The sequence below is a fragment of the Kitasatospora sp. NPDC005751 genome (assembly GCF_040630835.1).
Lineage (GTDB): Bacteria > Actinomycetota > Actinomycetes > Streptomycetales > Streptomycetaceae > Kitasatospora.
The window spans coordinates 55592-112892 of the sequence record NZ_JBEXYC010000015.1 but is presented as its reverse complement, the minus strand read 5'-3'; the positions used below and the strand labels follow the sequence as shown (position 1 = coordinate 112892).

At 72.8% G+C, this 57301-nt stretch carries 49 protein-coding genes and 3 tRNA genes (2 of these 52 cut by a window edge); 28 read left to right on the top strand and 24 right to left on the bottom strand.

Annotated elements, in window-relative coordinates; genetic code table 11:
- Positions 1–263, top strand: the 3' portion of a protein-coding gene (gene trxA / locus ABZ497_RS17180) for a thioredoxin (protein WP_329488790.1). 64 nt of this gene lie to the left of the window's left edge; the window shows 263 of its 327 coding nt (coding positions 65–327); the start codon falls outside the window, past its left edge; the stop codon is at positions 261–263.
- A 126-nt stretch (positions 264–389) separates the two neighbouring features.
- Here the strand turns inward: trxA and ABZ497_RS17175 are convergent, their stop codons facing one another.
- The 9 genes from ABZ497_RS17175 to rpmH all read right to left on the bottom strand — a co-directional run bounded on the left by ABZ497_RS17175 (position 390) and on the right by rpmH (position 7256).
- On the bottom strand, positions 390–1007 hold the full coding sequence (locus ABZ497_RS17175; protein ID WP_359805932.1) for a GNAT family N-acetyltransferase: 618 nt from the start codon (positions 1005–1007) through the stop codon (positions 390–392).
- Positions 1008–1132: 125 nt separating this feature from the next.
- Positions 1133–2224, bottom strand: coding sequence for a ParB/RepB/Spo0J family partition protein (locus ABZ497_RS17170; protein ID WP_359805930.1), 1092 nt, complete (start codon positions 2222–2224; stop codon positions 1133–1135).
- Entirely contained in the window at positions 2221–3213 is a 993-nt protein-coding gene (locus tag ABZ497_RS17165) for a ParA family protein (protein ID WP_329488793.1), read from the bottom strand. The genes ABZ497_RS17170 and ABZ497_RS17165 overlap by 4 nt, the downstream gene beginning before the upstream one ends.
- 309 nt (positions 3214–3522) lie before the next feature.
- A complete protein-coding gene (gene rsmG / locus ABZ497_RS17160; RefSeq protein WP_329488795.1) occupies positions 3523–4356 on the bottom strand; it encodes a 16S rRNA (guanine(527)-N(7))-methyltransferase RsmG in 834 nt (277 codons plus the stop codon).
- A gap of 178 nt (positions 4357–4534) precedes the next feature.
- Positions 4535–5065 (bottom strand): R3H domain-containing nucleic acid-binding protein, encoded by a 531-nt coding sequence (locus ABZ497_RS17155; protein ID WP_329488796.1) that lies wholly within the window; start codon positions 5063–5065, stop codon positions 4535–4537.
- Between the two features lie 84 nt (positions 5066–5149).
- Positions 5150–6307, bottom strand: a complete 1158-nt coding sequence (yidC, locus tag ABZ497_RS17150; RefSeq protein WP_359805927.1) for a membrane protein insertase YidC — start codon at positions 6305–6307, stop codon at positions 5150–5152.
- Positions 6304–6675 (bottom strand): membrane protein insertion efficiency factor YidD, encoded by a 372-nt coding sequence (yidD, locus tag ABZ497_RS17145; RefSeq protein ID WP_352288573.1) that lies wholly within the window; start codon positions 6673–6675, stop codon positions 6304–6306. Before yidD ends, yidC begins: the two co-directional genes overlap by 4 nt.
- Entirely contained in the window at positions 6672–7100 is a 429-nt protein-coding gene (gene rnpA, locus ABZ497_RS17140) for a ribonuclease P protein component (protein WP_329488799.1), read from the bottom strand. Before rnpA ends, yidD begins: the two co-directional genes overlap by 4 nt.
- Before the next feature lie 18 nt (positions 7101–7118).
- Complete coding sequence (rpmH, locus tag ABZ497_RS17135; RefSeq protein ID WP_148643823.1) at positions 7119–7256, bottom strand: 50S ribosomal protein L34; 138 nt, start codon at positions 7254–7256, stop codon at positions 7119–7121.
- A gap of 442 nt (positions 7257–7698) precedes the next feature.
- Between rpmH and dnaA the strand changes: the two genes are divergently transcribed.
- The 13 genes from dnaA (at position 7699) to ABZ497_RS17070 (ending at position 23388) form a co-directional block, all read left to right on the top strand.
- The gene (gene dnaA / locus ABZ497_RS17130; protein ID WP_359805922.1) at positions 7699–9576 is read left to right on the top strand and encodes a chromosomal replication initiator protein DnaA; all 1878 of its coding nucleotides are present in this window, start codon (positions 7699–7701) and stop codon (positions 9574–9576) included.
- A gap of 946 nt (positions 9577–10522) precedes the next feature.
- The gene (gene dnaN / locus ABZ497_RS17125; protein WP_329488801.1) at positions 10523–11653 is read left to right on the top strand and encodes a DNA polymerase III subunit beta; all 1131 of its coding nucleotides are present in this window, start codon (positions 10523–10525) and stop codon (positions 11651–11653) included.
- A 206-nt stretch (positions 11654–11859) separates the two neighbouring features.
- Positions 11860–12735, top strand: a complete 876-nt coding sequence (gnd, locus tag ABZ497_RS17120; protein ID WP_329488802.1) for a phosphogluconate dehydrogenase (NAD(+)-dependent, decarboxylating) — start codon at positions 11860–11862, stop codon at positions 12733–12735.
- Positions 12736–12782: 47 nt separating this feature from the next.
- Positions 12783–13916: a DNA replication/repair protein RecF gene (gene recF, locus ABZ497_RS17115; RefSeq protein WP_359805919.1), complete on the top strand. Its 1134-nt coding sequence runs from the start codon at positions 12783–12785 to the stop codon at positions 13914–13916.
- 163 nt (positions 13917–14079) lie between these two features.
- Entirely contained in the window at positions 14080–14694 is a 615-nt protein-coding gene (locus tag ABZ497_RS17110; RefSeq protein WP_359805917.1) for a DciA family protein, read from the top strand.
- A gap of 255 nt (positions 14695–14949) precedes the next feature.
- Entirely contained in the window at positions 14950–16974 is a 2025-nt protein-coding gene (gene gyrB / locus ABZ497_RS17105) for a DNA topoisomerase (ATP-hydrolyzing) subunit B (RefSeq protein ID WP_359805915.1), read from the top strand.
- 119 nt (positions 16975–17093) lie between these two features.
- Positions 17094–19637, top strand: a complete 2544-nt coding sequence (gene gyrA, locus ABZ497_RS17100; protein ID WP_329492178.1) for a DNA gyrase subunit A — start codon at positions 17094–17096, stop codon at positions 19635–19637.
- A gap of 150 nt (positions 19638–19787) precedes the next feature.
- A complete protein-coding gene (locus ABZ497_RS17095) occupies positions 19788–20534 on the top strand; it encodes a DUF3566 domain-containing protein (protein ID WP_329488806.1) in 747 nt (248 codons plus the stop codon).
- Between the two features lie 270 nt (positions 20535–20804).
- A complete protein-coding gene (locus ABZ497_RS17090) occupies positions 20805–22190 on the top strand; it encodes a cyclopropane-fatty-acyl-phospholipid synthase family protein (protein ID WP_359805911.1) in 1386 nt (461 codons plus the stop codon).
- A 16-nt stretch (positions 22191–22206) separates the two neighbouring features.
- Positions 22207–22283: transfer RNA gene (locus ABZ497_RS17085), tRNA-Ile, on the top strand.
- Between the two features lie 121 nt (positions 22284–22404).
- On the top strand, positions 22405–22719 hold the full coding sequence (locus tag ABZ497_RS17080; RefSeq protein WP_329488808.1) for a DUF6191 domain-containing protein: 315 nt from the start codon (positions 22405–22407) through the stop codon (positions 22717–22719).
- A gap of 276 nt (positions 22720–22995) precedes the next feature.
- A complete protein-coding gene (locus ABZ497_RS17075) occupies positions 22996–23124 on the top strand; it encodes a DLW-39 family protein (protein WP_014137031.1) in 129 nt (42 codons plus the stop codon).
- A gap of 191 nt (positions 23125–23315) precedes the next feature.
- Positions 23316–23388: transfer RNA gene (locus tag ABZ497_RS17070), tRNA-Ala, on the top strand.
- A gap of 76 nt (positions 23389–23464) precedes the next feature.
- On the opposite strand, the gene ABZ497_RS17065 is transcribed toward ABZ497_RS17070, so the two are convergent.
- Complete coding sequence (locus tag ABZ497_RS17065) at positions 23465–24352, bottom strand: DUF5324 family protein (protein ID WP_359805909.1); 888 nt, start codon at positions 24350–24352, stop codon at positions 23465–23467.
- A 259-nt stretch (positions 24353–24611) separates the two neighbouring features.
- Between ABZ497_RS17065 and ABZ497_RS17060 the strand changes: the two genes are divergently transcribed.
- Positions 24612–25517 (top strand): rhomboid family intramembrane serine protease, encoded by a 906-nt coding sequence (locus ABZ497_RS17060; RefSeq protein ID WP_359805907.1) that lies wholly within the window; start codon positions 24612–24614, stop codon positions 25515–25517.
- 312 nt (positions 25518–25829) lie between these two features.
- Here the strand turns inward: ABZ497_RS17060 and crgA are convergent, their stop codons facing one another.
- Positions 25830–26078, bottom strand: coding sequence for a cell division protein CrgA (gene crgA, locus ABZ497_RS17055; RefSeq protein ID WP_329488811.1), 249 nt, complete (start codon positions 26076–26078; stop codon positions 25830–25832).
- Positions 26079–26250: 172 nt separating this feature from the next.
- Between crgA and ABZ497_RS17050 the strand changes: the two genes are divergently transcribed.
- The 5 genes from ABZ497_RS17050 to ABZ497_RS17030 all read left to right on the top strand — a co-directional run bounded on the left by ABZ497_RS17050 (position 26251) and on the right by ABZ497_RS17030 (position 30120).
- A complete protein-coding gene (locus tag ABZ497_RS17050; protein ID WP_329488813.1) occupies positions 26251–27012 on the top strand; it encodes a DUF881 domain-containing protein in 762 nt (253 codons plus the stop codon).
- A gap of 165 nt (positions 27013–27177) precedes the next feature.
- On the top strand, positions 27178–27354 hold the full coding sequence (locus ABZ497_RS17045) for a hypothetical protein (RefSeq protein WP_329488814.1): 177 nt from the start codon (positions 27178–27180) through the stop codon (positions 27352–27354).
- 56 nt (positions 27355–27410) lie between these two features.
- A complete protein-coding gene (locus tag ABZ497_RS17040) occupies positions 27411–28073 on the top strand; it encodes an aminodeoxychorismate/anthranilate synthase component II (RefSeq protein ID WP_359805904.1) in 663 nt (220 codons plus the stop codon).
- A gap of 5 nt (positions 28074–28078) precedes the next feature.
- Positions 28079–29245 carry a class E sortase gene (locus ABZ497_RS17035; protein WP_359805901.1) on the top strand — a complete coding sequence of 389 codons (1167 nt, stop codon included), beginning with the start codon at positions 28079–28081 and terminating at the stop codon, positions 29243–29245.
- Positions 29246–29322: 77 nt separating this feature from the next.
- Positions 29323–30120: a class E sortase gene (locus ABZ497_RS17030; RefSeq protein ID WP_359805898.1), complete on the top strand. Its 798-nt coding sequence runs from the start codon at positions 29323–29325 to the stop codon at positions 30118–30120.
- Positions 30121–30229: 109 nt separating this feature from the next.
- Here the strand turns inward: ABZ497_RS17030 and pknB are convergent, their stop codons facing one another.
- From pknB to ABZ497_RS17000, 6 genes are all read right to left on the bottom strand, one after another.
- Positions 30230–32368, bottom strand: coding sequence for a Stk1 family PASTA domain-containing Ser/Thr kinase (pknB, locus tag ABZ497_RS17025; protein WP_359805896.1), 2139 nt, complete (start codon positions 32366–32368; stop codon positions 30230–30232).
- Between the two features lie 261 nt (positions 32369–32629).
- On the bottom strand, positions 32630–34087 hold the full coding sequence (locus tag ABZ497_RS17020) for a penicillin-binding protein 2 (RefSeq protein WP_359805893.1): 1458 nt from the start codon (positions 34085–34087) through the stop codon (positions 32630–32632).
- On the bottom strand, positions 34084–35460 hold the full coding sequence (locus ABZ497_RS17015) for an FtsW/RodA/SpoVE family cell cycle protein (protein WP_329492179.1): 1377 nt from the start codon (positions 35458–35460) through the stop codon (positions 34084–34086). Before ABZ497_RS17015 ends, ABZ497_RS17020 begins: the two co-directional genes overlap by 4 nt.
- Before the next feature lie 172 nt (positions 35461–35632).
- Positions 35633–37285, bottom strand: coding sequence for a protein phosphatase 2C domain-containing protein (locus tag ABZ497_RS17010; RefSeq protein ID WP_359805891.1), 1653 nt, complete (start codon positions 37283–37285; stop codon positions 35633–35635).
- Between the two features lie 53 nt (positions 37286–37338).
- Positions 37339–37890 carry an FHA domain-containing protein gene (locus ABZ497_RS17005; protein WP_359805888.1) on the bottom strand — a complete coding sequence of 184 codons (552 nt, stop codon included), beginning with the start codon at positions 37888–37890 and terminating at the stop codon, positions 37339–37341.
- Between the two features lie 46 nt (positions 37891–37936).
- A complete protein-coding gene (locus ABZ497_RS17000) occupies positions 37937–38803 on the bottom strand; it encodes a DUF3662 and FHA domain-containing protein (RefSeq protein ID WP_329488822.1) in 867 nt (288 codons plus the stop codon).
- Positions 38804–39220: 417 nt separating this feature from the next.
- Between ABZ497_RS17000 and ABZ497_RS16995 the strand changes: the two genes are divergently transcribed.
- A tRNA-Leu gene (locus ABZ497_RS16995) sits at positions 39221–39304 on the top strand.
- 85 nt (positions 39305–39389) lie between these two features.
- On the opposite strand, the gene ABZ497_RS16990 is transcribed toward ABZ497_RS16995, so the two are convergent.
- Positions 39390–40535 carry a histidine kinase gene (locus ABZ497_RS16990; RefSeq protein WP_352288610.1) on the bottom strand — a complete coding sequence of 382 codons (1146 nt, stop codon included), beginning with the start codon at positions 40533–40535 and terminating at the stop codon, positions 39390–39392.
- Positions 40532–41203 carry a response regulator transcription factor gene (locus ABZ497_RS16985; protein WP_329492180.1) on the bottom strand — a complete coding sequence of 224 codons (672 nt, stop codon included), beginning with the start codon at positions 41201–41203 and terminating at the stop codon, positions 40532–40534. The genes ABZ497_RS16990 and ABZ497_RS16985 overlap by 4 nt, the downstream gene beginning before the upstream one ends.
- Before the next feature lie 376 nt (positions 41204–41579).
- Between ABZ497_RS16985 and ABZ497_RS16980 the strand changes: the two genes are divergently transcribed.
- Both ABZ497_RS16980 and ABZ497_RS16975 read left to right on the top strand, forming a co-directional pair.
- Positions 41580–43349 (top strand): phosphatidylglycerol lysyltransferase domain-containing protein, encoded by a 1770-nt coding sequence (locus tag ABZ497_RS16980; RefSeq protein WP_359805970.1) that lies wholly within the window; start codon positions 41580–41582, stop codon positions 43347–43349.
- Positions 43350–43554: 205 nt separating this feature from the next.
- A complete protein-coding gene (locus tag ABZ497_RS16975; protein WP_359805885.1) occupies positions 43555–44331 on the top strand; it encodes a hypothetical protein in 777 nt (258 codons plus the stop codon).
- Between the two features lie 86 nt (positions 44332–44417).
- On the opposite strand, the gene ABZ497_RS16970 is transcribed toward ABZ497_RS16975, so the two are convergent.
- The gene (locus ABZ497_RS16970; protein WP_359805882.1) at positions 44418–47201 is read right to left on the bottom strand and encodes a SpoIIE family protein phosphatase; all 2784 of its coding nucleotides are present in this window, start codon (positions 47199–47201) and stop codon (positions 44418–44420) included.
- A 305-nt stretch (positions 47202–47506) separates the two neighbouring features.
- Between ABZ497_RS16970 and ABZ497_RS16965 the strand changes: the two genes are divergently transcribed.
- The 5 genes from ABZ497_RS16965 (at position 47507) to ABZ497_RS16945 (ending at position 53871) form a co-directional block, all read left to right on the top strand.
- Complete coding sequence (locus ABZ497_RS16965; protein WP_329488827.1) at positions 47507–48670, top strand: rhodanese-like domain-containing protein; 1164 nt, start codon at positions 47507–47509, stop codon at positions 48668–48670.
- A 162-nt stretch (positions 48671–48832) separates the two neighbouring features.
- On the top strand, positions 48833–49498 hold the full coding sequence (locus tag ABZ497_RS16960; protein WP_329488828.1) for a DUF5819 family protein: 666 nt from the start codon (positions 48833–48835) through the stop codon (positions 49496–49498).
- A complete protein-coding gene (locus tag ABZ497_RS16955) occupies positions 49495–50772 on the top strand; it encodes an HTTM domain-containing protein (protein ID WP_359805879.1) in 1278 nt (425 codons plus the stop codon). Before ABZ497_RS16960 ends, ABZ497_RS16955 begins: the two co-directional genes overlap by 4 nt.
- 10 nt (positions 50773–50782) lie before the next feature.
- A complete protein-coding gene (locus tag ABZ497_RS16950) occupies positions 50783–52927 on the top strand; it encodes an FUSC family protein (RefSeq protein WP_359805876.1) in 2145 nt (714 codons plus the stop codon).
- Positions 52928–53106: 179 nt separating this feature from the next.
- Positions 53107–53871: an RNA methyltransferase gene (locus tag ABZ497_RS16945; RefSeq protein ID WP_359805873.1), complete on the top strand. Its 765-nt coding sequence runs from the start codon at positions 53107–53109 to the stop codon at positions 53869–53871.
- Positions 53872–53888: 17 nt separating this feature from the next.
- On the opposite strand, the gene ABZ497_RS16940 is transcribed toward ABZ497_RS16945, so the two are convergent.
- The 4 genes from ABZ497_RS16940 to ABZ497_RS16925 form a co-directional block, all read right to left on the bottom strand.
- Positions 53889–55238, bottom strand: coding sequence for a peptidoglycan-binding protein (locus tag ABZ497_RS16940; RefSeq protein WP_359805871.1), 1350 nt, complete (start codon positions 55236–55238; stop codon positions 53889–53891).
- A 252-nt stretch (positions 55239–55490) separates the two neighbouring features.
- Positions 55491–56414, bottom strand: coding sequence for a pyridoxamine 5'-phosphate oxidase family protein (locus ABZ497_RS16935; RefSeq protein WP_359805868.1), 924 nt, complete (start codon positions 56412–56414; stop codon positions 55491–55493).
- A 31-nt stretch (positions 56415–56445) separates the two neighbouring features.
- Positions 56446–56913 (bottom strand): VOC family protein, encoded by a 468-nt coding sequence (locus ABZ497_RS16930; RefSeq protein WP_359805866.1) that lies wholly within the window; start codon positions 56911–56913, stop codon positions 56446–56448.
- A gap of 86 nt (positions 56914–56999) precedes the next feature.
- A protein-coding gene (locus tag ABZ497_RS16925) for a PfkB family carbohydrate kinase (RefSeq protein WP_359805864.1) crosses the window boundary here: on the bottom strand, positions 57000–57301 show its 3' portion. 652 nt of this gene lie beyond the right edge of the window; the window shows 302 of its 954 coding nt (coding positions 653–954); the start codon falls outside the window, past its right edge; it ends in the stop codon at positions 57000–57002.

Below are 57301 nucleotides of genomic sequence, written 5' to 3'. Positions count from 1 at the left end.
AGCCCGTCCTGGTCGACTTCTGGGCCACCTGGTGCGGCCCGTGCCGCCAGGTCGCCCCGATCCTGGACGAGATCGCGGCTGAGCACTCCGACAAGCTGACCATCGCCAAGCTCGACGTCGATGCCAACCAGCAGACGGCTGCCCAGTACAACGTCATCTCGATCCCGACGCTGATCGTCTACAAGGGCGGCGAGCCGGTGAAGTCCATCACCGGTGCCCGTCCGAAGGCCGCGCTGCTGCGCGAGCTGGCCGACTTCCTCTAGGCCGTCGGCCCAGGGCCCCCGAGCCCGGTCCGGCCGACACACCGCGATGGCGGCGCCCCCACCCCGGGGGCGCCGCCATCGTCGTTCCCGGCTTCCCGGCTTCCCGGTTCCCCCGGACAGCGCGGCTCAGAACGGTCGCAGCGCGGGCTCCTTCCGGCCTCCGCCCAGCAGCCGCTCCAGCGCGCCCTCGACATCACCGCGCCAGGACAGCGTGGTGCGTGCCTCCAGCCGCAGCCGCGGGTAGCGGTGGTGCGGCCGGACCGTCTTGAAGCCGACCGCCAGCAGATGATCCGCCGGCAGGACACAGCTCGGCGACTGCCGGCCGACCGCACCGAAGGCCTCGATCGCCCGGACCCCGCGCCCCATCAGGTCCTTGGCCACCGTCTGCACCAGCACCCGGCCGATCCCCTGCCGCTGGTAGCCCGGGAGCACGCGGCTGATCATCAGCTGAACGGCGTCCGGCGAGACGGGACTGGTCGGGAAGGACTGCGACCGCGGCACGTACGCCGGCGGGGCGTAGAGCACGAAACCGGCGGGGTCGTCGTCCACGTAGACGACCCGGCCGCAGGAACCCCACTCCAGCAGCACCGCGGAGATCCAGCCCTCCTTCTCCGCCTCCGACTTCCCGGATTCGACGGCCGCCCGGCCGGTGACCGGATCCAGCTCCCAGAACACGCAGGAGCGGCAGGTCGTCGGCAGGTCCTTGAGGTTGTCCAGCGTCAGCGGAACGATCCGGCGTCCCATGCCCCGCACCTCCTCGTCCACTCCACAGTCGAGCATTCCCCCTGAACGCCGATGGGTGCATGTTTCACGTGAAACAGCCGCTCACGTGGAACATGCACCCGTCGAGATCCGTGGTCGGCCCCGGCTCAGCCCTGCGACAGCCGCAGCCCGTCCTCACCCGGCGCGAGGCTGTCCAGGATCCGGTTGAGGTCCTCCACCGAGCCGAACTCCAGGACGACCTTGCCCTTGCCCAGCTTGCCGCCGCGCTGCGAGACCTCCACCTTGACCCGGGTGTCGAAGCGGTCCGAGAGCCGGCTCGCCAGGTCGTTGAAGGCCGGCGAGAGCAGCTTGCCCGCCTGCGGTCCGACCGAGCGCTTGGGCTTCGGCTCCTGGCCGCTCATCAGCATGACGAGCTCCTCGGTGGTCCGCACCGAGAGCCCCTCCGCGATGATCCGCTTGGCCAGCTCCTCCTGGCCCTCGGCGTCCGGCACCCCGAGCACCGCCCGGGCGTGCCCGGCGGTCAGCGTCCCGGCCGCCACCCGCCGCTGCACACCCGGCGAGAGCTTCAGCAGCCGCAGGGTGTTGGAGACGTGCGAGCGCGAGCGGCCGATCCGGTCCGCCAGCTCGTCGTGCGTGCAGGAGAAGTCCCGCAGCAGCTGGTCGTAGGCGGCCGCCTCCTCCAGCGCGTTGAGCTCCGCCCGGTGGAGGTTCTCCAGCAGGGCGTCCAGCAGCAGCTTGTCGTCCTCGGTGGCCCGGACGATCGCCGGGATCTGCTCCAGGCCCGCCTCCCGGGAGGCCCGCCAGCGCCGCTCGCCCATGATGAGCTCGAAGCGCTCGGGCGCGACCTGGCGCACCACCACCGGCTGGAGCAGGCCCACCTCCTTGATGGAGGCGACCAGCTCGGCCAGCTTGTCCTCGTCGAAGACCTCGCGCGGCTGACGCGGGTTCGGCGTGATCGAGTCCAGCGGCAGCTCGGCGAACCGGGCGCCGGGCACCTGTGCCAGCTCCGGTGCGGCGGCCGTCTGCTCCCGCTCGGCCTGCTCCCGCAGGCTCTCGGCGGCCGCCTTGGCCGCCAGCGTTCCCCGCCCGGTCGGCAGCAGCGGCACCGCGCCCGGCGAGACCGTCCCGGGGGACACCACCGTGGCCGCCGAGGCCTGCGTCGCCGCGCCGTCGGCCGCCGGTGCGGCGGGTCCGATCAGCGCTCCGAGCCCTCGTCCCAGACCCCTGCGACCACTCACCGATTGCCCTCCGTCGTGCCGTGCTGTGCCATCGGGGCGTGCTGCCCCGGCTCGCTGCCCTGCTGCTGACCCGCCCGCTGCTGACCGACCAGCGTGCCGCCGGTACCGATGCCCGGCGCCCGCATCGCCAGCTCGCGGGCGGCCTCCAGGTAGGAGAGCGCGCCGGTCGAACCCGGGTCGTAGGTGATCACCGTCTGACCGTAACTGGGCGCCTCGGAGATCCGGACCGAGCGCGGGATCGCGGTCTGCAGCACCTCCTGCTGGAAGTGCGTCCGGACCTCCTCGGCCACCTGGGCGGCCAACCTGGTCCGGGCGTCGTACATGGTGAGCAGGATGGTGGAGACGTGCAGCGTGGGGTTGAGGTGCGCGCGGACCAGCTCGACGTTGCGCAGCAGCTGGCCGAGACCCTCCAGCGCGTAGTACTCGCACTGGATCGGGATCAGCACCTCCTGACCGGCCACCAGCGCGTTGACCGTCAGCAGGCCGAGCGAGGGCGGGCAGTCGATCAGGATGTAGTCCAGCGGCTGCTCGTAGGCGGCGATGGCGCGCTGCAGCCGGCTCTCCCGGGCGACCAGTGAGACCAGTTCGATCTCCGCGCCGGCCAGGTCGATGGTGGCGGGGACGCAGAAGAGCCCCTCGACGTCCACCACCGGCTGCACCACGTCGGCCAGCGGCTTGCCCTCCACCAGCACGTCGTAGATCGACGGCACCTCGGCGTGGTGGTCGATGCCGAGCGCCGTGGAGGCGTTGCCCTGCGGATCGAGGTCCACCACCAGCACGCGCAGTCCGTGCATCGCGAGCGAGGCCGCCATGTTGACGGTACTGGTGGTCTTGCCCACCCCGCCCTTCTGGTTGGCCACCACGATCACCCGGGTCGCGACAGGTCGGGGAAGACCCTCGCCCGCTCGGCCGATCGCCTGTACCGCAGCCTGGGCAGCCCGTGCGATGGGCGTGTCATCGATCTGGTCGATGGTCTCCGAGTCCTGCATGGGGGTCAGTGTTTCACGTGAAACCGGAGCGGCAACAGTCGCCGCCCGGCTGCGACTGAGGATTCCGGAAAGCAGGGAGCGACGTTTCACGTGAAACACCATGCCCGCAATGTCGGAATTCTGACGGTGCGACACTCCGGTGGCCGGGAGTCACCCGGTCGGCCGCCCGCCGGTCGCTCCGGCGTCACCGGGCCCGCCGCCGGCTCCTTCAGCGCGGGCCCGGGTGCCGGAGATGACGACCGCGCGCGGCCGGAATGCCGAACGGGCGGGTGGTCCGAAGACCACCCGCCCGTTCCCGCTCCCGCCCGCTCAGCGGCTGCGGCGCCGTCCGCCCCGGCTCCGCTCACCGGTGCGCGGGGCCCCGGCGTTGCGCCCGGCCCGGGCCGCCCGGGCCCGCCGGGTCGCCGCCTTGACCCCGCCGGGGCTCTCCCCCGCCTTCACCTGGATCACCCGGGTCGAGGTCTCCAGCGTGCCCTCGCCCACCGAGATGACCGTCCACTCGACCGCGCCCAGCTTGGCCAGCCCGGCCCGCGAGTCGGCCAGCTCCTGCTCGGCGCTGTCCCCCTTGAGCGCCAGCATCTGGCCGTGCGGGCGCAGCAGCGGCATGCCCCAGCCGGCGAGCCGGTCCAGCGGTGCCACCGCCCGGGCGGTCACCACGTCCACCGCGAGCTTGCCGACCATCTCCTCGGCCCGCCCGCGCAGCACGGTGACGTTCTCCAGGCCGAGCTCACGGACCACCTCCTCCAGGAAGGTGGTGCGGCGCAGCAGCGGCTCCAGCAGCGTCACCGAGACGTCCGGGCGCGCCAGCGCGACGGGGATGCCGGGCAGCCCGGCACCGGAGCCGACATCGCACAGGGTCGACCCGGGCGGCAGCAGCTCGGCGAGCACCGCGCAGTTCAGCACGTGGCGGTCCCAGAGCCGGGGCACCTCGCGAGGGCCGATCAGTCCGCGCTGGACTCCCGCGGTGGCCAGCAGCTCGGTGTAGCGGACCGCCGCCTCGTAGCGGTCACCGAAGACCTCCCGAGCCACGGCCGGGGCGGCGGCCAGCCCCTCGGCCGCCGCGCCTTCGGCGCCCGGGCCCTCAGCGGCCGAACTACCGGCACCCGCCGCCGGATCCCCGGCTGCCGCGCTCTCCGTGTCCATCTCGACCTCTCCGCTCCCCGGATCCACCGACCCGCTCTCCGCACTGTTTCACGTGAAACATCTTTCGCCGGGCCACGCCCCGCGAAGGGACGACGACCCCGCCCGCACGAGGCGGACGGGGTCGAGTCCTCTGACGGTCACCGGTCGCCGAAGCGGCCGGTCATCGACTTCCCCGGTGTCAGGCCGGCAACACGACCACACACCGCTGGGGCTCTTCGCCCTCCGACTCACTGCGCAGACCGGCCGCGGCGACGGCGTCGTGCACGACCTTGCGCTCGAACGGCGTCATGGCCCGCAGCTTGACCTGCTCCCCCGAGCTCTTGACCTGCTCCGCGGCCTGAGCCCCGAGCTCGGCCAGCTCGGTGCGCTTGCGGGCGCGGAAGCCGGCAATGTCCAGCATGAGGCGGCTGCGCTCGCCGGTCTCCCGGTGAACAGCCAACCGGGTCAGCTCCTGCAGGGCCTCCAGCACCTCGCCGTCCTGGCCGACCAGGCGCTGCAGGGCGCGGTCATTGCCGTCGCCGACGATGGACACCAGGGCGCGGTCGCCCTCGACGTCCATGTCGATGTCCCCATCGAGGTCGGCGATGTCGAGCAGACCCTCCAGGTAGTCCGCCGCGATGTCGCCCTCCTGCTCCAGGCGGGAGACGAGGCTCTCGTCGGCGCTGGAAGCGGCCTCGACCTCGACGGCGGAGGTGGTGCCTTCCGTCACTGATGGACTCCTTCGGGGATGGGCCCGGATGGTGGGCCGGGAACGAGGTTCAGAGGGCCGCTGGGACGGTCCGGGGCCGGTCGGTCAGGACTTCTTCTTCGGCCGCTGGCCGCCCTGCCCACCGCGCTTCGGCTGCTGCCGGCCGCCCTGCCGGGCCGGGCCGGACTTGGCCCCGGAGGGCCTGGTCGCGGTCGGCTTGGCACCGGCGGACTCGGCCGGGACCGCCGCCTCGGACTCCTCGGCCGGGGCCGGGGCGTCCTTGGTGAGGCTGGCCGTCGGGGCGGCAGCGGTGTGCTGGCGCTGCGACTTGGTCTGCTTGCGCGGCTGCTGGCGGCGCACCTGCACCGCGTCCTCGACGACGGCCTCGGCGGACGCGGCCGTCTTCTTCGGGGGCAGCATGCCCCAGAGGGCGCCCTTGATCTCCGAGCCGTCCGGGTTGAGGCGGCCGTTCTTCTTCAGCCGGACCTGGCGCTCGTCCCAGGCCTTGCTGCCGGGCGTCGGGTTGTTCCGGATGACGATCAGCTGCTGGCCCATCGACCAGACGTTGGTGGTCAGCCAGTAGACCAGCACACCGACGGGGAAGTTGATGCCCATCACGGCGAACATGATCGGGAAGACGTACATCAGCATCTTCTGCTGCTGCATGAACGGCGTCTTGATCGTGAGGTCGACGTTCTTGGTCATCAGCTGGCGCTGCGTGATGAACTGCGACAGCGACATCAGGATGATCATCACTGCGGTGACGATCTTGACGCTGACCTCGCTGCTGCCGAGGAAGGTCGCCGACAGCGGGGCGCCGAAGATGTGCGCCTGGCCGGCGCTGGTCAGCAGGTCGCCGTGGATGACGCCGATCGGCTCGCTCTTGGCGACCTTGGCGAGCACGCCGTAGAGGGCGGTGAAGAACGGCGCCTGCACGATGATGGGAAGGCAGCTGGAGAACGGGTTGGTACCCGCCTCCTTGTACAGCTTCATCATCTCTTCGGACTGGCGCTGCTTGTCGTTCTTGTAGCGCTCCTGGATGGCCTTCATCTTCGGCTGGATCGCCTGCATGGCCCGGGTCGCCTTGATCTGCTTCACGAAGAGCGGGATCAGGCAGATCCGGATGACGACCACCATCGAGGCGATGGCAAGACCCCAGGCCCAGCCACCGTTCGGGTCGAAGACGTGGCTGTACAGCGAGTGGAACTGGACGATGATCCAGGACACCGCTGTGTACAGGGGGTTCAGGAAGGAGAAGGTCACCGGTCAGGCTCCTTGGACATTGGGATCGGCCCCACGGGACCAATGGTCGCCGGGCCCTCTGGGTCCGGACCGGCGGGGGGCGTGGCCACCGGCTGATCGGCGGCGGACCCGCGGTTCAGCAGGTCACGCAGCCGGCGGTGCCACACCGGGTGCTTGCGCGGCGGAACATGATCGACCCCGCCGGGCGTCCACGGATTGCAGCGCAGGATGCGCCACACGGTCAGGCCGCCGCCCTTGACCGCCCCGTGCACCTTCACGGCCTCGAAGCCGTAGTGCGAGCAGGAGGGGTAATAGCGGCAGACCGGGCCGAGCAGCGGGCTGATGGTCCACTGGTAGACCCTGATCAGACCCATCAGCAGGTACTTCATCGACCTGCTCCCGTCGGCGCCGTCACGGCGGGCTCCGCCTTCAGCAGCCGCTTGAGCGCCGCGTCCAGGTCGCGTTCCAGGTCCTGGTACGAGGCGGACGCGGCCTGGGGCAGCGCACGCACCACTATCAGGCTACCGGCGGGCAGCCCGGAGAGACGATCACGGACGAGGTGGCGCAGTCGGCGCTTGACCAGGTTACGGACGACCGCCGGACCGACGGCCTTGCTCACGACGAAACCCGCACGCGCCGAAGGAGTCCCCTCGGCGACGTGCGGGCGGGAGTCGCTGGCCCGGTCGGCCTGCCCCGTGAGGTCGCCGTCTCTGCTGAGATGGACGACCAGTAGGGGCCGGCCGGCCCGGCGACCGCGTTTCACCGCGGTCGCGAAGTCCTGGCGCCGCCGCAGCCGATTCTCGGAGGGCAGCACAACAGACTCTGGCGCGGATCAGGCGGAGATGGCGCTGCGGCCCTTGCCACGGCGGGCGGCCAGGATGGCACGGCCGGCGCGGGTACGCATACGCAGCCGGAAGCCGTGGGTCTTCGCGCGGCGACGGTTGTTCGGCTGGAAGGTGCGCTTGCTCACTCGGGGGCTCCTGAGGTGAATCGTAGGATGACGGGAAGTCGCTTGGCCGTCACCGTGCGTCCGCGTGATCTCCCCTGATACGGAAATCCGACCCGTCCTCCCAGTTCGGCTGGGGTTCAGGGCAATCCACGGCGCCCGTGCTGCGCGCCTTATGGAGCGGGTGGACCCGCGGACATGCGGCAGCGGCCATCGACAACTCGACCTGGTTACGGTACGCGGGACGGGGCGCGAGGGTCAAACCAGCCCTTCACGACGGACGCCCCGGGCCGCGCTCACGGCCCCCGTCGCCCACAGCCTGTGGACAACGACTTGATCCGGCTCTGTTCGCTGACTACCGTTGCAGGACTTGTCTGGTTTTGTTCTTCGTCAACGGACACAGATCCACAGTCTCTTGATCCACCACCCCTGCTGGAGCCGCGGGGAACCGAGAAAGCGTGCACCAGTGGCTGATGTCAACAGCGACCTCGTCCCGGTCTGGGCGAGAGTCGTCGAGCGGCTGGTCAGCGACCCGGACGTCGGGGAGATGGACAAGCAGTGGGTGCAGCGCACCCAGCCGATGTGGATGATGCACGACACCGCCCTGCTGGCGACCCCCAACGAGCGGGCCAAGCAGGTGCTGGAGGGGCGACTGCTGCCCCAGCTGACCGAGGCGCTCAGCCGCGAACTCAGCCGCCCGGTCCGGATCGCGGTGATGGTCGACGCCAACGCCGTCCCCACCACCCCCGCGCCCGCGCAGGACGAGCCGCCGGCCGGCGAGCCGTACCAGCGCGACGACGGCGGCGACTACGGGCACCAGGGCTACGAGCGCCGCTACGACTCCGAGTCCGGCTACGAGCACGACCGGTACGACGACGGCGGCGGCTACCAGGAGCACCAGGCCCCGGCGTACGGCTCGGGCCGGCCGCCGGGCGGCGGCTACGGCGCCCCGCCGCAGAACCAGCCCTGGGAGAGCCACCAGAGCCACCAGGGTCACCAGAGCCACCAGGGCTATCCCGAGCACGGTTCCGGCTACCCCGAGCAGGAGCCGCCCGCCCAGCGCCCGGCTCCCCGCCCGACGCACGGCCCCTCGTCGACCACCCAGGGCGACCTCTTCGGCGGCGCCTACGGCCCCGGCCCCGGCGAGCACCCGCGGACCGGCGGTGCCCGGCGCGGTCCCGGCGGGCGCCCGGCCCCCGGCCGACCCGCGGAGAAGCCCGGCCCCGAGCGCGCCACCGACCGCCCGGCCGTCCCCGGCGTGCCGGCCCCGCCCGGCGCTCCCCCGGCCGGCGGCTCCCGCAAGGACGAGCCCGCGGCCCGGCTGAACCCCAAGTACCTCTTCGACACCTTCGTCATCGGCGCGAGCAACCGCTTCGCGCACGCGGCGGCGGTGGCCGTCGCCGAGGCCCCGGCCAAGGCGTACAACCCGCTCTTCATCTACGGCGAGTCCGGGCTGGGCAAGACCCACCTGCTGCACGCCATCGGGCACTACTCGCGCAGCCTCTTCCCGGGCACCCGGGTGCGCTACGTGTCGTCGGAGGAGTTCACCAACGAGTTCATCAACTCGATCCGGGACGGCAAGGCGGACGCGTTCCGCAAGCGGTACCGGGACATGGACATCCTGCTCGTGGACGACGTGCAGTTCCTGGCGAGCAAGGAGTCCACGCAGGAGGAGTTCTTCCACACCTTCAACACCCTGCACAACGCGAACAAGCAGATCGTCCTCTCGTCCGACCGGCCGCCCAAGCAGCTGATCACGCTGGAGGACCGGCTGCGCAACCGCTTCGAGTGGGGGCTGATCACCGACGTCACCCCGCCGGAGCTGGAGACCCGGATCGCGATCCTGCGCAAGAAGGCGATCCAGGAGCAACTCAACGCCCCGGCGGACGTGTTGGAGTTCATCGCGTCCAGGATCACCCGCAACATCCGGGAGTTGGAGGGCGCCCTGATCCGGGTCACCGCCTTCGCCAACCTCAACCGGGCGCCGGTGGACCTGGAGTTGGCCGGCATCGTCCTCAAGGACCTCATCCCCGGCGGGGACGAGGACGCCGGACCGGAGATCACCGCGCAGGTCATCATGCAGCAGACCGCCGCCTACTTCGGGTTGGGCGTGGACGACCTCTGCGGATCCTCCCGCAGCCGGGTGCTGGTGACGGCGCGCCAGATCGCCATGTACCTCTGCCGGGAGCTGACCGACCTCTCGTTGCCGAAGATCGGCGCGCAGTTCGGCGGCCGCGACCACACCACGGTGATGCACGCCGACCGCAAGATCCGGTCGCTGATGGCCGAGCGGCGCTCGATCTACAACCAGGTCACCGAACTGACCAACCGCATCAAGAGCTAGCCGGACCGGCCGGACGGGCCGTCCACACCCCTGCGAGGGCGTCAGGAGCGATCCTGACGCCCTTTCGGCATATCCGGAGGTGTGCGTCGCCGATCGGCTGGGCAGGAATGCCCCGACGGACGCTCCGCCAGTCCGCCGCCCGCGCCGAACATCTGACCGGTGATTCGAACACCCCGGGCGCGCAGGGCCGTTGTCCACAGGCGGAGCCGGTTCTCCACCGTCCACAGGCCACCGGCCCGCGAGTTATCCAGAATTCCTCCACAGGCCGCGCGCCGCTACGCTCTTCCGCGCAGGTCAGGTGCCTGTGGACTTGTGCACAACAGTTATCCACAGGCTGTGGACAATTGGCGGGCCGTCAGTGGGCCATTCGAGTTGTCCACCGGTTGTCCCCAGGGTGGCGGCGGTTATCCCCAGGTTGTCCACAGCCACGTCCACAGTTCGACAACCGTAGGCCTGCGTTCATGCCCTGGTGTGAAAGGCGTCACGAAATGTTGACCGGCCCCCGTGGATAACCGGGCCCGGATCTGGGGACAGCGCTGGGGATAACCTGTGGATACCCAACGTGCCCTGTGGGTAACGCTCCGCTGTCCACAGCGGGCCCTGTTCGTCCACAGCCGCCGTCCACACCTCCTGTGGACAAAAAACCGGGCCTGACCTGCACGAACAGGGTTATCCACGGTTTCCACAGGCCCTACTACTACCACTACACCTATAGACCAGTTGAAGGGCTTGAAAGCAGGTGGGGCCGAAATCTGTGGACAACCGCTCCCCGACATCTGTTCGGCCTGCTTCCGCCCGTCTGCCCCGTCTGTCGGTGGAGTACGTCAGACTGTCCTCTGCGACTGGATGCGGAGTGGCAGAGCTCGGCGGCCCACCGCACCGACGACCAAGATCAGACCAACCAGACTTTGCGAGCGGGAGCGCTCGATCCAGGAGGCGGTTACCGGTGAAGTTCCGGGTGGAGCGTGACGTCCTCGCGGAGGCGGTGGCCTGGGCTGCCCGCAGCCTCCCGGCACGGCCGCCGGTGCCGGTGCTGGCCGGCCTGCTGCTGACGGCGCAGGAGGGCAGCCTGGCGCTGTCCGGCTTCGACTACGAGGTCTCGGCCCGGGTCGAGCTGGAGGCGGACGTCGAGGAGGCCGGCACCGTGCTGGTCTCCGGCCGGCTGCTGAACGACATCTCGCGCAACCTTCCCAACAGGCCTGTGGAGATCTCCACCGACGGCCAGCGGGTCAGCGTGGTCTGCGGCAGCTCCCGGTTCACCCTCCCCACCCTGCCGGTGGACGAGTACCCGGCCCTGCCCCAGATGCCGACCGCGACCGGCACCGTCTCCGGTGACGTGTTCGCCTCGGCGGTCAGCCAGGCCGCGGTGGCCGCCGGCCGCGACGACACCCTCCCGGTGCTCACCGGTGTGCGGGTCGAGATCGAGGGCGACCGGATCACCCTGGCCGCCACCGACCGCTACCGCTTCGCCGTCCGCGAGCTGCTGTGGAAGCCCGAGCAGCCGGACATCTCGGCGGTCGCGCTGGTCCCCGCCAAGACGCTGCAGGACATCGCCAAGTCCCTGGGCAGCGGCGACACCGTCTCGATCGCGCTGTCCTCGGGCGGCGCGGGCGAGGGCCTGATCGGCTTCGAGGGCGCCGGCCGCCGGACCACCACCCGGCTGCTGGAGGGCGAGTTCCCCAAGTTCCGCAGCCTCTTCCCGACGGAGTTCAGCGCCGTCGCCGCGATCCAGACCCAGCCCTTCCTGGAGGCGCTCAAGCGCGTCTCGCTGGTCGCCGAGCGCAACACCCCGGTCCGGCTCAACTTCGAGCAGGGCGTGCTGACGCTGGAGGCCGGTTCGGGCGACGACGCCCAGGCCACCGAGCGGATCGACGCGGACCTGGAGGGCGACGACATCTCGATCGCCTTCAACCCGGGCTACCTGGAGGAGGGCCTCAAGGCCATCGACTCCGCCTACGCCCAGCTGAGCTTCACCACGCCGACCAAGCCGGCGCTGCTCAGCGGCAAGGCCTCGGTGGACACCGAGGCCGACGAGGCCTACCAGTACCTGATCATGCCGGTCCGCCTCTCCGGCTGACCGACCGCCCGGGGCGGCTCCGGCCGCCCCGCCGGTGTCACGAGCGCGCGTCGCCCGGGCTGTCCACAGCCCGGGCGTCCAGCCTGTGGAAGGCCTCCCCCGGTCGGCCCGACCACGGGGAGGCCCTCGCGCTTCAGCGCGTAGGCTCAGGGCAGCGCGGCAACGGCGCCGCAGGCAGGCACGTCACCCCAGGTAAGGACTTGGTCATGGAGCTCGGCCTCATCGGTCTCGGCAAGATGGGCGGCAACATGCGCGAGCGGATCCGCCGCGCCGGCCACACCGTCATCGGTTACGACCGCAACCCCGACATCTCCGATGTCGAGAGCCTCCAGGAGCTCGTGACCAAGCTCCAGGGCCCGCGCGTGGTCTGGGTCATGGTTCCGGCCGGGGCCGCCACCCAGGCGACCGTGGACGAGCTCGCCGAGCTGCTCTCCCCCGGCGACGTGGTCGTGGACGGCGGGAACTCGCGCTGGACGGACGACATCAAGCACGCCGAGTCGCTGGCCGCCAAGGGCATCGGCTTCGTCGACTGCGGCGTCTCCGGCGGCGTCTGGGGCCTGGAGAACGGCTACGCGCTGATGTACGGCGGCGACGCCGAGCACGTCGCCAAGGCGAAGCCGGTCTTCGACGCCCTCAAGCCCGAGGGCGACTTCGGCTCGGTGCACGCGGGCGCGGTCGGCGCCGGCCACTTCGCCAAGATGGTCCACAACGGCATCGAGTACGCGATGATGCAGGCCTTCGCCGAGGGCTGGGAGCTGCTGGAGGCGGCCCCCGAGGTCACCGACGTGCGCGAGGTCTTCCGCAGCTGGCAGGAGGGCACGGTCATCCGCTCCTGGCTGCTGGACCTCGCCGTTCGCGCGCTGGACGACGACGAGCACCTGGCCAAGCTCAAGGGCTGGGCCGCCGACTCCGGCGAGGGCCGCTGGACGGTCGAGGCCGCGATCGACCACGCCGTGCCGCTGCCCGCGATCACCGCCTCGCTCTTCGCCCGGTTCGCCTCCCGCCAGGACGACTCGCCGCAGATGAAGATGATCGCCGCGCTGCGCAACCAGTTCGGCGGCCACGCGGTCGAGTCGAAGTAGTCCGCCCCACCCGGGACGTCCACAGAAGGCGAGCGCAGTCCACAGCCATGCACGTCGCGCATCTGTCGCTCGCCGACTTCCGTTCCTACGCCCGGGCCGAGGTTCCCCTCGACCCGGGCGTGACGGCGTTCGTCGGGCCCAACGGCCAGGGCAAGACCAATTTGGTCGAGGCGATCGGCTACATCGCCACCCTGGGCAGCCACCGGGTGGCCACCGACGCCCCGCTGATCCGGCTCGGCGCCGAGCGGGCGGTGATCCGCACCTCGGTGGTGGCCGGGAGCCGCAGCACCCTGGTCGAACTGGAGATCACCCCGGGCAAGGCCAACCGCGCCCGGATCAACCGCTCCGACAACGTCCGGCCCAGGGACGTCCTGGGCCTGCTGCGCACCGTGCTGTTCGCCCCCGAGGACCTCAGCCTGGTCAAGGGCGACCCGGGCGAGCGCCGGCGCTTCCTGGACGAGCTGCTGACCGCCCGGGCGCCCCGGCTGGCCGGCGTCCGGCAGGACTACGAGCGGGTGCTGAAGCAGCGCAACGCCCTGCTGAAGACCGCCGCGATGGCCCGCCGCTCCGGCGGCGGCAAGGGCGCGGACCTCTCCACCCTGGAGGTCTGGGACGGCCACCTGGCACGTGCCGGAGCCGAGCTGACCGCCTTCCGGATCCAGCTGGTCGCCTCCCTGCAACCGCTGGTGACGGCCGCGTACGGGCAGCTCGCGCCCGCCGGCGGCGAGACCGTGCTGGAGTACCGCAGCTCCTTCGAGGGCGAGCTGCCGACCAGCCGCGAGCAGGCCGAGGAGCAGCTGCTCCAGGCCCTGCGGGCGGCCCGCAAGCAGGAGGTCGAGCGCGGTCTGACGCTGGTCGGGCCGCACCGCGACGAGCTGGGCCTGCGGCTCGGGCCGCTGCCGGCCAAGGGCTACGCCAGCCACGGCGAGTCCTGGTCGTTCGCGCTGGCGCTGCGGCTGGCCTCCTACGAGCTGCTGCGCGCCGACGGCGGCGAACCGGTGCTGATCCTCGACGACGTCTTCGCCGAGCTGGACGCCACCCGCCGCGACCGGCTGGCCGAGCTGGTCGCGGCCGGCGAGCAGGTCCTGGTCACCGCGGCGGTCGCGGAGGACGTGCCGAAGGCCCTGGCCGGGGCCCGGTACTCGGTGGCCGACGGCGCGGTCCGCCGGGTCGACGCCTGACGGACGGCGGCCGCGCGCCCCGTTCCTCCACCGCACCTCCACACCTGCCGCCCCTTCGACCCGCCGTCCGGCGTGCCCCCGTCCCCGTCCGCTCCCGTACGCTGGACGGCTCACCGGCGCGTAGCCGCGACCGTTGTCCACAGGCTGGGGAAAGGAGATCGCCATGAGCGATCCGACCGGGAAGACCCCTCAGCCGGGTGCCCTCCCACTGACCACCCTCCCGCTCACCGCCCTCCCACCGGCCGCCGACCAGCCGGAGGCCGGGCAGCCGGGCGGCCCGGCACCGACCGGCGCCGACCTGGCCCGCTCGGCGCTGCGGGCGGCCCGGGCGCAGGCCCGCCAGCGGGGCGAGCAGGTCCGGGAGAAGCGCGAGGCGAAGCGGTACGGGCTGCGCAGCGGGGCGCGCTCGGACGGCCGTGACCCGGTGCCGCTGGGGGCGGCGCTGAACCGGCTGCTGACCGAGCGCGGGTGGGAGTCCTCGGCGGCGGTCGGCGGGGTGATGGGCCGTTGGGCGCAGATCGTCGGCCCCGACATCTCGGCGCACTGCGAGCCCACCTCCTACGACGACGCGGCCGCGGTGCTCACCGTGCAGTGCGACTCCACCGCGTGGGCCACTCAACTGCGGTGGCTGGCAAGGCAATTGGTGGCACGTCTGAATCACGAGCTGGGTCGCGGCACGGTCAAGACGATCAAGGTGCTGGGGCCGGCCGCGCCGGCCCGCGGCTACGGCCGGCTGCGCGCGCCGGGGAGCAAGGGGCCGGGCGACACCTGGGGGTGACCGCGGGTGCCCGAGGTCGAGCGGACCGGAATCTTCCGGAACCCCTGACGGCCCTTCCAGGCGCTCTGTGCCCCCGGGGCGAGTATCGGGACATGTGCAGAGGGGATCAGGGCGGCGTATCTGCCCTCAGGGGCTGCCAAAAGCCCATCTCTGTCAGTCCTACCGGTAGACTGAGAGCCAAACACTGTTGCTAGTGGCAACCGAGTCGAAACGCCGTGGTCGCACGCTCGCCCGCACGGGGCGGGGATGCGGCCCGTGCTGTGCCAGAGAGGGCGCTTCGTGGCCGATTCCGGCAACCCCAGCCAGACCCCAGACCAGACCGAGCAGGCGGCCGAGAGCACCTACACCGGAAGCAACATCCAGGTGCTGGAGGGCCTCGACGCCGTCCGCAAGCGCCCCGGCATGTACATCGGCTCGACCGGTGAGCGTGGCCTGCATCACCTGGTGCAGGAGGTCGTGGACAACTCCGTCGACGAGGCGATGGCCGGGTACGCCGACACCATCGACGTCACGCTCCTCGCCGACGGCGCGGTCCGCGTCGTCGACAACGGCCGAGGCATCCCGGTGGACATCGTCCCCGGCCAGGAGAAGCCGGCCGTCGAGGTCGTGCTCACCGTCCTGCACGCGGGCGGCAAGTTCGGCGGCGGCGGCTACGCCGTCTCCGGCGGCCTGCACGGCGTCGGCGTCTCGGTGGTGAACGCCCTGTCCACCCGCCTCGCGGTGGAGATCCACCGGGACGGGCACCTCTGGACCCAGGAATACAAGATGGGCGCGCCGACCGCCGCCCTGGTGAAGGGGGAGCCGACCGAGCGGACCGGCACCACCGTCACGTTCTGGGCCGACCCGGACATCTTCGAGACCACGGTCTACTCCTTCGAGACGCTCTCCCGGCGCTTCCAGGAGATGGCGTTCCTCAACAAGGGCCTGACCATCTCGCTGACCGACGAGCGGCCGGAGCACGCGGACGAGGAGGGCAACCCGCTCTCCGTCACGTACCGGTACGACGGCGGCATCGCCGACTTCGTCGCCCACCTCAACTCCCGCAAGGGCGACGTGATCCACCCCTCGGTGATCGACTTCGAGGCGGAGGACAAGGAGAAGACGATCTCCGTGGAGGTCGCGATGCAGTGGAACTCCTCGTACACCGAGGGGGTCTACTCGTTCGCCAACACCATCCACACCCACGGCGGCGGTACCCACGAAGAGGGCTTCCGCGCGGCGCTGACCGGCCTGGTCAACCGCTACGCGCGGGACAAGAAGCTGCTCCGTGAGAAGGACGACAACCTCTCCGGCGAGGACATCCGCGAGGGTCTGACCGCGATCATCTCGGTCAAGCTCGGCGAGCCGCAGTTCGAGGGCCAGACCAAGGACAAGCTGGGCAACACCGAGGCGAAGACCTTCGTCCAGCGGGTGGTCCACGAGCAGCTGAACGACTGGCTGGACCGCAACCCGAACGAGGCCTCGGACATCATCCGCAAGTCCATCCAGGCCGCCACCGCGCGCGTGGCCGCCCGGAAGGCGCGGGACCTGACCCGCCGCAAGGGCCTGCTGGAGTCCGCCTCGCTGCCCGGCAAGCTGAGCGACTGCCAGTCCAAGGACCCGGCCGAGTGCGAGATCTTCATCGTCGAGGGCGACTCCGCCGGCGGCTCCGCCAAGCAGGGCCGTGACCCGCGCATCCAGGCGATCCTCCCGATCCGCGGCAAGATCCTGAACGTCGAGAAGGCCCGGATCGACAAGGTGCTGCAGAACACCGAGGTCCAGGCGCTGATCTCGGCCTTCGGCTGCGGCATCCAGGAGGACTACGACGAGTCCAAGCTGCGCTATCACAAGATCGTCCTGATGGCGGACGCCGACGTCGACGGGCAGCACATCCGCACCCTGCTGCTCACCCTGCTGTTCCGCTTCATGCGGCCGCTGGTCGAGTCCGGCTACGTCTACCTCGCCATGCCCCCGCTGTACAAGATCAAGTGGAGCAAGGACGACTTCGACTACGTGTACTCCGACCGCGAGCGCGACGCCACCATCGCGGCGGGCGTCGCGGCCGGTCGCCGGCTGCCCAAGGACGACGCGATCCAGCGCTTCAAGGGTCTCGGCGAGATGAACGCCGAGGAACTGCGGGTGACCACCATGGACCAGGCCCACCGCCTGCTCCAGCAGATCACCCTGGAGGACGCGGCCCGCGCCGACGACCTCTTCTCCGTCCTGATGGGCGAGGACGTCGAGGCCCGCCGCTCCTTCATCCAGCGCAACGCCAAGGACGTCCGCTTCCTGGACGTGTGACGGGGCCCGCCCCTGCCAGCACAGTCCAGTCACGCGTGAAAGGAAACTGACCACCAGTGGTCGACGACAACCGTCCCGACGGCGAGCAGCCGGACGCCAGCACCGCCACCGACACCTTCGTGTCCCGGGTCGAGCCGATCGAGCTCGAGACCGAGATGCAGCGCTCGTACCTCGACTACGCGATGAGCGTGATCGTCAGCCGTGCGCTGCCCGAGGTCCGCGACGGCCTCAAGCCGGTGCACCGGCGCGTGCTCTACGCCATGTACGACGGCGGGTACCGCCCCGAGAAGGGCTACTACAAGTGCGCCCGCGTCGTCGGCGACGTCATGGGCAACTACCACCCGCACGGTGACACCTCGATCTACGACACCGTGGTCCGCCTGGCCCAGCCGTGGTCGCTGCGGATGCCGCTGGTGGACGGCAACGGCAACTTCGGCTCGCCGGGCAACGACCCGGCCGCGGCCATGCGCTACACCGAGTGCAAGCTGATGCCGCTGGCCATGGAGATGATGCGCGACATCGACGAGGAGACCGTCGACTTCGCCGCCAACTACGACGGCCGCTCGCAGGAGCCCACCGTCCTGCCCGCGCGCATCCCCAACCTGCTGGTCAACGGTGCCACCGGCATCGCGGTCGGCATGGCCACCAACATCCCGCCGCACAACCTGCGCGAGGTCGCCTCCGGCGCGCTCTGGGCGCTGGAGCACCCGGAGGCCTCCAACGAGGAGCTGCTGGAGGCCCTGATCGAGCGGATCAAGGGCCCGGACTTCCCGACCGGCGCGCTGATCGTCGGCCGCCGCGGGATCGAGGAGGCGTACCGCACCGGGCGCGGCTCGATCACCATGCGCGCGGTGGTCGAGGTGGAGGAGATCCAGGGCCGCCAGTGCCTGGTGATCACCGAGCTGCCCTACCAGGTCAACCCGGACAACCTCGCGCTGAAGATCGCCGACCTGGTCAAGGACGGCAAGGTCGCCGGCATCGCCGACGTCCGCGACGAGTCCTCCTCGCGCACCGGCCAGCGCCTGGTCATCGTGCTCAAGCGGGACGCCGTCGCCAAGGTCGTGCTGAACAACCTCTACAAGCACACCGACCTGCAGACCAACTTCGGCGCCAACATGCTGGCGCTGGTCGACGGCGTGCCGCGCACGCTCTCGCTCGACGCCTTCATCCGGCACTGGGTCAACCACCAGGTCGACGTCATCGTCCGGCGCACCACCTTCCGGCTGCGCAAGGCCGAGGAGCGGGCGCACATCCTGCGCGCCCTGCTGCGCGCCCTGGACATGATCGACGAGGTCATCGCGCTGATCCGGGCCTCGGCCAGCGCCGACGCCGCCCGCAGCGGCCTGATGGAGCTGCTCGCCATCGACGAGCTCCAGGCCAACGCGATCCTGGAGATGCAGCTGCGCCGCCTGGCCGCCCTGGAGCGCCAGCGGATCATGGACGAGCACGACGAGCTGCAGCGCAAGATCGACGAGTACAACGCGATCCTGGCCTCCCCGGGCCGTCAGCGCGAGATCATCTCCGAGGAGCTGACCGCGATCGTCGAGAAGTACGGCGACGAGCGGCGCTCCACCCTCATCCCCTCCGACGGCGACCTCTCCATCGAGGACCTCATCGCCGAGGAGGACATCGTCGTCACGATCACCCGTGGCGGCTACGTCAAGCGGACCCGCTCCGACCTCTACCGCTCGCAGAAGCGCGGCGGCAAGGGCGTGCGCGGTGCGCAGCTCAAGCAGGACGACATCGTCGACCACTTCTTCGTGACGACGACCCACAACTGGATCCTGTTCTTCACCAACAAGGGCCGGGTCTACCGGGCCAAGGGCTACGAGCTGCCGGACGCCGGCCGGGACGCCCGCGGCCAGCACGTGGCCAACCTGCTGGCCTTCCAGCCGGAGGAGCACATCACCCAGGTGATGGCGGTGCGCACCTACGAGGACAAGCCGTACCTCGTGCTCGCCACCCGGGCCGGTCTGGTGAAGAAGTCCGCGCTCAAGGACTACGACTCGCCCCGCTCCGGCGGCCTGATCGCGATCAACCTGCGCCAGGACGAGGAGGGCCGGGACGACGAGCTGATCGGCGCCGAGCTGGTCTCCGCCGAGGACGACCTGCTGCTGGTCTCCCGCAAGGCCCAGTCGATCCGCTTCACCGCGACCGACGACGCGCTGCGGCCCACCGGCCGCGCCACCTCCGGCGTCAAGGGCATGTCCTTCCGCGAGGACGACGAACTGCTGTCGATGAACGTGGTCCGGCCGGGGACGTACGTCTTCACCGCCACCGACGGTGGCTACGCCAAGCGCACCGGGGTGGACGAGTACCGTGTCCAGGGGCGCGGCGGTTTCGGCACCAAGGCGGCGAAGATCGTCGAGGGCCGCGGATCGCTGGTCGGCGCCCTGGTGGTGGACGACAGCGACGAGATCATGGCGATCACCCTGTCGGGCGGGGTGATCCGCACGAGGGTTTCCGAGGTTCGTGAAACCGGACGTGACACCATGGGCGTCCAACTGATCAACCTCGGAAAGCGCGACGCGGTGGTGGGCATGGCCCGCAACGCGGAGGCCGAGGGCGAGGAGCTGTTGGAGGACGAGGCGTCCGACGCCGAGTCCACCGAGGTGGCCGAGGGTACGGAGACGGTGGCGGGCGGCGAGGAAGCCCAGGCCTGACCCCTACCGCGCAGGCTGGTGCCGTTGCGTCCGAACACGGGCGCGGCGGCGCCGGCCGCCGACCAGTTCCGGGCAATCCCGCCGGGTGCTGGATGACGAGTGACGACGCAGGGCGGCGCCGCCGCCCTGGTGGGAAGTGCGGGAGGACCAGTGAGTGGAGCCACGGGTGCTGCGGGAGGAGCCACCGGCGGCCGTCCGGGCGCAGCACAGGGCGGCGGGGGCTACGGGGTGCCGCAGCCGCCGGCCGAGCACCCCGCCGCGTCCACCTCGCTGATGCCACCGGTCGGTGCGGCGGGTCAGGGCGGGGCGACGTACGGCGGGCAGCCGACCCCTCCGCCGCCGGGAGCGCCGGCGCCGGGCGGTAGCGGGTTCTCGCAGCCGACCACGTACGCCAAGGGGCAGCCGACACCGCCCCGGGGCACCCGGGTGGGCGGCAACACCCCGCCCGGCGGGACGCCCGTCCCGGGCGGCGCCCCGCGCCGGCCCGGCGCGGCGCCGGCCGTCGGGGGCGCCGGCCTCGGCCGGACCCGCAAGGCCCGGCTGCGGATCACCAAGGCCGACCCGTGGTCGGTGATGAAGGTGAGCTTCCTGCTGTCGCTGGCGGTCGGGATCATCATCATCGTGGCGGCGGCCGTCCTGTGGATGACGCTGGACTCGCTCGGGGTGTTCGACTCGCTCGGCAAGACCCTCAAGGAGGTCACCGCCGGCGAGGCGCCCAACAGCGGCATCAACCTGATGGACTACGTCGGGTTCGGCAAGGTGATGACCTTCACCTCGCTGATCGCGGTGGTCGACGTCGTGCTGCTGACCGCGCTCTCCACGCTCTCGGCGTTCATCTACAACGCGGCCGCCGGCTTCACCGGTGGCATCGAGCTGACCCTGGCCGAGGAGGACTGACCCCGGCCGCGCCGGACCGGGTCTGACCCCCGGTCACATCGTCGTCCGCGGACGGAATGTGCGGGCCCCGACGGCTGTTGCAGCCTTCGGGGCCCGTCGGCATTTCGGGTGACAGCCGGTCCCCGCGGCGTGCCGCCCCGTCGGGCGTCCGCCGCGGTGGGATTAGCTGGGCGCGCTCGTGCCGAGTCACCGAGTGCCGCAGGCCCGCCCCCCGGTCCGACCGGCCGGGGCGGGTACGGCTGTGCAGGTACGGCTGGACGGAGGCGCGCGATGGCTCAGCTCGCAAGGCAACTGGTCGAGGCCCTGGAAGGGCTGCTGGGGGTCCCGGTACCGCTGCGGGTGCAGGTGTGGGACGGCAGTGCCGCCGGGCCGCCGGGGGCGCCCACGGTGGTGCTGCGCAACCGGCGGGCGCTGCGCCGGCTGCTCTGGCAGCCGGGTGAGCTGGGCCTGGCCCGGGCCTACGTGTCGGGGGACCTGGAGCTCGCCCCGGGCGCCGACCTCTACGAGGTGCTGACGGTCGTCGCGCACCTCGCCGAGCGCCCCGAGATCCGGCAGCTGGCGCTGGGCCCCGGCGACGTGGTCGGCCCCCGGGGCCGCCGGGTGCTGGGGGCGCTGCTCCGGGCGGGTGCGCTCGGCCCGCAGCCCGCCCCGCCGCCGGAGGAGGCCGGGTCCGTCCGGGGCCGGGTGCACAGCCGCAGCCGGGACCGCGCGGCGATCAGCCACCACTACGACGTCGGCAACGACTTCTACGGGCTCGTCCTGGGCTCCTCGATGGTGTACTCCTGCGCCTACTGGGAGCCGGCCGCCAAGAGCCTGGAGGCCGCCCAGGAGGCCAAGCTCGACCTGATCTGCCGCAAGCTCGGCCTGCGGCCGGGGATGCGCCTGCTGGACGTCGGCTGCGGCTGGGGCTCACTGGTGCTGCACGCCGCGCGGCACTACGGCGTCACCGCGGTCGGCGTCTCCATCTCCGAGGAGCAGGTCGCGCTCGCCCGCCGGCGGGTCGAGGAGGCCGGCCTGGCCGACCGGATCGAGATCCGGCTGCAGGACTACCGGGAGATCCCGGACGGCCCGTTCGACGCCATCTCCAGCGTCGGCATGGCCGAGCACGTCGGCTCCGAGCAGTACCGGGTCTACGCCGACAACCTGTACGGCCTGCTGGTGCCCGGTGGCCGGCTGCTCAACCACCAGATCGCCCGCCGCCCGGACCACCCGGGCGAGCCGCACCGCCCCAGCCCGTTCATCGACCGCTATGTCTTCCCGGACGGCGAGCTCTCCCCGGTCGGTTCCACCGTGGCCCGGCTGGAGGAGGCCGGCTTCGAGGTCCGCGACGTGGAGTCGCTGCGCGAGCACTACGGGCTGACGCTGCGCGAGTGGGTGGCCAACCTGGAGGCGCACTGGACGGAGGCGGTCCGCCTGGTCGGCCGCGGCCGGGCCCGGGTCTGGCGGCTGTACATGGCGGCCTCGGCGCTCGCCTTCGAGGAGAACCGGATCGGGATCAACCAGATCCTCGCCGTGCGCACCGGTCCCGAGGGGGCGGCCCACCTCCCGGCCACCCGTGAGGAGTGGCTGCTCCGCCGCCCCACCGCTTCCCACCAGCGGACTGCCGCCGGGGCCGGTGCCGATCAGGATTTGGGAGATCGGCCGTCGGTCCGCTAATCTTTCAGTGCGGCAAGGGCCTATAGCTCAGACGGTTAGAGCGCTTCCCTGATAAGGAAGAGGCCACAGGTTCAAGTCCTGTTAGGCCCACCACCGCGAAGGGCCCGGAGCGATCTCGCTCCGGGCCCTTCGGCGTTTTCGTGCCCGGACCGGGGAACCACGGGCCCGTCCCGGGGGTTGTCCGGGGGAGGGCGGGTGGAGGGATGGTGGCGGTATGGCGCTGTTCTGGGCGATGAGCATTCCCGGACTGGTCTGCGCGCTGGTCGTGCTCGCCTTCGTCGATCAACTGGCGCTGCGGGCGCGCCGGGCCCGCTGGATCCCCTGGCGGGGGACGGGCCGTGAGGGGCAGATCTCGTCGACCGGCTTCGAGCAGCTGCACGCCCAGTTCGCGGCGGGCAAGCAGCACGAGCTGGACGAGCGGCGCAGCACGCTGATGCTGCGCGACGAGGAGGGGGAGGGGGCTCCGCCGCGGACCAGGGTGGACCTCGCCTCCGGTACCGCCGTGGTGGTCACGCCGCCCCGCCGGTGACCGGTCCGGGTCGGTCCGGAGGGCGTCCTGGGGCCGCTCACCGGCAGGCCGACCGTACGACAGGAGGTGTGGCGTCAATCCTCCGGCCGGACGGGTCGGTTGGCGGCAGCGGTGGCTGGTCACGATTGGGACACCGGTGTGTATCATCGGCCGCAAGGGCAGTCTGGCACCCGGCAGCCCGTTCGTGCTCGTAAGAACCCATGGACTCGTCGGCCCGGCCAATCCGGTCGGCGCACGGCTGTTGAGTCCGATACGCAAGAAGGACGAGGTCCCGCGGTGAAGAAGCTTCTCCTGGTCGCCCTGGTCGCCCTCGGCGGCTTCTTTGTCTACCGTCAGGTCCAGGCGGACCGCGCCGAGCAGGACCTGTGGACCGAGGCCACCGACCCGGTCCCGGCCGGTCGCTGAGGGCCCGGACGATCTGACGATCGACGATCTTCGGAGACGCCGCAGCGCGTCTCCCCGGTCGGTCGGTCCGGTCGGACGACCGGGCCGACCGGCTCTTCCGGCACCGGCCGGGCACCAGTGCGGGGACGGGGCGTGGGATTCGCGCCGGGACCCGGTACGCTAGTGCCCGGCGGTACACGCGGTGCCGTCGAGGGGCTTTAGCTCAGTTGGTAGAGCGCTGCCTTTGCAAGGCAGATGTCAGGAGTTCGAGTCTCCTAAGCTCCACAGACGAACAGCCGATCGGCCGCTGACCTGAATCCGGGTCAGCGGCCGATCGGCGTTCTGCGGGGGTGCGGGCCGGTCAGTGCGGCTTGCGCGGGTCGTGCGGCTTGGGCCGGTCCTCGTCGTGGTCGGGCCCGTCGGGGGTGGACGAGCCGGGTTCGGCGGCGCCGGACCCGGTCGGGACGTCCGGCGCGGCCGCGGTCTCGGCCGTGGAGCCGTTCACCGGGCTGGTGGTGGCCGCGTCCACGGTGCCGTCCGCGGTGCCGGCGCCCGTGGCGTGCGAGCCGCCGGGGCGCGGGGCGGCCGCGGCCTCGGCCGGGCCGGGCGCCGGGGTGGGAGCCCCGGTCGTGGGCTCGACGAGCCACTCCGGGTCGCCCTGGTGCCGCCACCACTGCCAGACCAGGATGCCGCTGCCGATGGCGACGGCGCCCGCCACGGCGAGGCCGGTGGCCCAGCCGTTGCGGTGCTCCTTCCTGGCGTTGCGGGCGGCCAGGTCGCTGATCTCGGCCGAGGTGACGTGGCCCTGCAGCGCGGTCAGCGCGGCGGCGCCGCGGGTCTGCGCCTCCAGCGCGACGGGCGTGACGGTGGCGCGGGCCTCCTCGACCGCGTGGGCGACCTTGGGGACCACGGTGGAGCGGGCCTGGTCGGCGGCGCGCATAGCGGAGAGCCGGGCCGCCAGGGCGGTCTCCTGAGCCCGGTGGAGGGCCTTGAGGGTGTTCTTCTGGGCTTCCGGGGGAAGGCTGGCGAAGGCATGCTCGAACTGCGGGGCGATGTGCTTGGCGTACTGGACACGGGCGCTGTGCGCCGCCTGGGAGGCCTTCGGCCCGACGGCGTCCACAGCGGGCCCCAGCCGCTGCTTCGCGCCGTCCGCGAGGTGCGCCGCGGTTTCCTTGGCGGTGGCGGCGTAGGGCGCGAGAGTTTCCCGGGTCTTGCCGGCCGTCTCACGTGCTGAGTCCAAACGGGTCACGAGTCTCTCCTCCTGGTGGCGTCCTATATGCACTTATCCACCTAAATGCTGATCATGCATGTTGATTTGTCTGAGAGCACTCCGGAGTGGGCCGTACGCGGGGTGCGGCGGGTCGCCCGGCCCGGCGTCCGGGGACCGGATCCGGCCGGTGGAGATCGCTCGGCGCCGACCGCCGCAGTACGCTGACGATCCCGGTGCCACCCGTACGGCGGGTGCCGGCGGGACCGCGCCGCCGACGTACGAGAAGGGGTTACCGCTGATGCTCCCGGACGAGTCCAGGCCGCCGACGGACGAGGACCCGCGGCCGGGCGGCGGGGCCGGGGCGTCCCGCTGCTACCGGCACCCGGAGCAGGAGACCGGTATCGGCTGCTCCCGGTGCGGCCGGCCGATCTGCCCGAAATGCATGGTGAACGCCTCGGTGGGCTTCCACTGTCCGGAGTGTGTCAGCGGGGACAACCGGCAGGTGCGGCAGGCGACCACGCGGTTCGGCGGCAAGCCGGCCGCCGACGGCGCGCTGGTCACCAAGGTCCTGCTCGGACTCAACCTGGCGGTCTTCCTGCTGGCCGCCTACGTGCTGGAGCCGTGGCTGGCCGAGGACCTCTCGCTGTTCAGCGTCGGCCCGCAGATCACCGGCTTCCCGTACGGCGTGGCGGCCGGGCCGGACCAGTGGTACCGGCTGCTGACCGCGACCTTCCTGCACGTCGCGCCGTGGCACATCGCCACCAACATGGTGATGCTCTGGGTGATCGGTCCCTCGCTGGAGGCGGCGCTCGGCCGGATCCGCTTCCTGGCCGTCTACCTGCTGTCCGGCCTGGCCGGCAGTGCGTTCGCCTTCCTGCTGGCCGGCGGCTTCATGAACTCGCTGGGGGCGTCCGGCGCCATCTTCGGCCTGCTCGGCGCGACCGTGGTGATGTACAAGCAGACCAGGACGCCGCTGGGACCGGTGATCGCGCTGCTGGTCTTCAACCTGATCGTCACCTTCTCGGTGTCCGGCATCGACTGGCGGGCGCACATCGGCGGGCTGGTCGCCGGCACGCTGACCGCGATCGGGCTGATGTACGCCCCGCGGGAGCGCCGGACGGTCGTCCAGACACTGACGGTGGCGGGGGTGGCCGGGCTGGTGCTGCTGATGGTCCTCGTCGGGACGGCCCGCTACGGCGGGTGACCGTCCCGGACGTTTGTCCACAGCGCGTGGGGGGTTGTGCACAGCCGGTGCGCCAGCCGGGCTGTGGACTGTTGTTCTACGCGTGTCCCGCTGTGCGTATTCGGCATTCGGGGGAGCGCGCGCACGGGTGTGGACAGCGCGCCGGACGCGAGTTATCCACAGGCCGGGGAGACTTTTCCCCAGTGTGGATAACCATGTGGATAAGCGCGATAAGCGGGATAACCGCCGTCCGGTGTCCGGACACACCGCAGCGCCGCCCCGCACAACGCTGCCGGGGCGGCGGAGCAGACGCTCAGGGCCTGGGCCCCGGCGTCACTTCCACTGGGTGGAGACGCCGAATCCCGCTGCGATGAAGCCGAAGCCCACCAGGATGTTCCAGTTGGCCCAGCTCTCGACCGGCCAGGTGCCACTGGTCACGTAATAGGTGACGATCCAGACCAGACCGACCAGGAACAGTGCCAGCATCAGAGGGGCTACCCAGCTTCGGCCCGAGCTGATTTTCACCGTTGCCACCGTCGGCGGGGTGTAATCGGACTTCTTGCGGAGTCGAGACTTCGGCACGAGGAGCTCTCCTGTCGATGCGCTGTGAGACCGCGCAGGGGTTCAGCGGGTGGGGCGGCTGGTGGGTGGCGGCTGTGGAGAACGTTAGGGGAACCGGTCCCGCACATGCCACCGGCGTCCGTTAGCGTAGTGGCTCGGCGGGTCTGAAGGAGATAAGGGTACGGTGCCTAATTTGTCGATTCCTCCTCGGCCTGCCCGCTCTCGCGCCGCCGGCATCCGAATTGTCGGCCGTGCCCTGACCTGCGCCGTCTTCGCGCTCGCCGGCCTGCTCTTCTACATCAGCGCGCAGACCGCCCGCGGGACCGATCTGCGGACCGACAACTCGCTGCTGAGCCTCGGCGACGTGATACGCCAGCGCAGCTCGCAGAACCAGCAGTCCCAGGAGCAGCTCGCCGACCTCCAGGCGCGTTCCCAGGCGCTCACCGGCCAGCAGGGGCGCAGCCCCGCGGACGCCGCCCGGCTGACCGCCCTCCAGCAGGCCGCCGCCCTGGAACCGCTGCAGGGGCCCGGACTGACCGTCACCCTCAACGACGCGCCGCCGAACGCCACCGCGCGCATCCCCGGGGTGCCCGAGCCCGGCGTCAACGACCTCGTCATCCACCAGCAGGACATCCAGGCGGTCGTCAACGCGCTCTGGCGGGGCGGCGCCGAGGGCGTCCAGGTGATGGACCAGCGGCTGATCGCCACCAGCGCGGTCCGCTGCGTGGGCAACACCCTGCTGCTCCAGGGCCGGGTCTACTCCCCGCCGTACGTGGTCAAGGCGGTGGGGCGCACGGACGCGCTGCGGTCCGCGGTGGACGCCGACCCGACGATCCGCAACTACCTGCAGTACGTGCAGGCGTACGGGCTGGGCTGGAAGGTGCAGGAGAGCGGCGAGCTCAGCGTGCCCGGCTACTCCGGCACGGTCGACCTGGGTTCGGCCGGGGGGCAGTGACAGCCGGCCGGTGACCACCGGTCCGGGCGCCGCTCCGGCCCGCCGCCGCGACCCGCCGGGCGGGCCGCCGGAGCACAACGGGCGGGCGCTGCCGGGGAAGGGCGCCTCACGCGCCCGGATCACGGGTCTACTCTTGACCCCAGTCTGTTGCGTCGAGGGAGCACCATGTACGGCTGGATCTGGCGACACCTTCCGGGGCACCCCCTGGTCCGGGCCCTCATCTCGCTGCTCCTCGTCCTGGGGGTGGTCTACCTCCTGTTCACCTACGTCTTCCCGTGGGCGGAACCGCTGCTCCCCTTCGGCGACGTCACAGTGGACGGCGACGGCGGCGCCGCCGGCTGAGCCCGGCGGCCCTGCTCCTCCTCCCAGTCCCCGCAGCCCACGGAGATAGCGCGCGAATGACCCCCCAGCTGACCTCGCCCCGCATCCTGGTCGTCGACAACTACGACAGCTTCGTCTTCAACCTGGTCCAGTACCTCTACCAGCTCGGCGCCACCTGCGAGGTGGTGCGCAACGACGAGGTGACGGTCGAGCACGCGGTGCGCCGCGCGGGCGCGGAGGGCTTCGACGGGGTGCTGCTCTCCCCCGGCCCCGGTGCGCCCGAGGAGGCCGGGGTCTGCGTCGAGATGGTCCACCACTGCGCGCGGACCGGGCTGCCGGTCTTCGGTGTCTGCCTGGGCCTGCAGTCGATCGCGGTCGCGTACGGCGCGGTGGTCGGCCGGGCGCCCGAGCTGCTGCACGGCAAGACCTCGCTGGTGGAGCACGAGGACGGCGGCGTCTTCGAGGGACTGCCCTCGCCGCTCACCGCGACCCGCTACCACTCGCTGGCGGTCGAGCCGGCCACCGTGCCGGACGAGCTGGTGGTGACCGCCCGGACCGAGAGCGGCGTGATCATGGGGCTGCGCCACCGCGAGCTGCTGGTCGAGGGCGTCCAGTTCCACCCGGAGTCGGTCCTCACCGAGGGCGGGCACCGGATGCTCGCCAACTGGCTGGCCGAGTGCGGCGATCCGCAGGCCGTCGGCCGTTCGGCCGGGCTCGCCCCGGTGATCGGCCGGGGCTGAGCGGCATGACCGCGGTGCGTCCGGAGGGGCGATACCAGGCGGGCGCGGATCCGCACGGGGCCGGGGCGCCCGGCCCGGGCGGCCGGCACCGGCAGCCTGCCCCGCAGTACGGCGGCCGGGGCCAGCACCCGCCGGAGAGCCAGTACCAGCAGTACGACCCCTACGGTGCGCAGCCGCTCGGACCGGGCGACCCGGAGCACGGTGGTGCCGAGGACGGCTGGAGCGTCTACGAGCAGGCCGGACAGGCCGCTCCGGGCGACCCGGCCCACCCGGGGCAGCCCGAGTACCCCTGGCTGGCCGACCAGACCCTCCAGCTGCGGCTCCCGGCCCTCGCCGACGACGGCACTCCCCCGCCGCTCGGCGGCCGGGCCGAACGCCGTCGTGCCGCGCAGGGCCGGATCTCGGTGCGCTCGGGCGGCGGGCGCCGCCGGGCGGCCGACGGCGCGGCCACGGGCCGGGCGCGGCCCAAGGAGTCGCCCGCCGTCGTGGTCGCCCGCCTCGTCGGCGAGCTGTGCATCACGCTCGGCCTGGTGATGCTGCTCTTCGTCTCCTACCAGCTCTGGTGGACCAACGTGCAGGCCGACGCGGCCGCCGACGGTGCCCGCAACCAGCTGGAGCAGCAGTTCGACGCGGCCCAGCCGGCACCCGGCGCGGCCGGGCAGCCCGCGCCGGACCCGGCGAAGCCGGAGACCTTCGAGCCCGGCAAGGGCTTCGCGATCATCCACCTGCCGAAGCTGGGTCTCAAGTTCCCGATCGCCGAGGGCACGTCCAAGTCGGCGGTGCTCGACAAGGGCCTGGTCGGGCACTACGCCGGGACGGGCATGCCGGCCGACAAGGCGGGCAACTTCGCGCTGGCCGCGCACCGCAACACCCACGGCGAGCCGTTCCGGCACATCAACCAGCTCGGCAAGGGCGACAAGATCGTGGTGGAGACCGCCACCGCGTACTACACGTACGAGATCACCGGCGGCATCCCGGAGACCCCGCCGTCCAACGTGAGCGTGATCAAGCCGGTGCCCAACGGCTCCGGGTACACCCAGGCGGGCCGCTACATCACCCTGACCACCTGTACGCCGGAGTTCAGTTCCAAGGCCCGTCTGATCCTCTTTGGCAAGATGATCGAGGAGCGGCCGCGGAGCCAGGGCAAGCCGCCCGGCCTCACGGTCGGCTAGGGCCTGCCGGACAAACCCCGGCGGGCCGCGGCGGACGGCCGCCGCACCGGATGGACAGCACGCGAGGGGGAGTACGAGTGACCCAGGACGAGACGGCGCAGGCAGGCCCGCCGCCCGCGCCCGCCCGTCGGCGACGGGGCCGGGCGCTGGCCGCGCTCGGCGTCCTCGGCGAACTGCTGATCACCCTGGGGCTGGTGCTCGGTCTCTTCGTCTCCTACTCGCTCTGGTGGACCAACGTGGAGGCCGACGCCGCCGCGGCGCAGGCGGGCGACCGGCTGCGCGGCGCCTGGGCGGCGGGGCCGACCAACGCCCCCCCGGCCGCCCCCGGCGCCCCGAGCCCCACCGCTGCGCCCGGCACCGGCACCGGCACCGGCCCGGCCCCCGTGGCGGGCGACGGGATCGGCTTCCTGCACGTGCCCGCGATGGGCCGGGGCTACCAGGTGCTGATCCGGATGGGCACCGACGCCGACACCCTGGCCGAGGGCGTCGCCGGGGTGTACGAGCAGCCCTACCGGGCCGCGATGCCCTGGGACGCCACCGGGAACTTCGCGCTGGCCGCCCACCGGGACGGCCACGGGGCGAAGTTCCACGACCTCGACGCCGTCCACCGGGGCGCCGCGATCGTCGTCGAGACCAGGGACAAGTGGTACGTCTACCGGGTCGACAGCACCCTGGCGGAGACGTCCAAGTACGACACCGGCATCGTCGCCCCCGTCCCCAAGGGCTCGGGCTACCAGGCGCCCGGACGGTACATCACCCTGACGACCTGTACGCCGGTCTACACCTCGCGCTACCGGATGGCCGTCTGGGGCAGCCTGGTGCGGGTGGACGACATGGACGCCGCGCGCACCCCGCCGACCGAGCTGAGGTCCTGACCCGGGCCCGGCCCAGCTACCGGGCCGGGCCGGAAAGCCCGAGGGCCCGTCGCAGCAGCTGCGACGGGCCCTCGGGCGTTCCCGGCGTCAGAGCCAGGGGAACCAGGGGTTAGGGGTTGCCCCCTTTGGTGTTGGAGGGTGACGGGTTGGCGGGGTCGCCCCCTTTGGTCGGCTCGGGCGGCTTCACCATCAGGGTGACCGACTGACCCGGGTCCAGCTGGGTCCCGGCGCCCGGCATCGAGTTGGTGACCGTGCCGTTCGGGTCCTGCGAGCCGAGCAGGGTGTAGCCCAGGCCCTGCTTCTGCAGCTGCGCGATGGCGTCCTTGACCGGGACGTTCTGCAGCGGCGGGACGGTGGCCTTGTCCGGCGCCTTGAAGATCGTCAGGGTGATCTTCGAGTTGGCCGCGGCCTTGGTGTTCGGCTGGAGCGACTGCGACGCGACGGTGTTGACCTTGGTCGGGTCGTTGGTCGGCGTCGTCTTCGAGGCGTCGACCTGGAAGCCCGCGCCCTCCAGGGCGGCCTGCGCGGCCTCCTTCTGCTGGCCGACCACACCGGGGACGGAGACCTTGGCCTTGCCCTGCGAGACGGTGAGCTTGATCTGCGCGGTCGGGTCGCCGGCCGCGTTGGCCGCCGGGTCCTGGGCGATGACCGTCTCCGTCGGAGCGGTGTCGTCGTCCTTGTACTCGGGCTGCGCGATGTTGGTGAAGCCGGCGTCGTTGAGCGCCTTGACCGCCTGGTCCTTCGTCAGGCCGACCACCTTGGGCACGGTCGCCTTGGCCGGACCGGAGGAGAGCTGCACCGTGATCGTGGCGGCCTCCGCGACCTGGCCGCCGGCCGCCGGGGTCTGGGTGCAGACCTGGTCCTTCTTGACGTTGGTGTCCGGGCAGGCCACCTTCTCGCCCTCGGTCACCACCAGCTTGGGGCCGCTCTGCGCGGCGAGGGTCTTGGCCTCGGCCAGTGTCTTGCCCACCAGGCTCGGCGCGACGACCTTCGCGGTCTCCTTCTTGTCGCCGCCCTTGTTGCCGAACATCGCCTGGGCGACGAAGAAGGTGCCGACCAGGACCAGCACGGCGGCGACCGCCAGCACGATCCAGGAGGTGTTGCTCTTCTTCGGCGGCTGCTCGCCGCGTCGGCCCCCGCCGCGGCCGTAGCCGTCGTCGTAGCCGTCGTTCCCGCCGCCGCCCGGGGCACCGGCGTAGGTCTGCCCGTAGCCGTCGTCCTGGTAGCCGGGCTGCTGGCCGTAGCCGGCCTGCGGGAGCATCGTGGTCGGCCCGCCGCCGGGCTGCTGCGGCAGCACGTTGGTCTGGCCGTACGGGTCGTGCTGCTGCGGGTAGCCGTTCTGGTCGTAGCCGTACCCGGCCGCGCCGCCCATCCCGTAGGCGGCGGCCTGCTGGGCGGCGGCCACCGGGAGGCCGTCGAGGAAGCGCTCGATGTCGTCGCGCATCTCGTCGGCGCTCTGGTACCGGTAGTCGCGGTCCTTGGCGAGCGCCTTCAGCACGATCGCGTCGATCTCGGGGCGCACCTCGGGATCGAACACCGACGGCGGCTGCGCCTCCTCCCGGACGTGCTGGTAGGCCACCGCGACCGGCGAGTCGCCGACGAACGGCGGCCGCACGGTCAGCAGCTCGTACAGCAGGCAGCCGGTGGAGTAGAGGTCCGAGCGGGCGTCGACCTGCTCGCCCTTGGCCTGCTCGGGGGAGAGGTACTGGGCGGTCCCGATGACGGCGGAGGTCTGCGTCATGGTCATCCCGGCGTCGCCCATGGCCCGGGCGATGCCGAAGTCCATGACCTTGACGTTGCCCTGCCGCGTCAGCATCACGTTGGCGGGCTTGATGTCGCGGTGCACGATGCCGGCCCGGTGCGAGTACTCCAGGGCCTGGAGGATGCCGATGGTCATCTCCAACGAGCGCTCCGGCAGCAGCCGGCGGCCGGAGTGCAGCAGCTCCCGCAGCGTGGACCCCTCGACGTACTCCATCACGATGTACGGGATGGAGATGCCGTCGATGTAGTCCTCGCCGGTGTCGTACACGGCGACGATCGCGGGGTGGTTCAGTGACGCCGCGGACTGCGCCTCACGGCGGAAGCGGGCCTGGAAGGACGGATCACGGGCCATGTCGGCCCGGAGCGTCTTCACAGCGACGGAACGGCCGAGCCGGGTGTCATGGGCGAGGTACACCTCGGCCATGCCGCCGCGTCCGAGGACGCCGCCGAGCTCGTACCTGCCGCCTAGGCGACGAGGCTCTTCCATAGTTCCGACCCTCTCCCTCACCCGCCGGTGAGGTTGTGACGTAGGTGTCCCCGCACGCTCCGAGTGACGCCGGCGCGGGCCCGGGTGGTTCTGCGATCAGGACCCTTCGACGCTTCGCGGGCGGCAACGGGCACACCCGCTGCTGCGGATACGCTACCGGTCGCACCGCGCCGGACCGGAGTCGGCCGTGGGCCGATACCAGACCGGTATCCGTTCGGCGGGGCCGATCGTGACATTCGACGCACCCGTGACGGCCGCTCCCTACTTGCCGAGGGCGGCCTGCATCACCGCCTTGGCGATGGGTGCGGCGAGCCGGCCGCCGCTGATCCCGTCACGGTTGTTGGAGCCGTCCTCGACCACCACCGCGACCGCGACGGACTGGCCGTCGGGGGTCTTGGCGTAGGAGGTGAACCAGGCGAACGGCAGCCCGGCGTTGTCCTCGCCGTGCTGCGCGGTGCCGGTCTTGCCGCCGACCGTCAGGCCCGGGATCCTGGCGTTCTTGCCGGTGCCGTTGTCGACCACCGAGACCATCAGGTTCTGGAGCTTCTGCGCGGTCTCCGGGCTCATCGCCTGGGAGTACTGCTTCTCGGTGTGCTTGGAGATGGTGGTCAGCGAGGCCGAGCGCTCCTGGTCGACCAGGTACGGCTGCATCAGCGAGCCGTTGTTGGCGATCGCGGCCGAGACCATGGCCATCTGGAGCGGGGTGGCCCGGGTGTCGTGCTGGCCGATGGAGTCCAGCGCCACGCCGTCCGGGGTGGAGTTGGTCGGGAAGACGCTCTTCTCGGACCGGACCGGGGTGTCCACGGTGCTGTTGAAGCCGAACTTCTCGGCCTGCGCCCGCATCTTCTCCTTGCCGAGCTCGGTGCCGATCTTGCCGTAGACGGTGTTGCAGGACCAGTCCATGGCGACCTTGACCGTGGCGTTCTCGCAGGGCTCGTCGTCGCTCTCGTTCCTCAGCTCGGTCTTGGTGCCCGGCAGGATGTACGGCTTCGGCGTCTGGGTCTGGTCGTCGACGCTCTGGAACACGCCGTTCTCGAACGCCGCCGCCGCGGTGACCAGCTTGAACGTCGAACCGGGCGGGTACGTCTCGCGCAGCGCGCGGTTGAGCATCGGCTTGTTCGGGTCCGCGTTGAGGTCCACCCAGGCCTTGGAGTCGCCGGACTCGCTGCCCGCGAAGGCGCCCGGGTCGTAGGACGGGGTGGAGACCAGCGCCAGGATCGCGCCGGTGCGCGGGTCGAGCGCGACCACCGCGCCCTTCTTGTTGCCGAGGCCGTCGAAGGCGGCCTTCTGGGCCTTGGAGTTGATCGTCGTGACGACGTCCCCGCCCTTCTTCGGCTCCCCGGTCAGCATGTCCAGGGTGTTCCGGAAGAACAGCCGGTCGTCGCTGCCGGAGAGGATGCCGTCCTCCAGCTGCTCCAGCTGGCTGGCGCCGAAGGACTGCGAGGAGTACCCGGTCACCGGCGCGTACATCGCGCCGTCGACCCAGGAGCGCTTGTACTTGTAGCGCAGGCCGTTGACGAAGTCGGACTGGGTGACCGGCTTGCCGTCGACGATGATGTTGCCCCGCGGGTGGGCGTACCGGTCGTACACCTGCCGCTTGTTGTTCTTGTTGGTGGCCCAGGCCTCGGCCTGGACGCCCTGCACCCAGTTGGTGCGCACCATCAGGGCCAGGATCAGGACCAGGCAGAAGATCGAGACCCGGCGGATCGGCTTGTTCACGAGGCTGCTCCCCCCTGGAGCTCGGTGGCCGGGGCCGGTTCCACCCCGGGGCGGCGGGCGCTGTCGCTGATCTTCAGCAGGATCGCGATCAGGGCCCAGTTGGCGACCACCGAGGACCCGCCCTGGGCGAGGAACGGCATGGTCATACCGGTCAGCGGGATCAGGCCGGTGACGCCGCCGGCGACCACGAAGACCTGGAGCGCCATGGCCGAGGAGAGGCCGACGGCGAACAGCTTGCCGAACGGGTCCCGGGCCGCGATGGCGGTGCGCAGACCGCGCTGCACCAGCAGGGCGTAGAGCATGAAGATCGCCATGATGCCGGTGAGCCCGAGTTCCTCGCCGAACGAGCCGAGGATGAAGTCGCTCTTGGCGGCGAAGTCGATCAGCCAGGAGCGGCCCTGGCCGAGGCCCGAGCCGGTCACCCCGCCGGAGCCCAGCGCCATCAGCGACTGGCCGATCTGTTCCGTCGAGCCCTGGGGCGGTTTGGGCGTGAAGGCGGCCATCGGGTCGAGCCAGGCGTCGATCCGGGTCTTCACGTGGCTGGCGGTGGAGGCGACCGCGACGGCGCCGCCGACGGACATCAGCAGGCCGAAGACGATCCAGCTGGTGCGCTCGGTGGCGACGTACAGCATCACCACGAAGAGGCCGAAGTACAGGAAGGACGAGCCCAGGTCGTTCTCGAAGATCAGGATCAGCAGGCTGAGCAGCCAGATCACGATGATCGGGCCGAGGTCGCGGCCGCGCGGCAGGTAGAGGCCCATGAAGCGGCGGCTGGCCAGGGCCAGGGCGTCCCGCTTGACCATCAGGTAGCCGGCGAAGAACACGGTCAGGATGATCTTGGCGAACTCACCGGGCTGGATCGAGAAGGCGCCCATCCGGATCCAGATCTTGGCGCCGAAGTCCTCCTTGCGGGCCGGGAAGAAGGCCGGCGCCGCGAGCAGCACCAGGGCCGCCGCCATCGAGATGTAGGTGTAGCGCTGGAGGACCCGGTGGTCCTTCAGGAAGATCATCACGAAGATGAAGAACGCCACCCCGAGGCCCGACCACATCAGCTGGTTGGCCGCCGCGGGGTAGTTGTTGTGCAGCAGCTTCCCGGCCTTGTCGAGCCGCCAGATCATCACCACGCCGAGCCCGTTGAGCAGGGTGGCGATCGGCAGCATCAGTGGGTCCGCGTAGGGCGCGAAGCGGCGCATCAGCAGGTGCGCGACCAGTGCCAGCGCCCCCATGCCGAGGCCGTAGCCGAGCATGCCGGCCGGTAGCGAGTCGTCCATCGCGAGGCCCACGTTGGCGTACGCGAGGACCGGCAGCAGCACCGCGAACGCCAGCATGGCCAGCTCGGTGTTGCGTCGGTTGGGCGCGCCCTGCGGGGAGATGGTGGTGTTGCCCCGGCGCCGGGAGGAGGCGCGGTCGGCCGGTACGCCGCCGGTCCGGCGGTCGCCGGAGCGGTTGTCGGCGCCGTTGCTGAGGTCGAAGGTGCTCACGTGGTGACCGCTCCCTGACGGCCGGCAGGCCCGCTCGGGGCGGGCCTATGTCGGGTCGCGGCCGTCACGGCTTCGGGCAGGAGTCGGCCTTCTGCCGCTCCTCGTCCGTCAGACCGGGCAGGTCGCCCTGCGACCCGGTGGCCGGGGCGGCGGCGCTCTGGCTCGGGGCGGCCGTGGTCGGGGTGGGGGTCGGGGTGGCCGAGGCCGTGGGGGTGGCCGGAGCCGCCCGGCCGGGCACGGAGGGCGACGGCACGGGCGCGGTGGCCGTCCGGAACCCGATGTGCGCCACGGCGGGCGTGGTGCCCGGCTGACCGGCCGGCGCGGTGCCCGGCAGCGCCGGGTTGGCCGCGGCGGCCGCCCGGGCGTCGGAGACCTTGTGGCAGAACGTCGCCTGCTCGCCCAGCTTCTTCACCTTGTCGTCGGCGTCGCCGAGGCTGCTGGCCGAGATGGTGTTGGTGACGTGGGTGCGCTGGTCCTGCGGCAGGTACTTGAGCTCGATGTCCTTGTACGTGGTGTGCACCGAGGACAGGCTCAGCCCGGCGAGGCTCTGGTTGACGCCCTGGTAGACCGCGACGTGGTCGCCGTCGACGCCGACGTAGTACTGGTCCTGGGTCCACTGGTAGCCGAAGAAGCCGACGCCGCCCAGCACGCCCAGGGCGACCAGGGCCGCCAGCGAGAGCTTGAGCGCCTTGCCCTTGCGCTTCGGCAGCGCCTCGTCGTCGAAGTCCTCGGTGCCGTACACCGGGGGCTCGCCGGCCGCGTAGCCCTCGTAGCCCTCGGCCGGGCCGAAGCCGGCCGGGGCGGCGCCGTAGCCGCCGTCGTAGCCCTCGGCGGGGCCGAAGGCGCCCTGCGGGGAGCGGCCGAGACCGGCCGCCCGGCCGGCCGGGGTGTCCCGGATCGACTGGTCGGCGACGGTCGAGGACGGCGGGGTCTCGGCGACCGCGCCGACGACCACCGGGACGTCGTTGAACTGACCGCTCAGGGTGTCCGTGGCACCGACGTCGAGGACGTCCGCCACGATGCAGGTGATGTTGTCCGGACCGCCGCCGCGCAGGGCGAGCTGGATCAGCTCCTGCACGGTCTGCTCGGGGGAGTAGAAGCTCCCGAGGGTGTCCTGGAGGGTCTGGTGGCTGACCGGGCCGGAGAGGCCGTCGGAGCAGATCAGGTAGCGGTCGCCGGCCCGGACCTCGCGGATCGACAGGTCGGGCTCGACCTGGCCGCGGCCGTCCAGCGCCCGCATCAGCAGCGAGCGCTGCGGGTGGGTCTCGGCCTCCTCGGGCGTGATCCGGCCCTCGTCGACCAGGCGCTGCACCCAGGTGTGGTCCTGGGTGATCTGCACCAGCGCGCCGTCACGCAGCAGGTAGGCGCGGGAGTCGCCGACGTGCACCAGACCCATCCGCTGGCCCGTCCAGAGCATCGCGGTGAGGGTGCAGCCCATGCCTTCCAGCTGCGGGTCCTCCTCGACCATCTGCCGGAGGCGGTCGTTGGCGCCCTGGACGGCGTCACCGAGCAGGGTCAGCAGGTCGGCGCCGGGCACGTCCTCGTCCAGCCGGACGATCGAGCCGAGCACCTCGGAGGAAGCGACCTCGCCGGCCGCGGCCCCGCCCATGCCGTCGGCCACGGCGAGCAGCCGCGGCCCGGCATAGCCGGAGTCCTCGTTCCCCTCCCGGATCAGCCCCTTGTGGGAGCCGGCGGCGAAGCGCAGCACCAGGGTCATGCGACCTGAGCCCCCCTCTGGGTCATGGACGGGATGCTGTCCCTCATGCGCTACTACTTCCGCAGTTCGATGACGGTCCTGCCGATACGGATCGGCATGCCCGGCTGGAGCGGGGTCGGCGCGGTCAGGCGCTGCCGGTCCAGATAGGTGCCGTTGGTGGAGCCTAGATCCTCGACCGTCCACTGCCCAGTCTGATCCGGATAGATCCTGGCATGCCGGGAGGACGCGTAGTCGTCGTCCAGCACGATGGTGGAGTCGTGCGCGCGGCCCAGCGTGATGGTCTGGCCCTGCAGCGCCACGGTCGTACCGGCCAGCGAGCCCTGCACCACGACCAGCTGGGTCGGGGCGCCGCGGCGCCGGCCGCCGCCTCCGCCCTGGGTCTGGGCGGCCTGGGCGGGCTGGCCCTGCGGGGCCCGCCCGGGCGCGGCCGCGGCGGGGGCCGCCGTGGCGGCGGCCGCGGTCGCGGCACCGCCCCGGCGGGAGGAACGCGGGTTCACCTTCGTGCCGAAGAGGTCACTGCGGATCACTTGGACCGCGACGATGACGAAGAGCCACAGCACGGCGAGGAAACCCAGCCGCATGACCGTCAGGGTCAGTTCTGACATGGCCGGCCCGCCCGTGAGTGAGCGAAGCGAGCGAACAAATCGGACACTACCCTTCGACCTGTCGGTAGACGATGGTGGTGGAACCCACGACGATTCGCGAGCCGTCGCGGAGCGTAGCGCGCTGGGTGTGCTGTCCGTCCACCACGATGCCGTTGGTGGACCCGAGGTCGAGCACCATCGAGGGCGTGCCGGGCCGGATCTCGGCGTGCTTGCGGGAGACCCCGGGGTCGTCGATCCGCACGTCGGCCTCGGTGGAGCGGCCGAGCACGCAGGCGTTCCCGGTGATCTGGTGGCGGGAGCCGTTGACCTCGATCCAGCGCCGGACGGCGGTGCCGTGGCCGGCACCGGGGAACGGGCGGACGTTCCCGCCCGCGGGCGGGCCGGCGGGCATGGCGGGGGGTGCGGCCGGCGGCGGGGGCGCGCTGTAGGGAGCGGCGCCCTGCTGCTGCCACGGTGCGCCGGGGGCCGGGGCGGCCGGCGGCCGGCCGTAGCCGCCCCCCTGGGTGGGGTGCGCCGGGGCCTGCTGCTGCGGCTGCTCCTCGGCGGCCAGCGTGCGGCTGCGCACCCGGTAGAGCCCGGTGTCCAGGTCGTCGGCCTTCTCCAGGTTCACCTGGAGCGGGCCCATGAAGGAGTACCGCTGGGCCTCGGCGTACTCGCGGACCATCCCGGCCAGCTCGGTGCCCAGCTGACCGGAGTAGGGGCTGAGCCGCTCGAAGTCGTGCGGGCTGAGCTCGACGATGAAGTCGTTGGGCACGACGGTCCGGTCGCGGTTCCAGATGCTCGCGTTGTTGTCGCACTCGCGCTGCAGCGCACCGGCGATCTCGACGGGCTGGACCTCGGATTTGAACACCTTGGCGAAGGTGCCGTTGACGAGACCCTCAAGTCGCTGCTCGAACTTCTTCAGCACTCCCATTGGGGCACCCCCTTCCAGGGTTCGTTCGCCTGCCCGCGACCGGATCCCGGGGAGCCGGTCGCGCCTACTTGCGGTACTTCCGTACTGATCGTATCCACGCCGGGGCCATCCATACGGTTCCCGGACCGCGTGGTGACCGGGGGTGGGCTCGGACACACAGGGTGACGCATGGCGGCGGCAGCATGCCAGGGCTACCCGTCGAAACGTGCCCTCATCCCTCGCTCGGCTGTTCGTCCGGGCATCCGTTCGGATGCGCTCGGCCGTCCCGGGAAACGGATTCGGAGGCGGCCCGCAGGTCGTGCTACTGTTTTCCACGTCGGAAGGGGCGCCCGCAAGGGAGCCGGACCGAAGAGCCGCGAAGACCACATGGTACCGAGCGGATCGGCTGGTCGGCTGGCAACCACGACAAACACCCATGCGCGGGTGGCGGAATAGGCAGACGCGCTGGATTCAGGTTCCAGTGCCCGAAAGGGCGTGGGGGTTCAACTCCCCCCTCGCGCACAGCGAAGCCCCGCAGATCTTCGGATCTGCGGGGCTTTCTCGTGTTCGGGGCGTGCCCGGGGCCGCGGAGCCGGCGCGGGCGGGTTCACTCCCGGCCGGCGGGCAGGTCGGCCCGTACCGCGAAGCCGCCGTCGGGGGTGGTGCCGGCGGTGAGCGTGCCGCCGAGCAGCTGGGCCCGCTCCCGCAGCCCGACCAGGCCGTGGCCGCCGCCCGGCAGGGTCTCGGCCGGGCGGACCGGCGGGGCGTCGTTGCGGACCTCGACCCGGAGCCGGCGGCCCGCCGCCCGCACGTAGACGTGGACGGTGGCCTGCGGGGCGTACTTGGTGATGTTGGTGAGCGCCTCCTGGACCGTCCGGTAGGCGGCCCGCTCCACCGCCTCCGGCCAGGGGTGGTCCCCCGGGGACAGCTCGGCCACGGCCGCCAGGCCGCTCTCCTCGATCAGCCGGGGGAGGTCGGCCAGCCGCGGCTGCGGGGCGAGCGGGGTGTCCGGGCGGGAGCCGGCCGCCCGCAGCACGCCGACCATCTGCCGCAGCTCCTCCAGGGTGCGCACGGAGAGTTCGCGGATCGTCCGGGCGGTGGCCGCGGCGGCCGGGTCCGCGGTGCTGACCTGCAGCGCGCCGGCCTGGATGCTGATCAGGCTGACCTGGTGCGAGACCACGTCGTGCATCTCCCGGGCGAGCCGGGCCCGCTCGCTGACCAGGACCCGCTCGGCGAGCAGCCGGTTCTCCCGGGCCCGGCCCCGGGTCAGTTCGTCCAGCCGGGCCGCCAGCTCCCGGCGGGTGCGCGAGAGCAGACCGGTGGCGGCCGGGCCGGCGGCCAGCATCACCGACTGGATGGCGTAGAGCGCGGTCTCCCGGCTCGGTTCGAGGGACTGCTCGGAGAGCGGCCAGTGGAAGAACTCCACCAGGGCGAAGAGGGTCGCGCAGGGGACCACCACCCGGGGCACCGGCCGCTCGGCGGCCACCGTGTACACGGCGGTGATCGGGGCGAGCCAGATGTCGGCGAGGTAGCTGCCCGGCATGGTGAGCAGCAGCACGGTGACCGGGAATCGCCGGCGCCAGGGCAGCACCGCGGCGGCGAGCAGCGAGAGCAGCACCTGCCACCAGGCCGAGCCGCGGGCCACCAGGGCGGCGTCCATCAGCGAGTAGAGGGCCGGCAGCAGCAGCATCAACCAGGGCGCGGTCAGCCAGGCCGGCAGGCGTCTGGCGGGGGGCAGCTCGCTCGTGGTCATGCCCCGTCGCCGGGTTTCGGCCGGACCAGGCCGGCCCGGTGGGCGACGACCGCCGCCTGCACCCGGTTGGCGGCGCCGAGCTTGCCGAGGATCGCGCTGATGTGGTCCTTCACCGTGCCGGTGCCCAGGAAGAGCCGGTCGGCGATCTCGGCGTTGGACAGCCCCTCGCCGAGCAGCGCCAGGACGTCGAGCTCGCGGCTGGTGAGGGTGCGGGCCAGCGAGGTGGCCTCGGCGTCCGGGCCGCCGCCGTCCACGTAGCCGCCGATCACGGTGCGGGTGACGGTCGGGGAGAGGATGCTGCCGCCGGCCGCGATCACCCGGACGGCGTGGACCAGCTGGTCCGGGGCGGTGTCCTTGAGCAGGAAGCCGGCCGCGCCGGCGCGCAGCGCGGTGCCGATGTACTCGTCGGTGTCGAAGGTGGTGAGCATCGCCACCGCCGGCGGGTCGGGCAGGGCGCGCAGCCGGCGCAGCACCGAGATGCCGTCGAGGTCGGGCATCCGGATGTCGAGCAGCACCACGTGCGGGCGCAGGCGCTGGACGAAGTCCTCGGCCCGGCCGCCGGAGCAGTCGCCGACCACCTCCAGGTCGGGGGCGGAGCCGACGATGAGGCCGAGGCCGGAGCGGACCAGGATCTCGTCGTCCACGATCAGCACGCGGGTGGTGGTGATGGTCCCTCCTCGGTTCGGGCGGCCGGGACCGGCCGGTCCGCTCGCTGCGGTGTGCTTGAGCATTTCGAGACTAGGGCCAGCGGGGGCGGGGTGCCGAACGCCGCCGCTGGGTGGACACCCCCGCCGTTCGGCGGGGGGCGGAATCGGCTACCGGGTTCACGTCATCCTCACCCGGGGTGCGGAACGATGGAGTCGGCTGCCCCTCACCGGTTTCCGGTCATGGCCAGGGTCGCCGGTCAGTCCGTCGGGCGCACGGATGCCCGGCGCCGGCCTGTGTGCGGATGCGCCCCACCATCTGATCGTTTGGAATTGAGCTGTGTCGTCCACTGTGAAGCCGGAGCCGTCCGCCGCGTCCACCGGGCCCCGGCCCGCCGGCCTGCTGGAGCGCTGGCGCCCGAGGGCCGCCGCGGCCACCGTCTGGTACCTGCGGCTGATCGCCCTGCTGAACCTCGTGACGGTGCTGCTGGTGCCGTTCCGGGACCAGGTCGAGACGCACAACGAGGGCGAGTACTTCACCCCCTACCTGATGACGGCCGGGCTGAGCACCGCGGTGCTGTCGGTCTTCCTGGCGATCGCGATGCGTCGGCGCAAGCGGGCCGCGTGGATCTTCAACATCGCGCTGGCGGGGCTGTTCGCGTTCCTCTACCTGGCCGCCATGGCGCTGCCCGACGAGCGCTTCAACCGGCACCCGCTCAACTACATCTCCACCGTGCTGACCTGTGCGTTCGTGCTGGCGCTGCTGGTCGGGCGGAAGGAGTTCACCTCCAAGGGCGACAGCTCCAACCCGAAGACCGCGGCGGCCACCTTCGTCGGCGGCCTGGCCTTCGGCGGGGTGGTCGGCGCGCTGCTGGTCTGGGCGAACAACGGCGCCCAGGGCGCCGGATTCTGGGACCTCTTCCGCTACTCGGTCGGCCGGATGATCACCATCACGCCCTCCGAGCACCTGCGCTCCGTGATCTCCGCGCCCACCTGGGTCAACGCCGTCATCAACGCGATGGGCGGGGTGCTCTTCCTGCTGGTGCTCTACGTGGCGTTCCGCAGCCCCAAGGACAAGGAGCTGCTGACCCCGGAGGACGAGGAGCGGCTGCGCGGCCTGCTGGAGAAGCAGGGCGACCGGGACTCGCTGGGCTACTTCGCGCTGCGCCGGGACAAGGCGGTGGTCTTCTCCCCCAGCGGCAAGGCGGCGGTGACCTACCGGGTGGTCGGCGGGGTCTCGCTGGCCTCGGGCGACCCGATCGGGGACCCGGAGGCCTGGCCCGGCGCGATCGACGCCTGGCTGGCCGAGGCCCGCGAGCACGCCTGGGCGCCGGCCGTGATGGGCGCCTCCGAGGAGGCCGGGGTGATCTACGCCCGGCACGGGCTGGACGCGCTGGAGCTCGGTGACGAGGCGATCGTCGAGCTGGACGAGTTCTCGCTGGACGGCCGGGCGATGCGGGTGGTCCGCCAGGCCTACAACCGGGTCAAGCGGGCCGGGTACACCGTGCGGATCCGCCGCCACGAGTCCATCCCCGAGTGCGAGATGGCCCAGCTGGTGGCCAAGGCCGACCAGTGGCGCGACGGCGCGACCGAGCGCGGCTTCTCGATGGCCCTCGGCCGCCTCGGCGACCCGGGCGACGGGCGCTGCGTGATGCTGGAGTGCCACGACGGGGACGGCGAGCTGAAGGCGCTGCTGAGCTTCGTGCCGTGGGGCGCGGACGGGCTCTCGCTGGACCTGATGCGCCGGGCCCGGGACACCGAGAACGGCCTGATGGAGTTCATGGTGATCGAACTCCTGCAGCGCGCCGAGGAGGTCCAGCTGGCCCGGGTGTCGTTGAACTTCGCAATGTTCCGTTCCGTTTTCGAGCGGGGATCGCGCCTCGGCGCGGGGCCGGTGCTCCGGCTCTGGCGCTCGGTGCTGGGCTTCTTCTCGCGCTGGTGGCAGATCGAATCGCTGTACCGGGCCAACGCCAAGTACCGGCCGATCTGGGAACCGCGCTATCTGCTGTTCGAGAAGAGCAGCGAGATTCCGCGCATCGGCATCGCCAGCGCGCGCGCCGAGGGCTTCATCACCGCGCCGAGCCTGCCCGCCCTGTTCCGTCGCCGGCACGCGGGGAGCGCCGGCACGGCGCCCCGCCCGCCGGCGGCCGCGCGGGACGGGAAGGGGTAACCCCTCCGCCGGGGGGCGGAGGGGGCCGGTCGTCCGGATGGGGGGAGCCATCGGGGTTTCTCTCCCCCCAGAGGATGAGGCCGCTCCACTTTTATGCCGATGTGGATTGATTAACCGGCTTCTAATGTTGGAGTGGTCGAGAAGGCGTTCGCGGCTTCGGGGATTTGGAGAGACGGTTGTGATTTACAGGACCCACGCGGGGGGCGTGCGAAAGGGGCCGCTGGCTATTGCCGGTGCGGCCGCTGTCGCCGAGTGGGGGACGTTGTTCGGGACGGTCCGGGACCGGCTGGTGGCGAAGAAGTTCGCCGCCGTTCCGCTGTCGACGGCGGCGACCGCGCTGATCCTGCTGTTCAGCATCGTGCAGCACCTGCCGGGCGGCGAGCGGTTCGTCACCCGGATCGGGGTGGTGAAGGCGGCGCTGCCGCTGGACGTCTCGCTGCTGCGCACACCGCTCTCGCTGTACGTGCCGGCGCTGGACCTGCCGGTCTGGGGGGCGCTGGCCCAGGTGTTCGTGGTCTTCGGGATCGCCGAGATCGTGCTCGGGCGGCGGCTCACCCTGGTGGTGGCCTACGCCTGCACGCTGGCCGGGACGCTGTTCGCCCGGGTCGGTGTGGCGATCGGTCCGGACCACATGTTCGGCTTCCCGAAGTGGGTGGCGTACGTCCGGGACACCGGTCCCTCGGCGGCGGTGGTGGCGCTGGCGATCTGCATCGCGTTCCGCTGCCGGGCCTGGTTCACGGCCGGTGTGGTGGTCGCGCTGATGGTCGGTGAGGCGGTCGTGCTGCCGAACCTGGCGGGCCTGGAGCACGTCGTCGCGGTGATCACCGCGCTGCTGATCGCCGTCTCGGTGGAGGTGTTCGGGGACTTCTGGCCGCGGGTGCTGGCCGGGGTCGGCGCGGCGGCCTCGGTGGCCGCGGCCGCCTCGATCGAGGTGGCCACGGAGGCCCGGCGCCGGCGGTCGGCGGGCGCGGCGATCCCCTAGGGGACGCCGGGGGCCGGTGCGGGGCGTGAGGGAGCTGTCCGGCGGGGCCGGTCGGCCGGGCGCGGGCGGGGGCCCGCCCCCGGCGCTCAGCCGGTGGGCGGTAGCGGCAGTTCGAACCAGACCACCTTGCCGACCGCCTTGCGGGCGGTGCCCCAGCGCTCGGCGAGCTTGGTGACCAGCGTCAGGCCGCGGCCGGTCTCGCCGAGCTGTTCGGCGGGCTCCAGCGACGGCAGGTTGTGGTTGTCGTCGCTGACCTCGACCAGCAGCTTGTCCACCCGGATCAGCTGGAGCTGGACGCGGTCCCGGGCGACCCGGACGGCGTTCGTCACCAGTTCGCTGACCAGCAGCTCGGTGGTGTCGCGGAGCCCCTCCAGGTGCCAGCCGGTCAGCTGCTCGCGCACCAGCGCGCGGGCCCGGCTGACCTCGCGGTGGTCCACGGTGAGGTCCCAGGTGGCCACCTCGGTCGGCGCGACGCCGTCGAAGCGGGCCACCAGCAGGGCGACGTCGTCCTTGCGGTCGTCCGAGTGCAGCCGGTCCAGGACGACGTCGCAGGCCTCCTCGGGGCTGCGCTGCGGGTCGATCAGATTGCCGCAGAGCGCGGCCAGCCCGGTACCTATGTCGCCGCCCCTGACCTCGACCAGGCCGTCGGTGCAGAGCACCAGCATCGAGCCGTCCGAGACGTCGATGGTCTTGGCGACGAACGGGACCCCGCCGACGCCGATCGGCGCGCCGGCCGGGATCTCCAGCAGCTCGCCGGTGCCGTCCGGGTGCACCAGCACCGGCGGGACGTGGCCGGCGCTGGCCAGCTCGCAGGTCCGGTTGATCGGGTCGTAGACCGCGTACAGGCAGGTGGCCAGATGGTCGTCGCCGAGCTTCTGGGCCAGGTTGTCCAGGTGGCGCAGCAGCTGGCCGGGCGGCAGGTCCAGGGCGGCGAGGGTCTGCATCGCGGTGCGGAAGCGGCCCATCGCGGCGGCCGAGTGCAGGCCGTGGCCCATCACGTCGCCGACCACCAGGGCGACCCGGCTGCCGGGCAGCTGGATCGCGTCGAACCAGTCCCCGCCGACCTCGGCCTTGGAGTCGCCCGGCAGGTAGCGGTGGGCGATCTGCACGCCGGGGATCTGCGGCGGGCGGGTCGGGATCATCGAGCGCTGCAGGACGGTGGCGACCTTGGACTCGGCGCGGTGCAGGCGGGCGTTGTCCAGCGAGAGCGCGGCGCGGGCGGCCAGCTCCTTGAGGGTGGCGGCGTCGCCCTCGTCGAAGGGGGCACGGTCGGGCAGCCGGAGCAGCTTGAGGATGCCGAGCACGGTGCCCCGGGCGGAGAGCGGCACGACCAGCATCGAGCGGCCGGAGACCACCGGGGCGAGCCGGACACCGCCCAGCGCGGCGGCGTAGTCGACCGCGACGTCCTCGCTGATTACCGGGACCAGGACCGGCTGGTTCAGCTGGAGGGCCATCCCGGGCGGGGTGTGCCGGGGCATCGCGACCAGCGAACCCTCGGCGAGGACGTGGTCCCACTGGCCGGTCGAGTCGTTGTTGGCCAGGGCGACCCGGCGCAGCATGGTGTCGTCGTCCGGCCGGGCCTCGGGCAGCTCGGAGTCGGAGATCAGGCCGTCCACCAGGTCGACGCAGGCGAAGTCGGCGACCCGGGGGACGAGCACCTGGCAGAGCTCGCGCGCGGTGAAGCCGAGGTCCAGGGTGGTGCCGACCTTGCCACCGACCTCGCCCAGCAGGGCCAGTTGCTCCCCGGCCTGGCCGTTGGTCAGGAACGGGGAGAGCCGGCCGCCCGACGCGGTGGCGCCCGACGCGGCGCCCGTGCCGCACGGTGCCTCGGCGAGGGAGGGGACGGCGCCGGGCGGGGCCTGGTCACCGCGGTGGACCAGATGCCCGGGGGCGGACGACTCGACGGCGGCCTGCTCGATGGTGGCGCCTCCTCGGGGCGGGGCGGGGACGGCCGGGGCGGCCGCCGAGGCCGCGCCGGCGGGCCGGGCGGCCGGGGTGGCGGGCCGGTCGGCGGCCTCGCGCTGGACGGGCAGTGGACCGGCCGGCCGCCGGCCGGGGGCGGGCTGCTCGGGCTGCTGGGGCGGGCCGAGCCGGGCGGCCCGCTGCTGGGCGGTCGGGTAGCGGCGGCCGATGCCCGCGGCCGCGTGCGCGGTGCCGGCCTGCGGATCGGCCGGCAGGACGGGGAGCACGGTGCCGGCGTCCAGCCGCAGGGCGGGCAGACCGGCCCGGGCGAGCGCGTCGAGCAGTGCGGCCGGGCGGTCGCCGGAGCCGCCCGGCAGCAGCCGGGCGAGCGGCTCGGGCACCGGGCGGCCGGGCGCGGTGAGGGCGGCGGTGAGCCGGTGGAAGCCGCCCCGGGCGGCGGGGGTGGCGGCGAACGGCAGCAGGCGCTCGCCGAGCGCGAGCCGCGGCCCGGTGGAGCGCAGCGGGCGGGCGTCGGCGGCCAGGGCCAGCAGCCCGCCGGTCCGGCCGGCCAGCGGATAGGCCCACCAGAGCACGTCGCGCAGGTGCTCCTCGCGGTCGACGACCGGCATCTGCCCGGCCCACGGACGGCCGCCGGAGGTCAGCTCGGCCAGGGTGTCCAGCGCGTCGCGTCGGTGCCGGACGGCGGGGGCGGCGGCCGGGCCGGGGACGCTGCGCGGCTCGACGGCCGGCAGCAGGCCGGAGGCGGGGCGGTCGTGGGTGACGTCGGCGCGGTGCCCGAACAACTCCTCGGCGGACCTGCTCCACTGCGCGATCCGGCCCGTCCGGTCGACCAGGACGAGGGCGAGCCGGACCAGCGCGACCACCCCTGAGGGCTGGTCGCCCGGTAAGGCCCCGGACCCGGCCGTGCCGGCCGCCGGACGCGGTGTTGAGTTGGGCTCGTCCACCATGGATTCGGTCTGCTCCCGCCTGGCCGCCACGCCTGGAGGTGGCCGTCTCTCTGGAGGAGGCACGCTGTGCGTACCAGCGAAGCACGGACCGGGCCGGGCTCGATAGCGAAACGGGGAGATTCATCAGTATCAGTTGAGCGGCACGGGGGTGCGCCGCCGGCCGCGCTCCTCGTCCACCCGGGAGGAGCAGCGCGCACGGAGGTAGGGTGGCAGGCCGGGCCGCCCCGCGGGGCGGGCGTGCCGCTCCCGGTACGGCGGAGGGCACGGCAGCAGGACGAGCCGGCAGGACGAGACAGAGGCGAGACGTGACCGCGCAGAGCCCCGCCCGTTGGACGGATCCGGAGCAGCAGGAGCTGGAGGAGCGGGTCGCCGCCGCCGAACTCGCCTGGCTGACCATGGACGTCGACACGCAGACGCTGCGGGTCGAGATCGACAACTTCGCGCTGATCCACCATCAGCTGCTCGGCCCGCTCTACGCCCGGCTGGACGAGCTGGACGCGCTGATCGCCGAGACGGTGGCCACCCGGACCGGGCACCCCGAGGACCTCCGGCGGGCCGCCGAGGCGCGCCTGCGGGTGGACGAACTCCCCGACCTGGACGCGCTGTTCGACAGCGTGCAGGAGCAGGACGCGGCCACCGCGCCGCCGGCCGCGCCGGCCCGGGTGCGGCCCGGCCGGGACGCCCAGCGGGTCTACCGCGAGCTCGTCCGTCGCGCCCACCCCGACCTGACCACCGACCCGGCCGAGCAGCTGCGCCGGGCGGCCTTCATCGCCCGGGTCAACGAGGCCTACGCGTACGGCGACACCGAGGCCCTGGAGGGCCTGGCCGCCGAGTGGTCCACCGCCCCCGAGGCGGCGCCCGCGGTGGACGCCCCGGACCGGCTCGGCTGGCTGCGCCGGCGGCTGGAGTGGCTCACCGCCAAGATCGCCGAGACCGCCACCGAGCAGGTCAGGCTGGAGAACACCGCGATGGGCCAGCTGCTCGCGCTCGCCCCGCAGGACCCGGACGGGCTGCTGGAGGAGCTCGCCGACCAGCTGCTGGCCAAGGCCGCGGCCCAGCAGGCCGAGCTGGAACGGCTGCTCGGCGGACAGCCGGTGGGAGACAATGGGGCCCACCGGACCGAGCCCCAGGAGAGTCAGACGATGTTCCCGCAGATCCCCACCGCCGAAGCCGCCGCCGTCCCCGCCGAGGCCGCCCTGCTGGACGTCCGCGAGCAGGACGAGTGGGACGCCGGCCACGTGGACGGCGCGCTGCACATCCCGATGGGCCAGGTGATCGCCCGCCTCGCCGAGCTGCCGGACGAGCGGCTCTACGTGCTCTGCCGGGTCGGCGGGCGCTCCGCGCAGGTCGTCCAGTACCTGGTGCAGAACGGCCGGGACGCGGTCAACGTGGACGGCGGGATGTACGCGTGGGAGTCGGCCGGGCGCCCGATGGTGAGCAGCGACGGCCGGGACGCCTTCGTCCTCTAGTCCGTCCTCCGGGGGCGCGGTGCGGCCGCCTCCCCCGCCGCCGCCGGGACCGCCGGCGCCCGGGTAGGGCAGGATGGGCGCTCGACCGAGCCGGGACGGGACCGGCGGCGTACGTCCGGCAGGGTGGGACCCCTCCCGGCCGGAGGCTGGGGAGACGATGCCATGGCCGGGACCGAGGACACCGGGGCGCCGCCCGCCGGGCGGCCCTGGTCGGGGCCGGCGCTGGCCGTGCTCGGGGTGGCCGGCGCGGTGCTGGTCGCGGGCACCGGGCTCTTCCTCGCCGCGGTGTTCCTGCACGTGGCCCCGGCCAACTCGGCCTCCCGGGAGTACCGGGAGCAGGTCGACGGCCTGGTCTACCCGGAGTTCGAGCAGAACTGGAAGCTGTTCGCCCCCAACCCGCTCCAGCAGAACGTCAGTCTGGACGCCCGGGTGCGCACGGTCGCGGACGGCGGTGCTACCAGGACCCACGACTGGACCGGGCTGACCGCCCGGGACGTCGCGGCGATCCGCGGCAACCCCGCGCCCAGCCACGCCGACCAGAACCTGCTCCGCCGGGCCTGGGACTTCTACGAGGGCTCGCACAGCGCGCAGGACGACTCGCTGACCAACCCGCGCGGCAAGCTGGCCGAGCAGTACCTGAAGCGGATCGCGCTGCAGCGGATCGGCCGGAGCGTCGACGGCGAGCGGATCCTGCAGATCGAGTTCCGGGTGACGGCCGCCACCGTCCCGCCGCCGGACTGGAGCGGGGAGGCCGCGCCGCCCGCGCCGAAGGTCCGCGAGCTGCCGTGGTGGCCGGTGGGCGACGAGGACTTCCGGGGGCTCGGGTGAGCGACGTGCCCCCGACGGTCGGGCCGGAGCTGCTCGACGGGATCCCCCGGCAGCCGCGGCCGGAGGCGCCGGCGCTCCCGGCCCCCGGACGGCCCGGTGCGGGCCCCCGCGCCGCCCTAGGGCGGGCCCTCGCGGCCTTCACCGGTCAGGCGCTCGGGCGCCACCAGGCGGCCGCGGTGCGGATCGGCTTCGGCCTGGTTTGGCTGGCCTTCCTGCTGCGCGAGTGGCCCCACCGGCGGGTGCTCTACGGCGACACCTCGCCGTGGTCGCTCGACCTGGCCGAGCGGCTGCTGGCGGACAACGGCGCGCTGACGGTGCTGCCGTGGTTCGGCGGGCGGCTCTGGTTCGAGCTGGTCTACCACCTGGCGGTGCTGGCCGCCCTCGCCGTCCTGCTGGGCTGGCGGACCAGGGCGAGCACCGTGCTGTTCCTGGTCACCGTGCTGTCGCTGCAGAACCGCAACGTCTTCCTCGGCGACGGCGGCGACAACGTCGTCCACCTGATGGCCGTCTACCTGGTCTTCACCCGCTGCGCGCGGGTCTGGTCGCTGGACGCCCGGCGGCCGGCCCCCGGGCGGAGCGGGGTGCTGCTCTGGGCGGTGTTGGGGGCGGTGCTGCTGGTCTGCCAGCTCGGCGACTTCTCCGGGGACAGCCTGACCTGGACGGCCGCGACCTTCCCGCACGTCGGCTGGGCGCCGGTGTTCTGGGGCCTGTGGGCGGTGGCCGGGCTCTGGTGGCTGCTCGGGCGGCTGCGGCCGGACGGCGAGCCGCGCGCGGTGCTGGACGCGCTGGCGAACATGGTGCACAACTGCGCGATGCTGGTGATCGCCGCCGAGGTGGTGCTGATCTACGCCACGGCCGGCTGGTACAAGGTGCAGGGCTCGCGCTGGCAGGACGGCACCGCGCTCTACTACCCCTTGCACCTGGACTACTTCACGCCCTGGCCGGGGCTGTCCGGGCTGGTCGGCTCGGCCCTGCTGCCGGTCTTCCTGGTCTCCTACGGGACGGTGCTGCTCCAGGTGGCGTTCCCGTTCACGCTGGTCGACCGGCGGATCAAGAACGTGCTGCTGGCGGTGATGATGGCCGAACACCTGGGGATCGCGGTGCTGCTGGGGCTGCCGGTGTTCTCGCTGGCGATGGTCGCGGCGGACGCGGTCTTCCTGCCGACCGGGGTGCTGCGCTGGGCCGCCGCGCGCGTCGGCGGCCTGGCGGTACGGTCCCGGAGCCTGGTGGCGCGTGCCGGGAGCCTCCGCTCCCGGACGGAGCCGCTCCCCTAAGCTGACCGCTATGTCCTGGTTTGCCGCACTCCGAGACACCGCGCGGACCGGACTGACCCTGGACCGGGCGCTCACCGACCCCAAACGCGCGGCCCGCGGGGCCGTCGCCGTCGCCCTGGTGCTCTTCCCGACCCTGGCCCTGGGCGGGCCCCGGCTCGCCACCTCGGCCGCGATGGGCGCGTTCATCGCGGGGACGGCCACCTTCCAGCGCAGCTTCCGCCCCCGGCCCACGCTCGCCGTCGCGGCCGGGATCGGTCTCGGCACCAGTACCTTCCTCGGGTACCTGGCGGCCGGGGTGTACGGGGCGTTCCCGGTGCTGCTCGCGGTCTGGTCCTTCGGGGCGGGCCTCGCCTGGGCGATCGGGCCGACCGCCGGGGTGGTCGCCGCCAACACCCTCTCGGTCATGCTGGTCGTGGTCCAGCTCCCGGTCAGCGTGCCCGCCGCGCTCGGCCACGGGCTGGTCTGCGCCCTCGGCGGCGTCGTCCAGGCGGCCGTCATCACGTTCTGGCCGATCGGCAGCTGGACCGCCCAGCGCGAGGCGCTCGCCGACACCTACGCCGAACTCGCCGACTACGCCCGCCGGCTGCGCCAGGACCCGACCGCGCACGTCGACCCGGCGCCGTTCATGACGGCCCGGCACGCGGCCGCGCTGACGCCCTGGCAGGACCGCCGCCGGCCGCCCGAGCTGCGCGGGCTGCGCGGCATCGCCGAGCGGGTCCGCCCGACCCTGGCCGCGATCGCCGACCCCAAGGTCGGCGCCCCCGAGGAGGGGCCCGAGCGGGACCGGGCCCGGGCCGTGCTGGCCGCCGCCGCCGAGGCGATGGACGCGCTGGCGCGGGCCGTCCGCACCGGTGATCCGCTGCAGCTGCCCCGCTCCGCACCGGCGCTCACGCTGGCCGCCCCGGCCGACGGGCCGGAGCTGCAGGGCGCCAGCCGACGGGCCGCCCGCCGGCTGGCCGGGCTGCTGCGCAAGGCCGCGGACGCCCTGGAGCGCGGCGACGAGGACACCATCAGCACGCCGGTGGTCGGCGCCGGCGGGGCGCTGCTCAAACCGCCGCTCTCCCGGATGCTGCCGGTCGCCCTGCGAGCGGTGCGGCGCCAGCTCCAGCCGCACTCGGCGGTGTTCCAGCACGCGGTCCGGATCACCGCGGTCGTGGTGCTCGCCTACCTGCTCGCCCGGCTGCTCGGCTTCGAGCACGGCTACTGGGCCCCGATGACCGCCGCCATGGTGATGCGGCCCGACTTCGCGCAGACCTACAGCCGGGGCGTGGCCCGGCTGGCCGGGACGATGGTCGGCGTCGCGGTCTCCACCCTGGTGGTGCAGCTGGCCCACCCCGGCGAGTGGGTGCTGGCCGCGCTCGCGGTGCTCTGCATCGGCGGCGCGTACCTCACACTGCGCACCGGCTACGCGCTGATGACGGTCTGCATCTCCTCGTACGTCGTCTTCCTGCTCGGCCTCCAGGAGGGGAACCCGCTGGTCACCGCCTTCGAGCGGGTCGGACTGACCTTCCTCGGCGGCTCCGTCGCGCTGCTCGCCTACGCGCTCTTCCCCACCTGGCAGACCGCCCGGCTCGGCGAGCGGCTGGCCGAGTGGCTGGCCGCCGCCGGGCGTTACGCGGCCGCGGTGCTCGCCGTCTACGAGGACCCGGGCGCCCCGCGCGGGCGGGAGGTCCGCTCGGCGCTGCTGGACTCCCGGGAGGCCCGGTCCGAGCTGCTCCAGGCGATGCAGCGGGCCGACGCCGAGCCCGGCCGGCACGCCTCCGGGCTGCCCGGGGTGAGCCGCCGCCAGCTGGACCGGGCCCGGGCGGCGGTCGGCCACCTGGGCCGGGTCGCCGTGCTGCTGGAGGCCCACCTGCCCACCGCCGACGCCGACCCGGTGCCGGGCGCCGCCGAGTTCGCCGAGGAACTGCGGCTGGCCACCGCGCTCGCGGCGGCCGCGCTGCTCACCGACCGCCCGGTGGAGTTCGACGCCGTGCGGGAGGCGCAGCGCGGGCTGGAGGACCGGCTGGCGCAGGCGCCGGCGAGCGTCCAGCGCGATGTCGTCCGGAGCAGCAGCCGGCTGCTGCTCCAGGCGCTGAAGGACCTGGAGCGCGCGCTGCGCGGGGGCGCCTCGGCCACCCCGGCGCAGCGCGCGCAGGAGTCCACGGCGCGGTAGCCGCGGGCGGTCGGGCGGTGGCCGTCCGGCGGGCCGGCGGGCACGCTGCGGGCACGTCGTGGAGCCGCCGTTCGGAGCCGCCGGTCGGAGCGGCGTGGCGGGCCGGGCACCTGCGGGCCTCGGCCGGCGGTCGGCCGCCCCGGCGGGGGCGGTGGGGCGGGGGTGGCAGAGTGGGCGTCATGGACGACGAGCGGGTGCGGGAGTGGCGGGCGGGCGCGGCGGCGCCGGACACGGTGCTGTTGGACGGGTTCCACGCGCTCAAGCACGCGCTGCGCTTCGGCGGGGCCGTCCGGCAGGTGCTGACCGCCGACCGGGCCGCGCTGCTGGCGCTCGCCGCCGAGCTGGCCGAGGACGTCGGCCCCGCGGTGGCCGCCCTGGCCGTGGAGCTGCCGGAGGCGGCGCTGCGGGCGCTGGTGCCCAGGCCGCACCCCACCGGGGTGATCGCGCTGGCCGGGCGCCCGACCAGCGCGGCCAACCTGGCGGCCCTCGGCCGGCGCCCCCGGACGGCGCCGGTCGTGCTGCTGGAGAATCCGCGCAACCTGGGCAACGTGGGCGCGGTGATCCGGCTGGCGGCCGGTTTCGGCGCCACCGGCGTGGTGACCACGGGGGACCTGGACCCCTGGCACCCGAACGTGGTGCGGGGCAGCGCCGGCCTGCACTTCGCCACCGCCGTCGAGCGGCTGGAGCTGCCCGAGCTGCCCGCCGGCCCGTTGTACGTGCTGGACCCCGAGGGCTCGGACATCCGGACGGTGGCCCTGCCGGACGACGCGCTGCTGGCCTTCGGTACCGAGCGGCACGGGGTCTCGGCGGAGCTGAAGGCGCGGGCGGACCGGCTGGTCGCGGTGCCGATGCAGCCCGGCGTCTCCAGCTTCAACCTGGCGACCAGCGTGGCGATGGGTCTCTTCCACTGGATGTCGGGCCGCCCGCCCGGCCTTGCCCGGTAGGGCGGGCACCGGGAGGGCTACGGCGCGAACAGCCGGTGCCAGGTGTCCGGCCCGGGGTAGCCGTCCGCCTCGGCGCCGCTCCACCCCTGGGCGAGCTGGAAGGCCTGGACGGCCAGCCGGTCGGCCTCGCCCCAGCGCGGGCCGGGGCCCTCGGTGTAGAACCGGCCGAAGCCCCTGCGGACCAGCTGCTCGCCGAGCCGCGTCACGGACGCGTTGTCGGCGCCCGGGGCGAACCGGTCGCCGCCCGGGAAGGCGGGCACCGCGGTGTCGCCGCCGGGGGTGACCGGGGGCGGGGGGAGCCGGGTGGCGGCGGCGGGGATGTCGCGGCCCTTGTGGGCGACCAGGTAGTTCCAGGTGTCCTTGCCGGGCAGGCCGTCGGCCTCGCTGCCGCGCCAGCCCTGGGCGAGCTGGAAGGCCTCGGTGGCCTTCCGGTCGGCCTCGCCCCAGCGCGGGCCGGGGCCCTCGGTGTAGAACCGGCCGCCACCGCGCTCGACCAGCATCCGGCCGAGCTCGGTGACGTGGGCGTTGTTCGCCCCGGGGCCGAACTTGTCGGCGCCCGGGAAGGCGGTCGACGCGGAGGCGGCGCCGTCGTTGCTGCTGCCGGTGGTGGAGAGCGCCTTGGCGCGGTACGGGAGGTACGAGGCGGAGTTGCTCCAGTAGGCGTACGGGGTGTCCCGCCGGGTGGTGCCGGGGGAGGTCTGCTCGTACGCCAGGTAGCGGGTGCGGGAGGAGTCCGTCCAGCCGCCGAAGAGGGTCACGTGCGAGCCGGCCTGGGGGTTGGCCGGGTTGTTGTAGATCAGGATGTCGCCGGGCTGGAGGTCCGCCTTGGTGATCCGGTCGGCGAAGTCGGGCAGTGTCCAGGTGGTCTGACTGCTGTCCAGGCCCCAGGCCATCGAGACGAAGCCGGAGCAGTCCTGGCGGTAGCCGTCGGACCAGAAGCGGCTCATGCTGTACGGGACCTTCTGGGCGAGCCAGCTCTGCGCCCGCTCGACGATCGCGGCCCTGGTGAGCGGCTCCGCGGTGGCCCGCGGGGCGGCGGGGGAACGGGCGCCCGGCTCCTCGCCGTAGAGGCCGCTCACCCCGCCCTGCGGGGTGGTCGGCGGCTGGGCGGCGCTGGCGCCCCCGGGGGTCGGCGCGGGGGCCGCCGCGGCCCCGGCCGCCCCGCCGCCCAGGGCGGTGCCGACCGCGGCCACCAGGACGGCGGCGCGGCGGCGGACGCTCCGGGCCGCGGCGTGCCCGCCCTCGTGCACCGGCGCGGCGTGCCGCCGGGCCCGGCTGCGGGCCCGGCAGCCGCCGCATATGCAGTCCTCGTCCGGTTCGACCTCGTCGAATTCCAGCAACGGGGCCGATTGCTCGGTGGGGGTCATTCTCCGCCTCTTTCCCGGTCAGTCCTGATGGCACGACAGGAGGGACGTGCCCAGGCCGGTATCGCGTGCTGTCCGACCAAACTCCCAAACCGGACGGGTGCTCGGCGCGGCGGGGTGCGCCGCCCGGGTGACGGAGGGTCGGCGGTCCGGGCGTGGCGCGGGGGAACGGCTGGCGGTGGCACGGCGGCCGCTCCGACGGGCGGTCAGCTCCCGGCGGTGGTGGCCGGACGGGTGCGGGCCGCCCGGCGGCGGTCAGGCGGCGGCGGGCGGGTTGGCCGGGGAGTACTCGGGGCCGGTCCAGGTCAGCGGGGTGGCGTCGGCCAGTTCGACGACGCCGGTGACGGTGAGGTCGACCACCCGCTCGGCCCCCGGCAGACCGGCCGCCGCCGCGTCGGACCAGTCGGTCCGGGCCTCACCGGTGATCAGCAGCGCCCCGCCGGTCTCGAAGTCGGGCAGCAGCAGTCCGGCGCGCGGGTCGAGTTCCAGGTTGCCCAGCGTCATGAACATGCTGTTGCCGGCGTACTCGGGCCAGCGCAGCCGGTCCGGGCCGACGGCGCGCAGGAAGCCGGGGTTGCCGCCCCGGTGCGAGGCGTCCACCCGGCCGTCCGGACCGGCGGTGGCGATGAAGAAGGTGTCGGCGGTGGCCGCGGCCAGCCGCTGGGCGGTGGAGAGCACCGCGCCGGCGGCCACCACGTGCGGGACGCCGGCCGACGGCTGCTCCAGCGGGCTGCGGCGCTGGATGTACTTGGGGCAGTTGGCGTAGACCTGGTCGGCGGTGATCACCAGGCCGCCGCGGCCGTCCGGCGCGGAGCGGCCGTTGAGCCGCATCCGCCGCCGGCCGGCCGGGTCCAGGGCGATGGTGCCGACCTCGGCGGGCCCGGCGAGGACGGCGGCCAGCGGGTCCTCGGCGGCGGGCCGGGCCGCCACCGCGAGGGTCCGCTCGTCGGGTGCGCGCAGGAAGCCGGGGCCGCCGGTGAGCTGGGTCGCCCATAGCCGGCCGGCGGCGTCGGCGGCGCCGACCACCAGCACCCGCCGCTCCGCCAGGAAGCGGGCGGCCACGGCCGGGATGGTGCGGCCGATCGCGCGGCCCGAGTGGTCGGCCCGCTCGGTGCGGCCGGCCCGGGCCTGCACCGCGCGCTCGCCCGGGTGGTACGGCGTGCTGCTGCTGTCCGTCATGGCGGCTGCCTCCCGATCCGGTCGGGCGGGCCTAGAAGAACCCGCAGGTGGGGGCCGTGCCGGTGGGGGCGGTGGCGCCGGTCGCGTCCACGCCCTGCGGGGTGAAGATCTCCAGCCGGATGCCGTCCGGGTCGGTGAAGAAGATCCCGCCGGAGGCCGCGCCCTCGCTGTGCGGGACGACGCCGTCGTGGGCGAACCCGGCGCCCAGCTCGCGCAGCAGCCGCTCGGCCGCGCGGACCTCGTCCAGGCTGTCGACCTGGAAGGAGAGGTGGTGCAGGCCGGGCGCCGCGGTGGCGAAGGCGCCCGCGCTCTGCTGCCAGAGGGTGACCACCAGCCGGCCGTCGCGGCCGAGGAAGGCGAAGCGGCGCTCGGGGTCGGTGCCCTCCTTCACCAGCTCCAGGCCGAGGACGCTGCGGTAGAACGCCGTCGAGCGGTCGAGGTCGGTGACGTTCAGGCCGATGTGGCCGGTCTGCAGGGTGCTGGTGGCGGTGCTGGACATGGCTGATCACTCCCGTGGCCGGGGCGCCCGGAGGCGCCCGCTCCCTAACCTTTACAAGAGACGGTAGTGGTTAGCCTGATGTCCCGTCAACCAGTACTGGCATCGGTAGTGGTTAGGTAGGTCTCGGCGAGCCGGTCCTGGAAGGCCTCGGCGGTGAACAGGTAGTCCTGGCTGCCGGCCGACTCCAGCGCGTACGCCGCCAGCACGCAGCCGATCCGGGCCGAGGCGTCGTCCGGCAGGCCGTCGGCCCGGCCCGCCAGGAAGCCCGCCCGGAACGCGCCGCCCGCGCCGGCGCCGTCCGGCAGCCGGGAGATCGGGGCGGCCGGGACGGCCAGCGAGGGCTCGTCCGGGTAGTCGATCCAGACGCCCTCCGGGCCGAGGGTGGTGA

Coding starts and splice junctions, on each gene's coding strand:
- ABZ497_RS17175 (WP_359805932.1), bottom strand. CDS start 1,007: ATGGGACGCCGGATCGTTCCGCTGACGCTGGACAACCTCAAGGACCTG.
- ABZ497_RS17165 (WP_329488793.1), bottom strand. CDS start 3,213: ATGCAGGACTCGGAGACCATCGACCAGATCGATGACACGCCCATCGCA.
- rsmG (WP_329488795.1), bottom strand. CDS start 4,356: ATGGACACGGAGAGCGCGGCAGCCGGGGATCCGGCGGCGGGTGCCGGT.
- yidD (WP_352288573.1), bottom strand. CDS start 6,675: ATGAAGTACCTGCTGATGGGTCTGATCAGGGTCTACCAGTGGACCATC.
- gnd (WP_329488802.1), top strand. CDS start 11,860: ATGGAGCTCGGCCTCATCGGTCTCGGCAAGATGGGCGGCAACATGCGC.
- recF (WP_359805919.1), top strand. CDS start 12,783: ATGCACGTCGCGCATCTGTCGCTCGCCGACTTCCGTTCCTACGCCCGG.
- ABZ497_RS17110 (WP_359805917.1), top strand. CDS start 14,080: ATGAGCGATCCGACCGGGAAGACCCCTCAGCCGGGTGCCCTCCCACTG.
- ABZ497_RS17090 (WP_359805911.1), top strand. CDS start 20,805: ATGGCTCAGCTCGCAAGGCAACTGGTCGAGGCCCTGGAAGGGCTGCTG.
- ABZ497_RS17080 (WP_329488808.1), top strand. CDS start 22,405: ATGGCGCTGTTCTGGGCGATGAGCATTCCCGGACTGGTCTGCGCGCTG.
- ABZ497_RS17060 (WP_359805907.1), top strand. CDS start 24,612: ATGCTCCCGGACGAGTCCAGGCCGCCGACGGACGAGGACCCGCGGCCG.
- ABZ497_RS17045 (WP_329488814.1), top strand. CDS start 27,178: ATGTACGGCTGGATCTGGCGACACCTTCCGGGGCACCCCCTGGTCCGG.
- ABZ497_RS17040 (WP_359805904.1), top strand. CDS start 27,411: ATGACCCCCCAGCTGACCTCGCCCCGCATCCTGGTCGTCGACAACTAC.
- ABZ497_RS17035 (WP_359805901.1), top strand. CDS start 28,079: ATGACCGCGGTGCGTCCGGAGGGGCGATACCAGGCGGGCGCGGATCCG.
- pknB (WP_359805896.1), bottom strand. CDS start 32,368: ATGGAAGAGCCTCGTCGCCTAGGCGGCAGGTACGAGCTCGGCGGCGTC.
- ABZ497_RS17010 (WP_359805891.1), bottom strand. CDS start 37,285: ATGACCCTGGTGCTGCGCTTCGCCGCCGGCTCCCACAAGGGGCTGATC.
- ABZ497_RS17005 (WP_359805888.1), bottom strand. CDS start 37,890: ATGTCAGAACTGACCCTGACGGTCATGCGGCTGGGTTTCCTCGCCGTG.
- ABZ497_RS17000 (WP_329488822.1), bottom strand. CDS start 38,803: ATGGGAGTGCTGAAGAAGTTCGAGCAGCGACTTGAGGGTCTCGTCAAC.
- ABZ497_RS16990 (WP_352288610.1), bottom strand. CDS start 40,535: ATGACCACGAGCGAGCTGCCCCCCGCCAGACGCCTGCCGGCCTGGCTG.
- ABZ497_RS16970 (WP_359805882.1), bottom strand. CDS start 47,201: ATGGTGGACGAGCCCAACTCAACACCGCGTCCGGCGGCCGGCACGGCC.
- ABZ497_RS16960 (WP_329488828.1), top strand. CDS start 48,833: ATGGCCGGGACCGAGGACACCGGGGCGCCGCCCGCCGGGCGGCCCTGG.
- ABZ497_RS16950 (WP_359805876.1), top strand. CDS start 50,783: ATGTCCTGGTTTGCCGCACTCCGAGACACCGCGCGGACCGGACTGACC.
- ABZ497_RS16945 (WP_359805873.1), top strand. CDS start 53,107: ATGGACGACGAGCGGGTGCGGGAGTGGCGGGCGGGCGCGGCGGCGCCG.
- ABZ497_RS16940 (WP_359805871.1), bottom strand. CDS start 55,238: ATGACCCCCACCGAGCAATCGGCCCCGTTGCTGGAATTCGACGAGGTC.
- ABZ497_RS16935 (WP_359805868.1), bottom strand. CDS start 56,414: ATGACGGACAGCAGCAGCACGCCGTACCACCCGGGCGAGCGCGCGGTG.
- ABZ497_RS16930 (WP_359805866.1), bottom strand. CDS start 56,913: ATGTCCAGCACCGCCACCAGCACCCTGCAGACCGGCCACATCGGCCTG.